Raw genomic sequence first — 55,857 nt, 5'->3', positions numbered from 1 at the left:
CGGTGACCGACCCGGGTGCCGGCGGCGACCTCGAGTCGGTGTCCGGCGTGCGGGAAGACGCGGGTGACGTCGCCCTCGACGGGCATCCGATCCGGACCCGGGACAGGGCTTCGGTGCATGGCCGGGAGGTTAGCAAAGTTCGTCGACGGCCTGAGTGGTATGGCCGAAATGTCCGTTAGCCCAACGTGGCCCAGCACGGGGGACCGGGCTGCGAGGATGGGGCGGTGAACCTGCCCGAGGCGCTGCGACAGCACCGTCTGTTGGCGGTCGTCCGGGCCGACGACCCGGACGCGGCGCTGGAGTGCGTCCTGGTCCTCGCCGAGGCCGGAATCCGCCTGGTCGAGGTCTCGATGACCTCGAAGGACGCCGCCGGAGTACTGGTCAGAGCCCGGGCGGCGCTCGGTCCGGACGCCCCGCTCGGTGCCGGCACGGTGCTCACCGAGGCCGACGTGGTGCAGGCGGAGCAGGCCGGCGCGTCGTTCGTGGTCACCCCGGGGGTCGTGCCGGCGGTCGCCGAGTGTGTCCGGCTCGGGCTTCCCGCCCTGGTCGGCGCGCTGACCCCGACCGAGGTGGTCGCGGCCAGCCTGGCCGGGGCGACCGCGGTGAAACTCTTCCCGGCCTCGCTGGGCGGTCCGGCGTACCTGTCGGCGCTGCGGGAGCCCTTCCCGGAGGTGCCGTTCGTACCGTTCGGCGGGGTCGACACCGGCTCCGCACCCGGCTACCTGGCCGCCGGCGCGCTCGCCGTGGGGGTCGGCACCCCGCTGCTCGGCGACGCGCCGCGCGGCGGTGACCTGGCCGGCCTGCGGCTGCGCGCGACCGCCTTCCTGGCCGCGGTCGCCTGACCTCCCGGTCTGCCCCTGCCGACCCCGGGCCGGGCGCGCGACCGGCTCCGGCCGAGGGCTCAGCCGGTCGCGGTACGGCCCGGGGCGGCGCGGACGCCCCGGGGCGGACCGCCCACCATCCGCAGCGCCCCCGTCACGATCCGGGACACCGTCAGTTTCGACCGGTACTGGGAACGGTTCGGCGCGCGGCCGACCTGTGGACGCCGACGGCTCGGGTCCGGCGGTCACGGCGATGCTCGACCAGCTCGCCTGGTGGGGCGGCGTACTGGCCGAGGCGCGACAGCGCAGCCCGTACCAGGACGCCGGCTGAGCGCCGGTCGTCACCTGAGCCGTCTGGCCCGCGACTCCAGGTAGCGCTGCTCGGCGAGGCTGGCGGTGGCCTTCGCGGCGCGCCGGTAGTCCTGGTGGGCCCCGACCGTGTCGCCGATCTTCTCCCGCAGATGCGCCCGCACGGAGAGCAGCCGGTGGAACCCGGCCATCCGCTCGTCGGCGTCCAGCGTGGAGAGCAGGGCCAGCCCGGCCGTCGGACCATCGGTCTCGGCGAGGGCGATCGCCCGGTTCAGGGTGACCACCGGGTTGGGCGCGATCCGTTCCAGGATCAGATAGAGGGCGTGTATCTGCGGCCAGTTGGTCTGCTCGGCCGTGGCCGCGTCGGCGTGCGTGGCGGCGATGGCGGCCTGCAACTGGTACGGCCCCAGCGCCGGGCCGGCCAGCGACGCCTTGACCAGCTCGGTGCCCTCGTCGATCATCTCCCGGTCCCAGGTCGTGCGGTCCTGCTCGTCCAGCGGCACCAGGTCGCCGGCCAACGTCGTCCGTGCCCTCCGGCGGGCGTGGGTGAGCAGCATCAGCGCGAGCAGCCCGGTCACCTCGCCGTCCTCGGGCAGCTGTGAGTGCACCATCCTGGTCAACCGGATGGCCTCCCGGGCCAGGTCGGGACGGTGCAACCGGCCGCCCGAGGACGCGGTGTAGCCCTCGTTGAAGATCAGGTAGAGCACCTGCAGGACTACCCGTAGCCGCTCCTCGCGTTCGGCGCCCTCCGGCAGGCGGAAGGAACTGCCGGCGGACCTGATCCGCTGTTTGGCCCGGCTGATCCGGGCCGCCATGGTCGCCTCCGGCACCAGGAACGCGCGGGCGATCTCGGCGGTGGTCAGACCGCCGACCGCGCGCAGCGTCAGCGCGGTCTGGGAGGCGGCGGTCAGCGTCGGATGACAACAGAGGAAGAGCAGGACAAGCGAGTCGTCGGTATCCGGTACGTCCTCGGGCGTCACCTCGTGGGCCGTTGCCGCCTCCCGTTCCCGGCGTGCGTGGTCACTGCGCATCTCGTCGATGAGCCGCCGGGACGCCACGGTCACCAGCCAGCCGCGCGGGTTGTCCGGCACGCCCTCGGCCGGCCACCGCACCGTGGCGGCGAGGACAGCCTCCTGCACGGCGTCCTCACACCCCTCGAACTGACCGTACCGCCGGACCAGTACGCCGAGGACCTGCGGCGTGAGCTCGCGTAACAGGTCCTCGACCCCTGGTGCCGTCATGCCTCCAACTGTCCGTCGGCGAACATCACCTGCCGCACCTCGACCCCCAGACCCTCGATCGTGGTGTCCGGAATCTGCGCCGCCAGCTCGATCGCCCGCTCCCGGCTCTCGCAGTCGACCAGGTAGAAACCGCCCAGGAACTCCTTGAACTCCAGGAACGGTCCGTCGGTCACCACCGGCTGGCCGTTGCGGACCGACACCACGGCGGCCTGCGACGGGTCGACCAGTGCCTGGGTGGTGATCAACTCGCCGGACGCCTTCAGTGCCTCGAGGAACCTGCCGTGGCCGGCGCCGATCGCCGCCTTCTCCTCTTCGGTCAGCGCGTCCAGCACCGCCGGGTTGATGTACATGCTGATCAGGAACTGCATCCTGGGCTCCTCGTCGTCAGCGGCCCCACCGGGCCGTTCCACCCGTTGGTCGGAGCCGCCGCCGCAGTCTTGACATCCCGTCCTCGACATCTTCCGTCCGAACTCTGGCACAGGTTCCGGCTGCTTTTCTCCGTACCGGTGTCAAGAAGCTCTCGACCGCTCCGACCAGCAACGGAACCTCGAGAGAACAGGAATTTGGGATATGCGGGTCAACCGGGCATGGCTGGGACTGGTCGTCCTCCTGATGCCGACACTGCTCGTCGCGATGGACATGACAGCGCTGCTCCTCGCGCTCCCACAGCTGAGCGCCGACCTCGGTGCCAGCAGCGTCCAGCAGCTGTGGATCAGTGACGGTTACGGATTCATGGTGGCCGGGCTGGTCATCACCATGGGTACGCTCGGTGACCGGATCGGTCGCCGACGGCTACTGATGATCGGCGGAGCGGCGTTCCTCGTCCTGTCGGTCGCCGCCGCCTTCGCGGTCAGCCCGCTGATGCTGATCATCACGCGGTTGCTGTTGGGGGTCGCCGGTGCCACCCTGGCGCCGTCCACGCTCGCCCTGATCACCAACATGTTTCCGGACGGACGGCAGCGCGGGCGGGCTGTCGCGATCTGGGCGACCTGCCAGTTCACCGGCGGTGCGCTCGGACCCGTTTTCTCCGGGCTGCTGCTCGCGCACTTCTGGTGGGGGTCGGTGTTCCTGGTGGCCGTACCGGCGATGGCGCTGCTGCTACTCGCCGGACCGGTCCTGCTACCCGAATTCCGCAGCGACCGGGCCGGTCGACTGGACCTGGCCAGCGTCGGGCTGTCCCTCGTGGCGGTGCTTCTGATCGTCTACGGCATCAAGCAGCTGGTGGTCGAGAAGGCGTCGACCGGCCCGGCCGTGGCCCTGGTCGTCGGCGCGGTCGTCGGGCTGCTGTTCGTACGTCGGCAGTTGCGGCTGACGACACCGCTGCTGGACCTGCGGCTGCTCCGCAACCGCCCGTTCGCCGCGGTCCTCGTCGCGTTGCTCCTCGCCGGCATCGCGATGGCGGGCACCGGTCTGATCGTGACCCAGTATCTGCAGGGCGTACTCGGCTTCTCGCCGTTCGCGGCCGCGGTGCTGTTCGCGCCGATGGGCCTGGCATCGGCGGCCGGTACCCTGGCCGCGCCGGTGCTGACCAGGTGGACGAGTCAGCCGGCCGCGATCGCCGGTGGCCTGACCGGATCGGCCTTGGGCGGTCTGCTGCTGGTCGGGGTCGACGGTGCGGGAGCTCTGCCGATGGTGATGATCGGCATCACAGTCCTGGCGCTGGGCACCGGCCCGCTGTTCGCGCTCGGCACCGGACTGGTCGTCGGATCCGTACCGCCGGAGCGGGCCGGCTCGGCGGCCTCGATGTCGGAGACCGGCAACTACCTCGGTGGCTCGCTCGGCTTCGCGTTGATCGGTGTGCTGGCCGCGGCCGTCTACCGGAGCCGGATGGGTGGCGCGTCCGGGTCACTCGCCGACGCGGTCGAGGTGGGTCGGCAGCTTCCCGCCGGCCAGGGCGCGGCGCTGCTGCACGGCGCGCGGGAGGCGTTCACCACCAGCCTGCACGTCACCGGCGTTGTCGTCGCGGTCGTCTTCGCCGGGGCGGCCGTCCTGATCCTGGCCATGCGCCCGCCGACCCGCACCACCCCGGCCGCACGCCATCCCGGGCCCAGGGCGGCCGACCGACAGACGGCGCGGTGAGCGGGCACCGGGCACCCTGTGCGCGCCGAGGACGACCGTGGGCGGTCGACGGACGCGTCCGGTCGGCTTCCCGCCGGTCGGCTCCTCGTCGGTGGCGGATGCCGATCCCCAGGTGGCCCCGGTGGGCCGAGGGAACTCATCTCGCGGTGTGACTCCGCTTGACCTTGACACGGTGGCAAGGTTTTCACTGCATCAAGGAGGTGATCCCGATGATCATGTCGAAAGACCAGGTGGACGCGAGGCGGGCTCTCCAGGGCCTGGAGGCGGGCAACCCGTCGGTACGGCTGCGAGCCGCACTGGCGCTCGGCACGACCCCCGCCCCGGAGTTCGTCGACACGCTCGTCGAACGATGCGCGGTCGAACCCGAGTTCCACGTACGCGAAATCCTCACCTGGGCGCTCACCCGCCACCCGGCCGCACTGACGGTCCCGAAGCTCGTCGGGGAGCTCCGCTCCGGGAGTGCGCTGGCACGGAGCCAGGCGTTGCACACACTGTCCAAGATCGGAGATCGGCAGGCCTGGCCGGCGATCACCCGGGAGTTGCTGACCGATCCCGACGACGAGGTGGCGCGCAGCGCCTGGCGCGCCGCGGTGGTACTCGTGCCCGAAGCGGAGAAACCCGACCTGGTCGGGGTGTTGGTGACACAGCTCGGGCGCGGCGAGCGTGAGACGCGGTTGAGCCTCAGCCGGGCGCTGATCGCGCTCGGTGAAGTGATCATGCCGGCCCTGACCACCGCGACGACAGACCCCGACCCTCGGGTCCGGGAGCATGCGATCGTCACGGACCGGCTGTGGCACGACCCGGAGGCCGGATTCGAGTTCGCGGTCGAGGAGGCGAAACGCGTCGTGGCCCTCGGCCCGGCCAACCGGGAGGTGGGATGAGCGGTGTTGATCGGTGACGTGGCCCGGCGGTCCGGAGTCAGCGCCCGCATGCTCAGGCACTACGAGTCGCTCGGCCTGCTGCGGCCGACGGGCCGTACCGGCACCGGCTATCGGGAGTACTCCAGCGAGGACGTCCGGCGGATCTTCCATATCGAGAGCCTCCGGTCGTTGGGGCTCTCGCTGCGTGACGTCGGACGCGCGCTCGACGATCCCGGCTTCACCCCCGCCGGACTCGTCGACGACCTCATCCGGCGGACCCGGGAACGCATCGCGAAGGAGACGGAGTTGCTCACCCGACTCCGCCGGATCGGCGCCGCGGAACCCGCCGACTGGGAGGACGTCCTCCACGTCGTCGCCCTCCTCCAGGCACTGGGGTCGGAGAGCGCCGGGAAACGCCAGCGTGCGGCCCTGTCCTCGACCGAAGAGGTGCCGGTGCCGGTGGAGGCACTGGTCGAGGCGGTGCTGAGCGAGACGGATCCGAACGTCGCCGGAGCCCTTCGGTGGGCGTTGACGCGCTCGGGCGACGCCGGACTGGCGCCGCTGGCGGAGGGCCTCGGCTCGTCGGTGCCCGAGGTGCGGCAACGGGCCGTCCAGGCGATCGCCGAGATGCCGGGTGCGGCCGCGACCGCACTGCTGCAGGACGCCCTCGCGAACTCCGACACCGTGGTCCGCCGGCACGCGGCGCTGGCGCTCGGGGCACGAGGCGGAGCCGACGCGGTTCCGACGCTCGTCGACATGATCGTCGAGGAGGTGAACGACGTCGACGCGGCCGACACGCTGGGCGCGTTGGCGAGTGATCCGGAGTTGGCGGAGCAGATCGCGGCGAGGATCGTCGAGTGCCTCGCCGACGACGGCGCCGGTCAGGCGTCCGCACGCCGACGGCGGCTCACCCAGGCGCTCGCGGAGATCCCGGGAGACATGGCCGCCCGTGCCCTCGTGGCGCTGTCGCTGGACCGGGACCGCGGCGTCGCGCTCACCGCGACGTACATTCTCCAGCTACGCGACGCACGGTAACGGTCACCGCCGGGCGGTGAGCGACTGTTGCCGTGGCCTCGGCGGCACCCCTACCTGCCCGCCGCGAACGGCGCCGGCCTGTATCGATCCGCGCGGTCCAACCCGCGGCCGAGGACGTGACGGCGGTCAACGGGCCGCACGGGCTTGAGCGCTGTGGGTGCTCCGCGAAGGTGATCCGGGGCCGCGCCCACCTCGGCGGTGCCCCGGACCGACGGCGGTGTCACGGGTGAGCACGCCACGTGCAGGTACGCGTCCCCGCCTTCGGGTAGAGACCGGCGAGAAAGACCGCGTGGAAGTCGACGGGTTGGCCTCGGCACAGGTATCCCCGGTCGAGGGCCCGCCCCTCCTCCAACTCGGCGATCGCGGCGTCCAGCTCGCCCTGGCGTACCCGAAGCCGGGCCCGGCCCTGGAAGTACGCGGCGACCGCGAGGGAGTCGAAGCCGGCCCGCTCCGCGTCGACGCGCATCCGCTCCAGCAGTTCGTCGTGCTCCGTGACTCGGCGGGTGGTATCCCTCGGCCAAAACGCCGCCTCGCGACGGTGCCCCGGTCGCGGCCGCTCAGTCGACGCAGAACTCGTTGCCCTCGACGTCCTGCATCACCAGGCACGACTCGTTGTACTCGTCGGCGCGCAGCAGGTACAGGCGTGTCGCGCCGAGCGCGACCAGTCGGGCGCATTCGGCCTCGAGCGCGGCGACGCGCTCCTCACCCACGAGCCCGGTGCCGACCCGCACGTCGAGGTGCACCCGGTTCTTGGCGACCTTGCCTTCGGGTACGCGCTGGAAGTACAGCCGCGGGCCGGCACCCGTGGGATCCATGCAGGCGAACCCTGCACCCTGCCGCTCGGGCGGCAGCGTGCGCTCGTAATCGTCCCAGGCGGCGAATCCCTCCGGTGGCGACGGTACGACGTACCCCAACACCTCGCACCAGAAGCGCGCGACGCGCTCGGGTTCCGCGCAGTCGAAGGTGACCTGGACCTGCCTGACCGATGCCATCGGCCGATCATAGAGGCAAGATCTTCGTCGTTGCCATGAGCTGCAAGGGGTTGTTGCCACCGTACCGGATAGGGCGAAAGCGGTGCGGCTGTGGGTTCTCGGCAAAGGTGATCCGGGGCGGCCAACCGACCGGCAGCGGATCAGATCCGGTGAGAAGCCCCAGGCCGTCGTCTTCCCACCTATGAGGTCGTTCTGACCCTTCGGCCGCGGATTGCTTCTCGTGAACTTACCCCTGCGGCTCCGGCAGTTGCGGGTGATAGGGCGCGGCTATGTGTGGGGCGGGGTGGCTGTGTTCTCGGCGGGTGCCTGGTCGAACTCGTCGCGGTTGCGGAGGATGTCGCTCTGGTGACTACGGACCCAGTACACGAGTCCGTCCACGGCATCGCTCAGTGAGCGGCCGAGCGGCGTCAGGGCATATTCAACCCTCGGGGGTACTTCCGGGTATGCGGTCCTGGTTACCAGCCCGTCCCGGGTGAGGGCGCGCAACGTCTGGCTGAGCATCCGCTGGGAGATGCCGGCGACCTGCTCGTGCAGCGCGGTAAAGCGCAGCGGGCCGGACGCCAGGACCGTGATGGTCAGCAGCGTCCACTTGTCGCCCACCCGCGCCAGCACGTCGCGGACGAGCTCGATCGTCTGGACGCAGTCCGGCGCGACCCCGCGCTGCGCGAGTTCGGTGCCACGGAAGCTTGTCACGGCTCTCTGTTCCTCATGCGTCAGTAGCTGACTTCAAAGTGCGTATGGGAGAGCCGGACTAAAACCGGCGGGCGCACGTTTCTTACTGATCGTAACTGACGTGCGGCCACCCCTTCGTGGCCGTGACAGCGGGAGGACGGCATGGTCCGGCACGACACCTTCACGATCTCGCGGCACCTCGACGTGCCGCCCGGCGAGGTCTTCACCGCGTTCGCCGACACCGCGATCAGGCGGCGGTGGTTCCGGCTTCCCGGCAGCGAAGCTTCCTACGCGCACGACTTCCGGGTGAGCGGAGGCGAGACGGCGCGCAGCACCTACACCGGGCTGGACACCGCGCCCGAACGGCTGGAGTACCGGTCGCGGTACATCGACATCACGGGCACCCGCCGGATCGTCTACGGCTACGAGGCCGTCGTCGACGGCGAACTGCGATGGACCTCGCTGGTCACCGTTCGGCTCGACGCCGAAACGGACGGAACCCGCCTGGAATGGACCGAACAGGTGACGTTTCTCCGGTACGAGGGCGACGGCAGTGTGGACCTGGCGCACCTGCGCGGCGCAAGCGTGCTGCGGCTGAACGGCCTCGACGCGGCGCTGCAATCCGGACGTCGGCGTCTGCAACGGCAGTGAAAGTCGTGTCGGATGGAGCCGATTAATTTGCGCAGCAGGACGTTTCCGACCATCAGTAACCATCGGATCAGCAGGAACGGACCAGGCATGACGAACATCGGGATCATCCTCGGCAGTACCCGCCCCGGCCGGGTCGGTCACCAGGTGGCCGAGTGGGTAGCCGAGCAGGGCGGCCAGCACGACGGCATCGACGTCGAGGTGGTGGACATCGAGGACTACGGTCTGCCGGTCTTCGACGAACCACAGTCACCGCTACTCGGCTCCTACGCCCACGCCCACACAAGGAAGTGGAGCAACAAGATCGCCGAGTTCGACGGATACGTCTTCGTCACCCCGGAGTACAACCGATCGATCCCTGCGGCGTTGAAGAACGCCATCGACTACCTCTACGGCGAGTGGAACAACAAGGCGGCGGCCTTCGTCTCCTACGGCAGCAACGTCGGCGGCGCCCGCGCGGTGGAACACCTGCGCCTCATCACGGCAGGTCTCCAGCTAGCCGGCGTACGCACTCAGGTCAGCCTGTCACTCGCCACCGACTTCGCGGCGTTCACCACGTTCACCCCCGGCGACCGCCACAACACCATGCTCCGCCAACTCTTCGCCGAGGTGACCGCCTGGGCCGAGGCGCTCGCACCACTGCGCCGACCCTGACCACACTCAGACCGCTCGCGATGACAGTCAGGCCACCGCCCAGGCGATGGCCTGACCCGTCGCGACGGCGTCCGCAAACGGATCCAGATGCTTGATAGGCCGAGAGAATCACGACGCCCTGATCTGCCGCGGTGAGCGCGCACCCAGCCTGCGTGGCCTTCATTACTCAGTGTTACGTCCGTGGTGGCTCAACCCGGGCCTGACCTACCCATCAGTTCTGGAGATGGCGTACCGATCTCGGGACTTCAGCCTGTACCCCGACAAGCGACGACCCGGACGGCGGCACGCAGCCGGGTTCGGATCAAGTTCCGTGAGAACGGATCAGGTAGGGATCAGATCCAGTGAGAATGGATCACCCTCGGTGAGAACCCACAGCGGCTGTGGGTTCTCACCGAGGGTGATCCGGGGTGGCCAGCCGACCAGCAGCGGATCAACTTCGGTGAGAAGCACCAGAGTGTCTTCTTCTCACCGAACCTGAACTCTTGTTGCCGGAGGAGACCAAGCCGGCCCACCAGGACGCCGCGACGCGCCCGACCGGGCACGCAGCATCAGCCCGGATCGGTCCTCAGTCCGCCGTGGCGAGCGAGGGTTCGGAGAGCGCTCGTTTCAGGAGCACATCAACTGGGCGGCGGCGGTGACGCTCGGCGGACGTGGCCGCACCCAACTTGTGGCGACCGCGTCCCGGACCGGCCGGGTCACGCTGTGGCGGTCTGGAACAGTGCAACTGTCGACCTGAGGTGGGCAGCCAGCTCCGCCGGGCCGTTGACCTCGAACGGCAGCCCGATCGATGCCAGCCGGAGCGCATGCCATTCGCCGGTGTCCGGCGGCGCGAGCCACCGGCAGGTACCGTCCGGCTGGTCGGTCAGGGTACCGGGTGGCGGCCCGCCGAGGCGGTCCACCACGTGGGCAGCGGGTGCGTGGATCACCACGTCGGCCGGGTAGGTCGGGGCCATCTGCATTGCCCGGCTGGCGACGAAGGCGGCGACGTCCCCGCCGGGTACCTCCCTCGAAACCGCCCGAGCACCGGTCGCGGCGACCTGCGTAACCCGGTCCAGCCGAAAGGTCCGCCAATCGGCGCGATCGAGGTCAAAAGCGAGCAGGTACCAGCGTCTCCCGGCCGCCACCAGGGCGCGCGGCTCGACGTGCCGGCCCTCGTCGCGGTAACGGAACCGCAGCCTCTCGTGGTTGGCGATCGCCGCGGCGGTGACGATCAGCGCGTCGGGGTTCACCGGATCCGTGGCCAGGGAGAACGGGTGGGTCACGGTGGAGGAGGTCAGTGTGTCGACTCGGTGGCGCAGCCGGGCCGGCAGAACCTGGAGCAGCTTGCCCAGCGCCCGTACCGCCGCTTCGTCTGCCCCGGCCACCGCCTGCGTCGCCGCCGTGCGCAGCCCGATGGCCACGGCGACCGCCTCGTCGTCTTCCAGTAGCAGCGGCGGCATCGCCGCGCCGGCTGTCAGCCGGTACCCGCCCAGCCCGCCCTGCTCGGCGTGCACCGGGTAGCCCAGCTCACGCAGCCGGTCGATGTCGCGCCGCACGGTCCGGCCGGAGACCCCGAGCCGCTGCGCCAGCTCGCTTCCCGGCCACAGCCGAGGGGTCTGCAACAGCGACAGCAGGGACAGCAATCGGGCGCGCGCGTCGGGCATGCTGCCATTGTGCCGCGCAACTAGGACCGGAACTGACCTATATGAGACCTACCGTGAGGGGCGCAAGTCCGCTACGACACGAGGGAGATCTCATGAGCAGCACCCCACCCGCCGGGTACACGACCGTCGCGCCGTGGATCGTCACGCCGGACACCGGGCAGTTACTGGACTTCATCACCGCCGTGTTCGACGGGGTCGAGATGGGGCGCGTACCGCTGGAGGACGGGACGATCGGCCACGCCGAGATCCGCGTCGGCGACACCGTACTGCTCGCTTTCGACCGGCTAGCGGACTGGCCGGCCATGCCGTCGCTACTGCGGGTCTTCGTCGCCGATGCCGACAAAACGATCGAACGCGCGGCCGCCGCCGGAGCCCGAGTGGTCACCAAACCGGCCACCCAGGCCTTCGGGCAGCGGGGCGGTCGGGTACGTGACCCGTTCGGCAACATCTGGTGGATCAGCGCGATGGTCGAGGACGTCGCACCCGAGGAAGGAATGCGACGGCTCGCCGAACCGCAGTACGCCGAAGCGATGCGCGACGCCCAGGAGACCCTGGACCTGGAACTGAGCGGGCGTACCGACAGCATCGTCAGCCGCCTGCCGGTCGACTGAGCCCGGTGATGGTCCAAAACGCCGTATCGCAGAAGCTTTCGGTGCCCAATCCTTCCGGCGGCCCGCGACCGGCAGATCAAGTTCCGTGAGAACCGATCAGGTACGGATCAACTTCCTTGAGAAGCGATCAGCTTCCCTGAGAACCCACAGCGGCCGAAAGTCCGGAGCCGTGGCCGGTGTCAACCGGGGTTGACAACGCCCATGCTGTCAACCATAGTTGACAGCATGAGTCAGGCAACGGATCTGGCGGCGGCGGCCGGCAGCACCGACCCTCGGGTCGGGCTGCGAGCCGTGGTGGCCCTGCGCCGGCTGTTGGAACGACTGGAGGTCATCCAGGTCGACAACGCCCGGCGGCAGGGCTGGTCCTGGCAGGAGATCGCCGACGCGCTGGAAGTCAGCAGGCAGGGAGTCCACAAGAAGCACGCCGGTCGATCGGCGACGCGCAGCCTGGGAGGATCATGATGTTCGAGCGGTTCACGACGTCGGCCCGCGAGGTGGTCCGGAGTGCCGTGACCGAGCGTGACCGGCTGGGGCACCGACTCGTCGGCACCGAGCACCTGCTGCTCGCCCTCCTTGACGAGGAGATCAGTTCGGTGGCTCCGGTGCTGCGGCAGGCCGGCCTCGACGCGGACCGGGTCCGCGCCGATCTCGAGCGGCGGGCCTACGGGATGGCCGACCTCGACGAGCGGGACGCCGAGGCGCTGCGGGCGATCGGGATCGACCTGGACGCGGTCCGATCCAAGATCGAGGAGTCGTTCGGCCTGGGGGCGCTCGAACCGCCCCCGTCGAAGCGACGACGTTGGCCGTTCGGCGGCGTCGAGCTTTCCAGCCCCTTCTCCGCCCGGGCGAAGAAGACCCTCGAACTGGCCCTCCGGGAGGCGATCCACCTGCGGCACCGGTGGATCGGTGCCGAACACGTCCTGCTCGGAGTGCTGCGGGAGGGCAACGGCCTCGGAGCGCTCATCCTCACCGAGGCCGGCCTCGACCTCGATGAGCTGCGCCGACGTACCCTCAACAGCCTCAGTCAGGCGGCCTGAGGCGTACCGCCGGGTCCGGGGCGCGTGGCGGTGCCCCGGACCGCAGCGGCGTCCCGGCCACCCCGCCAGCGCTGCGACACGCCGGGCGCCACACCGAGGGCGGGGAGCGAAACACGTCACGTCCGCCCGGGTCGCTCCGGATGGCCGGCTGCTGCACACTGGCGGCCGTGAAGGGACGAGGCACACGCGCACGTGGTACGACCGGGCCGAGGTCGGCCGTGGTGGTGAACCCGGTGAAACAGGCCGACCTCGACGGGCTGCGCCGGACCGTCACCGAGACGTTGACCGCGGCCGGCTGGCCGGAGCCGGCCTGGTTCACCACCACCGTCGAGGACCCCGGCCGGGGACAGACCCGACAGGCCATCGAGGACGGCGCCGAGGTGGTGTTCGTCTGCGGCGGTGACGGCACCGTCATGTCCTGCGTCGGTGCCCTGGTCGACACCGACGTGACGCTGGCCATCCTGCCGTCCGGGACCGGCAACCTGCTCGCCGCCAACCTCGGGCTCTCCAACGACCTCGCGGCCGGCCTCGAGGTGGCGATCGAACAGGGGCGCCGCCGGATCGACGTCGGCGAGTGCGAGGACGGCTTCTTCACGGTGATGGCCGGAATGGGATTCGACGCGCAGATGCTCGCGGCCACCTCCGAGACGACAAAGGCGCGGGTCGGTTGGCCCGCGTACGTTGTCGGCGGCCTCCGCCACCTGCGGGACCGGCCGATGCGGGTCTCGATCCGGATCGACGACGGGCCGCCGCTGCGGCGCCGGGCCCGTACCGTCCTGGTGGCCAACGTCGGGCGACTGCAGGGTGGCGTACGACTCTTCGCCGACGCCGAACCGGACGACGGTCATCTCGACATCGCGGTGCTCACTCCTCGGACGGTCCAGCACTGGTTGTCGCTCGGCTGGGCCGTGCTGCGCCGCCGCGACCGGGTACCCCGAATGGAGGTGCTGCGCGGTCGGCGGGTCACCATCACCAGCAACCGTGCCCAGCCCCGCGAGTTGGACGGTGACCTCATCTCCCCGGGGCGGTCGTTGAGCGCCGTCGTCCGCCCGGGCGCGCTCTGGCTCTGTGTGCCGCAGCCGGCGACGGCGCCGGACCTGTCCGAGGACGCCGACGCGGCGGCGGAACGCGGCGAGCGCCGCGTCGAACGGTCGGCAGGGTGAGGGGCGAGGAGTGAGCGGGTTGTGCGAGCCCCGCAGCCCGCACGGACGGTGGGCAGGGTGAGGGGCGAGGAGTGAGCGGGTTGTGCGAGCCCCGCAGCCCGTACGGACGGTCGGCAGGGTGAAGGTGAGGTCGTGAGCAGCACCAGGATGGTTCCGGAGACCCGGGTCATGGCGGACGACGAACTCTCCGCCGACGACGCCTGGCACACCCTGCGCCGGTACGGCGGCTGGCACCTGCTGCGGGACGCGTTCATCCGGTTCCGGTACGGCGACGCGTTCAGCCACTCCCGGGCCCTCGCGCTCCAGCTCTGCCTGGCGGTGGTGCCGTTCCTGATCGCGATGGCCGGTCTGATCAGCGACCTCGGCGTACAGGAGGGTGGTCTGGTGGTCGCCGACACGGTCGTCGCGCTGACCCCGGGGGCGAGTGACGAGGTGGTCAAGGAGCTTCTCGTCGACTCGGACCGGACCGAGGACGCGGGCGAACTGGCGCTGGTCCTGGGTCTGCTCACCGGCATGGTCGCGTTGACCACCACGATGGCGCAGGTGGAGCGGGGCGCCAACCGGATCTACGGGGTGGAGCGGGACCGGCCGGCGCTGTGGAAGTACGTCCGAGCCGCGATCCTGGCGATCTGTGCCGGGGCGCCGGCGCTGCTCGGCTTTTTCATCCTGGTCGCCGGGGGCGCACTCGCCGACTCCGTCCGCCGGCACTACGGCTGGTGGGGGTCGGGCTTCGACCTGGCCTGGGACATCGTACGTTGGCCGTTGAGCCTCGGACTGACCGTGATCGCGGTCGCCGTCCTGTTCCGCCACGCTCCTCGGCGTCGTCAACCGGGGCTGTCGTGGCTGCTCTTCGGCGCCGGCCTCAGTACGGCACTGTGGTGGCTGGCCAGTCTGCTGTTGGCCGGGTACGTCAGCTACAGCGACGCGTTCGGCGCCACCTACGGCGCGTTGGCTGGCATGATGGCGCTGCTGCTCTGGGCGAACCTGACCGGCATCGCGCTCTTCGGTGGTCTCGCCTTCGCCGCCCAGTTGGAGGCGTTGCGGCTCGGCGACCACGAGCCGGCCGAGCCGGACCGCTGGAAGCCGCCGCCACACCCGGATTCCGATCCGGACGTGGTGGGCGGGGCCGGCGCCAGCGTACCGACGCCGCGACGCGGCACGGCCGACGCCGCGTAGCTCCCCGGCCCGCGTCCCTTCCGGTCGGCCGTTCCCGGTTGGCCGTCCCCGACCCGCCGTCCCCGGCCGTGGTCCGGCCGGCCGGACCACGGGGGTGTACCCGGGCAGCCGCGCGGGTACCGGGCAGGCCAGGCGCGGGAAGGGAGCGGGTGTGGCCACGGTCGGCGAGGTGCTACGACGTCCGTTCGGACATTTCGCGGAGCGGAGCCTGGCCGGCTTCGCGTTGGTGGTCGGCGCCGGTACGGGCTTCGGCATTCTTCTGCTGCTGGTCCGATTCCACTGGGATCCACTGCAGCAGGCCGACCACCAGAGCGCGGACTGGTTCAACCAACTGGTCTCCCGGCACGACGGACTGGTCACCGTGATCAGCGCGGTCAGCGCGCTCGGCGGCCGGCCGATCATGCTCTGGCTGGTCACCATCGCCGTGGTCGGCCTGCTCATCCGCCGGCAGGGACGGCTCGCCTGCTACCTGATCGTGACCGGGGTCGGGGCACTGCTGCTCGACCCGTCGGTCAAGGAGCTCGTCGGCCGGCTACGACCGGTGGTGGACGTACCGGTCGCCTCGGCGCCGGGTAACAGTTTCCCGAGCGGTCACGCACTCGGTTCGATGGTCGCCTACGGGGCGCTGTTGCTGGTTTTCCTGCCGGCGATGGCGCCGCGCTGGCGTCGGGCGGCGACCGGCCTGGTCGCCGCCGTGGTGGTGCTGGTCGGGGTGACCCGGGTCGCGCTCGGGGTGCACTACGTCTCCGACGTCCTGGCCGGTTGGCTACTCGGTCTGGCCTGGCTCGGCGTCACCGCGTACGCCTTCCGACTGTGGCGCCGCGAGCGGGGTCGTCCGGTACGGCCGCTGGAGGAGGGGTTGGAGCCGGAGGCCGGCCGCGAGGTCGCGCCACCGGCGGAGGAGCGGGTACTGCCGCATCCGCGGGCCGCCGTCGCCGAGTTGATCACCGGCTGGGTGCTGGTCTTCGGCGCCCTGTACGCCTTCGGCGTCCTGGTCAGCTACCACCTCGACGGCACCTTCGTCGACACCCTGGACCGGGCAGTGCCGGAGTGGTTCGCCGCACACCGCACCGAGCGACTCGACGACGTCAGCCACTGGTGGAGCAAGGCCGGCGACACCCACGCGATCCTGCTCGTCTCACTGGTCTTCTGCCCGCTCGCCCTGGCCTTCTGGCGGCGGTGGCGACCGGTGCTGTTCCTCGCGCTCACCATGTTCGGTGAACTGGGCCTGTTCCTCGCCACCGCCCGGGCGGTCGACCGGCCCCGTCCCGAGGTGCCGCACCTGGACGGTCCGCTGCCGACCGCTGCCTTCCCGTCGGGGCACATCGCGGCCACCATGTGCCTCTGGGTGGCGATCGCGGTACTGGTCATGCCGCGTACCGACCGGTGGTGGCGGTGGCTGACCGTGCTCGCCGCCGTGGTCATGCCGCTCGGCGTGGCCACCTCCCGGATGTACCGGGGCATGCACCATCCGAGTGACTTCGCCGGTGCACTGCTGCTCACCGCGCTCTGGATCGGCGTGCTCTGGTTTGTGCTCCGGCCGAACGAGGAACTTCGCACCGGGGCACCCGACGGTGCCGGGACGGCCGACGACCGAGCGGAAGCGGTGACGCCCGAGGCGGAGCGGGCGGCGTCCGGGCCGGGGTCGACGGCACCGACGGGTCCGGTGTCGGTGCCGTCCGGGTCCAGCCCGGCCGGGCCGGACAAGTTCGACGACGAACTGGCCAAGGCGTCGCGCCCCGGCTGAGGGCGCCCCGCCCCGCCCCGGCCGGGGCGCGGCAACGGCGGCTGAGACACGGTGCGCCGCGCCGGATGCGCAGGCAGGGGACGGAGGGCGGCCGGGATGCGGGTCATGACGTACAACATCAGGAACGGCGGCCGGGACGGCGCCGAACCGGGCCGGCTCGACCGGGTGCTCCAGGTGATCGGGGAGCAGCGGCCGGACGTACTCGCCCTGCAGGAACTCGGCGAGCGGCGGGGCGGCCGCCGCCGGTTCGCCGCTGTCGCGGACCGGCTGGCAATGCGGCCCTACCTCGCTCGGGCGTGGTTCGGGCAACCGGTCGCGGTACTGGTCCGGCCGCCGGGGGAGGCCGTCTCGGTGGCACCGGTCCGTCGGCCCTTCCACCACGCGGTCCAGCGGGTGGTGCTCCGGACCGACCGTGGCCCGCTCACCGTGGTCAGTGCGCACCTGCAGCCGTACACCGGGCGGCGCCGGCTGCGCGAGGCGGGCTGGCTGATCGGGGCGACCCGCCGGGGTGGGCCGGACCGGATGATCCTGCTGATGGGCGACCTCAACTCACTCGACCCGTGGACCGGGCACACCGAGCGGCTGGCCCGCCTGGCGCCCCGATACCGGGCCCGGCACCTCATGCCGGACGGCGCGACCGTGGACACCCGGGCCGTGGCTGCCCTGGACCGGGCCGGTTTTGTCGACCTGGCCCGGCGGTCCGGCCAGGCGCCGGGGGAGACCGTGCCGACCAGTGGGTGCGGCGGCGCCGAGTTCTCCGGCATGCGGCTGGACTACCTGCTGGCGACGCCGGCACTCGCCCGGCTGGCCGGCCCGGTCCGGGTGGTTACCGGCGGCGCGGCGGAGTCCGCCTCGGACCATTATCCGCTGGTCGCCGACCTGGACCTGCGACTGTGCTGAACGAACGCGACCGGTCGGTCCGTACCGCTCAACCCCCCAGGCCGATGTCCCGGGCCAGCAGCGCGGCCTGCACGCGGTCCGCGACCCCGAGCTTCGCGAAGATGCCGGAGAGCTGGTTACGGATTGTCTTCTCGCTCAGGCCGAAGTGCCGGGCGATCCGGGCGTTGGTGTCACCGAGTGCGAGACGCCCGAGGATGTCCCGTTCCCGGGCGGTGAGCTGGTTGAACGGGGCCGGCAGCTCGGCCGGGGCGCGATTGAGCGAGGCGAGCACCGATGGCCCGATCCCCGGTCCCAGTACGACGCCACCCTGCGCCACCGTGCGGAGCGCGTCGATGACCGCGTCCGGGTCGGTGTCCTTGAGCAGATATCCGCGCGCACCCGCGCGCAGCGCCCGGACCACGATCTCCTCGTCGTTGGCCATGGTCAGCATCAGCACCTTGGCCTCCGGACAGGAGAGCAGGATCCGGCCGGTCGCGTCCACCCCGTCCCCGTCCGGCAACGTGACGTCCATCGCGATCACCTCGACCCGCTCGCTGACCGCGAGAGCGACAGCCTCGGCGACGGTCGCCGCCTCGAAGACCTCGCCCACCCACGACTCGCCCTCGAGCATGGTTCGCAGGCCGCGACGTACCACCGGGTGGTCGTCGACGATGAGGATCCGTCCACCGTGCACCATGCCTGTCGCCCGCCTCCGCACACCGCAGTGTCGTGGGGCGATGTCGCCGACCGGCATGCCGAGCCCGCGACGCCGGCCTCGGCCATCGCGGGTTCAGCGTAGCGGTCTACCGGATGCGGTCACCCCCACCATCCGGTGTCGGGATGCCGGCGCCGTCCAACCGTCCCCCGGGCCCGGTGTCCACCTCCCCCGTCCGGGGGCTGGGCAGGCCGGACTCCGGGTCGGTAGGCGGCGACGACTGCCCACTCCGGTGTACCGCGCCGGCCTGGTGACCGTCCGCAACGGACGGCTGACCAGCGTCCACCGGGTCAGACCCGACGCGACGTTCGCCGGGTGGGCGGACGGTCGTCGGATCCGTCCCGGGGGGCCACTCGGCCGTCGGGTGCTCCTCCGGACGCCGTCCCTCGACGTGCCCGCCGGGCCAGGATTCGTCTTTTGATCGGCTGCTTTCCGCGGCCCGGCTCGGTCCGGTCGCCGGGCCGTGGCGGGTTGCCGGCCTGGTTTCCGATGCCAGGCTGTTCTCCGCCGGCTGGAACGGCAGCCGTACCCGGATCGAGGTGCCGTGCGGCGCGGCGTCAGTGATCTCGAATTCGCCACCGAGTTCGGTCGCCCGTTCCCGCATCGAGTCCAGACCCACCCCGCCGGGCCGGCGCGGTCCCAGCCCGACCCCGTCGTCCACGATTTCCAGGCCGAGCCCCCGGTCCAGACGTACGGTGACCCGACAGGTGCTGGCCTGGGAGTGGCGGGTGACGTTGGTGAGCGCCTCCGCCACGATCCGGTACGCCGCCACCTCGATCGCCGCCGGTAGCCCCTGGAGGTCGTCGTCGACCTGCAACCGCACCGACAACGTGCCGCTGTCGAACCGGGCGCACTCGTTGCGCAGCGCCGCCGCGAGACCACGGTCCAACGCCGGTGGTCGTAGCTGGTTGACCAACTGCCGCACCTCACCGGTGCAGGTCTGCAGGTCCGCCGCGAGCGCGTCGAGGATCCTGGCCGTCCGGGGCTGGTCGGCGACGAGCTTCTGCGCGGCGCGTACCTGCATCGCCATCCCCGCCAGTGTCGGCCCCAGTCCGTCGTGCAGGTCGCGGCGCAGCCGACGTCGTTCCTCCTCACGGGCGGTGATCAGCCGTTCCCGGGAGTCCTGTAGGTCGTGCACGAGCCGGACGGCGTCGGCCGCCACCGCGGCGTGCAGTGCCAGATCGTTCAGGAGTCGGCGCTCGACCGCCGTGAACCGGCTGGTGGCACTCCGGTTCGCGACCAGCAGCCGGCCCACCCGTTCCCCTCGGGTGACCATGTCGAACGATTCGACCGGGGTGTTCGACGTCCCGTGCGCGGCGATGATCCGGGGCCCCTCCCGCCCCTCCACCTCGACGGCGACGTGCGGTACCCGCAGTGAGCCGGCGATGGTCCCGGTCAGCAGCGGAAGTACCGCGTTCGGCTCCACGGTACGACCGAGCAGGTCTCCCAGTCGGGTGATCACCTGGTACGGGTCATCCCGGTCGCCGTAGAGCAGCCGGTTGACTCCGCGCTGAACCCGCCCGCGTACCGGCTCGAAGGCGACCGCGACCAGGCCGGTCGCGACCAGTGAGGCGTTCGAGGTGTTGCCCGACATGAGCAGGTCACGGAGCAGGGCGACCAGTCCGACGAACCCGGCGATCACCAGCAGGCTCATCACCAGCCAGACGATGGTCCGGTTGATGACCTGGTCCAGCCCGTACAACCGGTAGCGGAGGATCGCGATGGCCATCCCGGCCGGCAGCGCCACCACCATGATGGCCCAGGCGCCGGTCAGACCCAGCACGTGCAGCACCAGGCCGATGACCAGCAGGATACCGGCGGCGACCAGACATGCGAGTTGCGCTCTCGTCTCGCCGCCGGCCCGCCGCCAGCGCAGCAGCAGCGAGACCAGGACCGCGACCAGCGCGCCCATGACCGCCGCGATGGTGAGCAGCCCGATCTGGACCAGCAGCTGAGCCCGACCGGTCGCGGCGACACCCGCGTCGTCGGTGTTCATCAGGTTTCGCGGATCGTCCAGTGCGGCGACCGCGAAGGCCACCGACGCGACCACGGTACCGGCGATCACGAGCCAGGCGACCGGACGCCACCACGGCGACGGTAGCCGCCCGTCCGGAAACACCAGGAGGGCGAGGACGATGAGCCCGTACGCCGGCCACCAGGACCACTGACTCAGCCAGTCGAGGAACAACAGGTTGGTCCAGCTCGCCGAGAGCACGCTCATGCTCGCCGCCCCCCCGGCGGCGAGCATGAGCCGACCCACAAGGTGACCAGGCATGCTGACCAGCACCATCGCGCCCATCGTGGTGAAGGCGACGGCCACCACGCTGCTCTGGCTGGTCAGTACCCCCGTCGTCTTGTCAGCGTTGAACAGTTGCCCGATGATCACCAGCGTGATGACCGCCGACGCCCCCGCCAGCAGGCTGATTCGACGTGCCGACCAACGGCTGGCATTCTCCGTGGACCTCACCCCAGCGACCCCTGACCGCTCCGAATCTCAGTGTGCCCAGCCGGCGGCGTGCATCGCGTTGTGGAACCAACCGTCCGAGTGCATCAACCTGATGGCCCCGTCCGATGCCGGCGCCGTGGGTCCGGGGAACTGCGCCGCGTCATCACGCAGCGTCCCTTCGCCGATCTTCGGCAGTGCCGCGATCGCCGCCTCCAGGGAGAGCCCCGAGCCGTTCACCAGCTCCGGGTGCCGGCGGAGGTAGTCCCGGACGTGCTGGACCACGGCCTGCAGCCGGGCCTGGACCAGATCGGGTTCGGCGTCGTCCAGGGTCGGGACCAGACTCTCCAGCTCCCAGGCGTCGTTGAACACCGGCGTGAGCCGGTGCCCTGCCCGGTCGAAGAACTCCAGTCCGCCCTTTCCGCCGAGATCCTTTTCGCCCAGCAGGTCCGCCACGCTGTCGTAGGCGTGCGCGAAGCTGTTGTCGCTGGCGATGACGATCGGCTGGACGTCCGCGGGCGAGGCCGGGCCGCTCGGCAGTCTGGTCATGACACTCCTCTCGGGATCCATCTGCGACAGTGATCGGCGCTGGTCGGCGACGGGCTGTCCAACCGCAGCCTAGGCCCGGATTTCAAGGTGACGCGGAACCAGCCGTCGGCTAGGAATCATGTCTGTCCCGACGTCCCGGTGACCCGGGACCACCGTCCCGGCACGGTCGGGAGAAACTGGCGACCCCACCGCGCCCGTGCGGCGCCGAACGGCGCCGGACCGGGCGGCTCGACGTTGATACCAGGTCGATGGCGGTGTGATGCCGGTCGTCGGCAGTCTCGACGGTGCCACCGGTCGCCACTCACCACGACCGGTGTGTTGTCCACCGGCAGGCGGGGAGACCGATGACGGCCAGGCTGTCCCGAAGCATCCTGCACCGGGGTTCCGGCGAGGTTCCGCCGGCCCGGGCCGACGAACGCGGCGCCGGAACGGCGGCGTACCCGCCCGGCCGCCGACCGGCTGTGCCCGACCTGGTCGGAACCGCTTCCGGCGAGGTCGACCCGGTCGTCCACTTCGGCGCCGCCACCGTACGGCCCGATCGCCCGGAGACAGCCACCGATCCGGCCGAGGCCGTCGCCGGCCTGCTGGCCCGGATCCGGCTGACCGGCTGGACGGTGTACGAGGAATCCGGCCGTACGGTGGTGACCCCGGCGCGGCCGGCGTCCCGGCTGCAGGGCTGGCACCTGCAGGTGTCGGCGACCGTGCTCTCCGCCCCGCGGGTGCTGGCCGCCTGCGTGCCGGTGCTGATCGAGACCGGTACGCCGTTCACGTTCGTCAGCACCGTGGCGGGAGTCGCCGAGCGCAACGCCGCCCGGGCGCCCAGGGCCTCCGCCGGCCGGTTCCTCATCGGATATCCCGCCACCGACGACATCTTCCGGGATCTGGCCCGGCGGCTCGACGAGGCGACGGTCGGATTGCCAGGTCCGACCATCCTGTCCGCGCGGCCGCTCCGGGCCGGCGGTCCGGTGCACTACCGGTACGGCCTGTTCCGTGCCGGCGTGGCGGTGCGCGACCTGGACGGGGTGCGTCGGTGGTGTCTCGTCGCGCCGGACGGTCACCTCGTCGAGGACACGCTCGAGGTGGATTTCCGCCCGCCGGCCTGGGCCGGTTCACCGTTTGATCCGCCGCCGGAGCACCTGGTGCCGGCGGTGGCCACGACGTCCCCCGCCACGGCGGCGACCACGTCGGCCGGATCGATGTGGTCGGTCACCGCGATGCGGTTGATGGGGCCAACGGGGGCGGCCGGGCCGGTGGGTTTCCTGCCCACCGGTCCGGCCGAGCCGACCGGGGTACTGGTCGGCGGCCGGTACGGCGTCACCCGGGCTCTGCGACAAACCAACCAGGGCGGGGTCTACCAGGCGCGTGACCTGCGTACCGGTGCGGACGTGCTGATCAAGGAGGCACGCCCGTACGTCGCCACGGACCTGCTCGGTCGGGACGTCCGTGACCTGCGGGCCCACGAGGCGCGGGTGCTCCGGCATCTGGCACCGCTCGGTGTGACGCCCCGCCCGCTGCGCGAGTTCGTCCAGGGGGACCATCGGTTCCTGGTCGAGGAGTTGCTACCGGGGCGTTCCCTGGCACAGCCGCTCGTCTCGGGTCAACCGCTCGACACGCCGGCGGTGCTCGAGACGCTGGGCCGGCTGGCGCACCTGCTCCGCACCGTGCACGACGCGGGCGTGGTGGTCCGGGACCTGAACCCGGACAACGTCATGGTGCTGCCCGACGGGACGCTCCGACTGGTCGACCTGGAGTTGGCGGCCCTGCGTACCGGCCCGGCCGGCTGGGCATGGTTCGACGGCGAGAGCGCCGATCCGACGTACCACGCGCCGGAACAGGTGCGCGGCGGCCCGCCGGACCCCTCGGCGGACCTGTTCAGCCTGGGGATGACCGCGTTGCGGCTGGTCGGCCGGGCGGCACCGGCGCAGCACGCCGCCGACCTGCCGCCCCGTCGGTCGGTGGAGGAACGGGTCGTGGCCCTGCTGGACCCGTCAGTCGGTGGACGGCCGCTGCCCGACCCGGTGCGCCGGATCATCACCGGCCTGCTGCGGACCGAACCGGCCGAGCGGATCGGGCTGGACGAGGTGATCTCCCTCTGTGCCCCGGCACCCGACCCGCCGGCCCCGACCGCCGCGTCCACCGGTGCCGGGGCCGCCGACGACCTGCCGGACGAGGACTGGACGGAACTCGTCGACGGCATCGTCGGCCAGTTGGCGCACGATTTCCACCGTGGCCGGTGGAGGGCGGGCACCGACGCCGCACCGTACGTCGGTGGGCGTGCCGAGCCGTGCACGGTGCAGGACGGCCTCGCCGGGCCGGTCGCCGTACTGGCCCGGCTGGTCGCCGAACGTCCGCCGCACACCGGCTCCGCCGACCCCGGGCCGCTCGGGCCGGACACGTTACGACGGGCCGGCCGGCTGCTCGACGACCTGTTGGACCGGATACTCCGGCACCTGGAGCAGGAGCCGCACACCCTGCCCGGGCTGTACGCCGGTTCCGCCGGGACAGCCTGGGCGCTCTGCGACGCCGGTCGGCTGCTCGGCCGGCCGGAGCTGGTCGACCGGGCCGTGGAGTTGGCGCTGCGACTGCCGGTGGACTGGCCCGATCCGGGACTCGCACACGGGGTGGCCGGGCTCGGCGCCGGACTGTTGCAGGTGTGGGGGCACACCTATCTGCCGGCGCTGCGGGAGCGGATCACCACTGCCGCCGCCCGACTGCTCGACACCGTGGACGCCGGGCCGGCGATGCTCTGGACCGTCGACCCGTCCTGCGGTTCCGTGTTCGCCGGGCAGCACTCCTACGGTGCACCGCACGGTACGGCGGGTATCGGTGCGTTCCTGCTCGCCGCGGGTCACCGGCTGGGCCGGCGGGACCTCGTCGCCGCCGCCGTACGCTGCGCCGACACCCTTCTCGACAGTGCCGCGTACGACGGCACCGGGGCTGCCCGCTGGCCGGCCGAGCCCGCCCTGTCCCACGACGGCGGCGCCGACCCCGTCACCGGCCCGCACCGGTGTGCCGGGCCGGCCGGGATCGGCGGTTTCCTCTGCCGCCTGTATCTCCGGACGGGGGAGCGTCGACACCTCGACGGGGCGGTGGCCGCGGCCCGGACGGTGTTCCGGGACCGTTGGTGGTCGAGCACCGGCTACTGCCACGGGCTGGCCGGGGATGCCGACTTCCTGCTCGACCTCGCCCAGGTCACCGCCGACGACCGGTACGCCCGACGGGCGGCGGCGCTCGGCCGGCGCCTGTGGGCGATGCGGTTCTACCGGGACGGTCGGGCGGTCCTGCCGGACGGGTCGGACCAGGGCGTCAGCCCGGGTTTCGGCACCGGGCTGAGTGGACAGCTGGCGTTCCTGCTCCGGCTGCGGTACGGCGGCCCACGGTTGTTCCAGCCCGATCCCGACCCGGTCGGGTCGGCCGGGCTCGGGGACGTCACCGGTGCCCGGCTGGCGGGCACGCCGGTCGGTGCGGACCGGGCGTTGTGCGCCGGTGGACGGGCCTGCCGGTGTTGACGATGCCGAACGCCGAGCTCAGGTGAGCGCCGCGCACCGGCCCGGCCGCGGGTCGGCCCGGCACCGGCCACCGACCCGGATCCGTCCACCCCGGCGGTCCGTGGGTTCGGCGGGCCCAGGACGGGGACCGGTCGGGCCGGGCACTCCACCGTACGGGAATCCACCGCCGGAGACCCCGGTGGACCATCCTGTTCCTCGGCCGCGCCGACCGTTTCCCCGGCCACGCGCACCGCGACGGCCGCCGGCGGCTCCGGGACCATCCGGGCCCGCCCCGGCGCGGCCGGGGGCACCGGCACCCGGTCAGCGTCGTCCGGGGGAGTGGCGGCCCGGTTGTCCTCCCCGCGGTCGGACGTCAACCCGGCCGGGCTCCGGCGACCGGACCTCACGGCGGTCGGGGTCGCGGGGTCGGATCTCAGGGCGGTCGGGGTCGCGGGGTCGGATCTCACGGCGGCCGGGGTCGCGGGGTCGGATCTCAGGGCGGCCGGGGTCGCGGGGTCGGATCTCACGGCGGCCGGGGTCGCGGGGTAGGGCGACGGGTGGGTCCGGTCCGGTGGATCGAGCGTCGGATCCCGGTTGAGGATCCGGCGGTGCAACACGCTCAGTTCGGCACCCGGCTCGATGCCGACCTCCTCGCTGAGCCGGTGCCGGAACTCCTGGTAGGCGCGGAGCGCCTCGGTGACCCGGCCGGAGCGGTAGAGCGCGATGATCAGGTACTGCCGGAGCCGCTCGTTGAACGGGTCCACGTCGACCATGTCGAGCAGTTCGGCGACCAGCCGGTGATGCCGTCCGAGGGCCAGTTCCAGTTCCACACACCGGGCCCGCGCCCCGGCCCGTGCCTCCGCGAGCAGTGCCGTCGCGGTCCGGACCAGCCGGCTGGGCAGGCCGTGCAGGGCCGGACCACGCCAGAGGTCGAGTGCGGTCCGGAGCAGCGGGACGGCCGACGTGGGCCGTCCGGCGTCGGCCGCCCGGTCGGCCTCCGTGACCAGATGCCGGAACAGCAGTACGTCGACGTCCGCCGCCGGTACGCAGATCCGGTAACCGGTCGGCTCGGTGCGGACCACCGCCGGCGGTATGCCGGCCTGACCGAGCAGCCGACGCAACTGGGACACCACGATGGTCAGCTGGCTGCGGGCGGTCGCTGGCGGATGCCAGTCCCACACCGCCTCGACCAGCCGTTCCGTCGGCACCGTCCGGTTCGCCTCGAGCAGGAGGGTGGCGAGCACGGTCGCCACCCGGGCGCTGCGGATCCGTACCGGGACGCCGGCGACCTCGACCGCGAGGGGACCCAGGATTCTGAACCGCATACGCGTCTCCGCCGTCGTGCCCGCGACAGCCGTACGACTGCCCGTCGCTGAGCCTGCGGCAACCGGCGGGGGAGGGCCAGGGACAGCCGACCCGGCCGGTGGGGAGGATCGCCCGACCGCCGGAGCCGTCGGGGGGCAGTTGCTTCAGAAAAGCAGGTTGACCAGCACGGTGAGCACGATCGAACCGACCACCGAGATCAGGATCATGAGCAGGCAACCCGGCCCGCCGCCGAGCGGACGAACCTCGACGTTGCCGATCCGCACCCCGCTCAGAGCTCCCGTAGCCGGGGCAGCAACTCGTCCCGGGCCCAGTCCAGGAACATCGGCTGGCTCTCCACACCCACCTGGACCAGGGCCACGTCGGTGAATCCCGCGTCGACGTACTTCTGGAAGGCCGCGACGTGGGCGTCCAGGTCCGGCCCGCAGGGCACGGTCCGGGCGATGTCCTCGGGACGGATCGTCCCGCTGGCGCCGACGAACGACTCCGGACCGGGCAGCTCGGCCTTGACCGTCCAGTTCAGCGCGGCCCAGCGCCACTGCTCGTGCACGGTCTCGCGGCAGTCGTCGGCGTCCGGGCCGTAGCAGACCGCGACCTGGCCGTACCGGGGCCTGCCGGTGCCGCCGGCCTCGTCGTACAGCTGGATCACCCCGGCGTCGGGGTTGTCGCAGACCACCGCGTCGGCGTACTCGGCGGCGAGCTGGACGGAGTGCGGCCCGGAGGCCGCGACGGCGATCGGCACCGGCGTCTCCGGCCGGTCCCAGAGGTACGCCTCCGGCACCTCGAAGTGGTTGCCGGAGTAGGAGAGGTTGTCCCCGTCGAGCAGCGGTCGGATGATCTGCAACGCCTCCTCGAACATCTCGTGCCGCTGGTGTACGTGCGGCCAGGCGCCGACGACGTGTTCGTTCAGGTTCTCCCCGGCGCCGAGGGAGAGGGTGAACCTGCCGTCCGACATGACGCCGATCGTCGCGGCCTTCTGGGCGACGACGGCCGGGTGGTACCGCCGGATCGGACAGGTCACGAAGCTCATCAGCCTGATCCGGGAGGTGGCGTGGGCGACCGCGCCGAGCACCGACCAGGCGTACGGCGAGTGGCCCTGTGACGCCAGCCAGGGGTAGTAGTGGTCCGAGATCACCAGATGGTCGAAGCCGGCTTCCTCGGCCCGGATCGCCTGCTGGACGAGTTCCTTGGGTCCGGTCTGTTCACACATCAGGGTGTAGCCCACCGAGACCATGCCCGCCTCCTCTGCCGTCCCGATCCCCGATGACTACCCCGGATGTCCGGGCTGAATCCGGATGGTCGTACGGAACCGGGGCTGTCGGTCGGTCGCCTGTCCAACGAACGTCGGGCTTGTCGGACGTGTCGGGGTCCCGTCCGGCCCGGCGGTCGGGGAGCGGGCAGCGGACAGTGACGGGCTTGACTGTCTATGGCCGTTCGGGTAGCGTCCTCTTAACCGGTTAAGGTTGCCGGTGCATCATCCTTGTGGTGGGGATGACGACACCCGTGGCGGTCGGTCCCTCCGGCCGCCCGGGCGCCCCCCGGTCGCGCTGCCTTCCCTGTGCTCACCGGCGGTACTACCGTGTCGAGCCATGGTGATCTTTCGACGGTTGGGTGCCGTCCTGACGGCGGCGACGGTGGCGGTCTCGTTCGGTGCCGCCCCGGCGGCGGGCACCGGACGCGGGCACGGGTCCGGTGCCGGCCACGAGCCCGGTAACACCAGCGGCCACGGCTCGGGGTCCGGCCACGGGCACGGGCCCGGCGGGAGTGGCGGCCCCGGCGCGCCGGGCGTCGGTGACGACTACTTCCCGGTCGCCGGCAACGGCGGGTACGACGTGCTCCACTACGGACTCGACATCCGGTACGACCCGGCCAGCCGGGCCTTCGCCGGGGTGGCGACGCTCGACGTCCGGGCCACCGACCGACTCTCCCGGTTCAACCTCGACCTGCGCGGCTTCGAGGTCCGGTCGGTGACCGTCGACGGGCGGCCGGCCCGCTTCGACCGGGACGGCCAGGAGCTGCGGATCTCACCGAAGCGCGGCCTCGCCCGGGGCGAGCGGTTCACCGTCGTGGTCCGCTACGACGGCACCACCGGCCGCCCGACCGACATCGAGGGAGCCCTCTACGGCTGGGTCTCCACCCCCGACGGTGCGTTCGTGGCCAACGAGCCCGACGGGGCCTCGACCTGGTACCCGGTCAACGACCACCCGACCGACAAGGCCAGCTACGACTTCCGGATCACGGTGCCGGCCGGCAGGACGGCGGTCGCCAACGGCGAACTCGTCGACCGGCGGACCCGCGAGGGCTGGACGACGTACGTCTGGCGGGCCCGCGACCCGATGGCCAGCTACCTGAGCACCGCCTCGGTCGGCGACTACGACCTGCGCTACTCCCGGGGGCCCGGGGGACTGCCGATCATCGACGCCGTCGACCGGGACCTGGGGCCGGAGGCCGCCGCCGGACTGGCCCGGACGAAGGAGATGATCGCGTACTTCAGCGGGCTGTTCGGGCGTTACCCGTTCAGCTCGTACGGCGCGATCGTCGACGACGACTCCGACGCCGGGTACGCCCTGGAGACCCAGACCCGGCCCATCTACTCCGGGCCGCCGTCCGAGTCGACGGTCGCGCACGAGCTGGCCCACCAGTGGTACGGCAACAGCGTCAGCCCGGCCAGCTGGCGGGAGATCTGGCTCAACGAGGGGTTCGCCAGCTACGCGGAGTGGCTCTGGGAGGAGCACGCCGGGGGACGTACCGCGCAGGCGAGGTTCGACACCACCTATGCCCGACCGGCGACGGCCGGCCTCTGGAACCCGCCGCCGGGTGACCCGGGCGCGAGCAACCTCTTCGCCGGCTCGGTCTACACCAGGGGTGCGATGACGCTGCACGCGCTGCGGACGAAGATCGGCGACCGCGCCTTCTTCAACCTGCTCCGGACCTGGTACTCCGCCAACCGCGACAGCACGGCGAGCACCGCCGACTTCGTCCGGCTCGCCGAGAGGACGTCCCGGCGGCAGCTGGACGACTTCTTCCAGGTCTGGCTCTACACCCCGGGCAAGCCGATCTCCTGGTGACGGGGAACGGCGGCGCCGGGCGGATCCAGAGTGGATTTCGTCGGCGCCGCCGGCCCACGCCGCCCGGCGTCGTCCCGCGCTGACCACCGCCGCCCGGCGTCGTCCCGCGCTGACCACCGCCGCCCGGCGTCGTCCCGGGCCTCCGTCGGGCCTCGCCCAGGGCTTTCGTGGACAACACCCTCCGGCGTTACTTAACCGGTTGCGTCAATTGACCGATCGGCCTACCCTGATCCGTGCCGCCACAGGGAGTCGGCCGGTAACTGTCGGGCAACGGTTACCTGTCCCCGTACGTCCCGCCCCGTTTCCGGGGATCTCTCTGAGGTAGGCCATGAAAACAAGGATCTCTGCCCTTGCCGCGGGCCTGTTCGCACTCGTCGTCGCCGTGGTCGGCACCGTCGCCGTGGTCTCCGGACCGGCTCGCGCGGCGGCCGGTTTCACCATCGGCGGCAGTCGACTCCTGGACGCCAACGGCAACGAGTTCATCATGCGCGGGGTGAGTCACGCGCATACCTGGTACACCAGCCAAACCGGTTCATTCGCCAGTATCAAGTCGCTGGGTGCGAACACCGTACGGGTGGTGCTCAGCAGCGGCCACCGCTGGACCCAGAACAGCGCCAGCGACGTCGCCAACGTGATCAGCCTCTGCAAGCAGAACCGGCTGATCTGTGTCCTCGAGGTGCACGACACCACCGGGTACGGCGAGGAGGGCGCGGCGATCACCCTGGACCAGGCGGTGAGCTACTGGATCAGCATCCAGAGCGCCCTGGCCGGTCAGGAGAACTACGTCATCCTCAACATCGGCAACGAGCCGTTCGGCAACAACGAGAGCGTCAGCGCGAACTGGGCGACCCACACCCGCAGCGCCATCACCCGGCTGCGCAACGCCGGCTTCGACCACACCATCATGGTCGACGCGCCGATGTGGGGCCAGGACTGGCGCTTCATCATGCGGGACAACGCCCAGTCGGTGTTCACCAGCGACCCGGACCGCAACACCATCTTCTCGATCCACATGTACGGCGTCTTCGACACCGCCGCCGAGATCACCGACTACCTCGGCAGGTTCCGCAGTGCCAACCTGCCGATCGTGGTGGGGGAGTTCGGGCACGACCACTCGGACGGCAACCCGGACGAGGACACGATCATGTCGTACGCCCAGCAGAACGGGATCGGCTACATCGGCTGGTCGTGGAGTGGCAACGGGGGCGGGGTCGAGTACCTCGACATGGTGACGAACTTCAACCCGAGTCAGCTGACCTCCTGGGGTCAGCGGATCTTCAACGGGGCGAACGGGATCCGGCAGACCGCCCGGGAGGCGACGGTGTACGGCAGCGTTCCGCCCACCACCCGGCCCCCGACCACGCCGCCCACCACCCGACCGCCGACCAACCCTCCGACCACCCCGCCGACCACCGCCCCGGGCGGCACCCGTGGCTGCTCGGCCACGTACGCGGTCACAGGTCAGTGGCAGGGCGGTTTCCAGGCCGACGTCCGGGTGACCGCCGGCAGCGCCGCGATCAGCGGCTGGACCGTCAGCTGGACGTTCGCCAACGGACAGCGGGTCAACCAGTCGTGGAACGCGACCGTCACCAGCAGCGGTTCGAGCGTCAGCGCCCGCAACGTCTCGTACAACGGCAGTCTCGGCGCCGGGGCGAGCACCGCCTTCGGCTTCATCGGCTCCTGGACCGGTAGCAACAGCGCACCGACGGTGAGCTGTACGGCCAGCTGAGCCACGTACCCCGGTCGGCGGCAGATCCGACCGCGCGGACACCCCGGCCGGTCCCGACCTCCGGGCCCGGCCGGTTCGCGCCGTCGCCGCCCCTCAGCCGGCGTGACGCAGGCGCGGTAGGACCTCGGTGGCCACCTCTTCGAGCACCGCCTCGTCCCCGGCGTACCAACTCGACGACCGCGGCCAGTGGGTCACCACGTCGGTGAAGCCCAGTTCGGCGGCCCGACCGACGGCCTCGGCGAAGTAGTCGGCGCTGGAGAGGGAGAAGACCGGTGCCGAGTCGAGCGACAGATACCGGTCCAGGTTGGCCGGATCCCGGCCGACCGTGGCCAGGATGCCGTCGAGCCGGGCGGAGAGTTCGGCGACGGACCGCCACCAGGCATCGATGTCGTCGGAACCCTGTGCCCCGGTCGTCACCCAGCCCTGACCGTACCGGGCGGCCAGCCGCATCGAGCGCGGCCCGTTCGCGGCCACCACGAACGGCACCCGGGGCGACTGCACACAGCCGGGGTTGCTGCGCGCGTCCACCGCCGCGTAGTAGTCGCCCCGCCAGCTGACCCGGTCGGTACGCAGGAGGAGGTCGAGCAGTTCGGCGAACTCCCCGAACCGGTCGACCCGTTGTCGTGGTGGCAGCGTGTCACCGCCGAGTACCGCGGCGTCGAAGCCGATCCCGCCCGCGCCCAGCCCGAGCAGGGTCCGGCCACCGGAGATGTCGTCCAACGCGGTGACCTCCCGGGCGAAGTGCACCGGATGCCGGAAGTTGGGGGAGGCGACCAGCGTGCCGAGCCGGATCCGCTCGGTCACGGAGGCCGCTGCGGTCAGCGTGCTGACCGCGTCGAACCACGGCCCGTCGACCAGGTCTCGCCAGCCCAGGTGGTCGTAGGTCCAGGCATGGTCGAAGCCCCACTGCTCGGCTCGACGCCACCGGTCCGCCGCCACCGACCAGCGCTGATCGGGAAGGATCACGATGCCGACACGCATGGCCGGAGTCTACGGCCGGGTCGGTGGCCGCCCCGGGCCACGGGTGCCGACCGGGTCCCACCAGCCCGCCCGCCAGGCCCGTCACGGCCCCGGAACCGGGATCGACGGCGCGGTCACTCTAACGAGTGACCGTACGAGCGCTTCCAGCAACCTCACAGCTACGGTGAATAGGGTCACCCCATGGTGTGATGATCCACCGTGGAGGACCGTGCCCGAGATCCGCGGCCATCCGCCGTCACGAGGAGTAACCCTCCGTTTACAGGAGCAACCCTATGGTCTTCAAGAAGATGTTGAGCGCGCTCGGCGTCGGTGGCCCGAGTGTGGACACCGTGCTGACCAACCCGAACACCCGGCCTGGCCTGGTGCTCGACGGGCAGGTGAACCTGCGCGGCGGTGAGACCGCGGCCGACATCGAGCAGATCACTCTCGCCCTGGTCACCCGGGTCGAGATGGAGGCCGGCGACAACGAGTACGCCGGCACCATGGAGTTCTACCGGCTCCCGGTGAGCGGAGCGATGCGGCTGGACGCCAAGCAGGAACTGTCCATCCCGTTCCAGCTCCCGATGCCGTGGGAGACCCCGATCACCGACGTCTACGGCCAGCGGCTGCGGGGCATGACGATGGGGCTGCGTACCGAGCTGGCGATCGCCCGGGCGGTCGACAAGGGCGACCTCGACCCGGTGGCCGTACATCCGCTGCCGGTGCACGAGAAGATCCTCGAGGCGTTCGCCCAGCTCGGCTTCCAGTTCAAGAGCGCCGACCTGGAGCGGGGCCACATCTACGGCGTGCAGCAGACGCTGCCGTTCTACCAGGAGATCGAGTTCTACGCCGCACCCCAGTACGCGCACGCCGTCCGGGAGGTCGAACTGACCTTCGTGACCAGCCAGCAGGGCGTGGACGTCATCATCGAGTGCGACAAGCGGGGCGGGCTGTTCACCTCCGGCCACGACACCGTCGGCCGGTACAGCGTCTCGCACGCCGGCGTCGACCAGGTCGACTGGCGGCAGCAGGTGGAGGCGTGGCTCGGGCAGACCGTCTCCAGCTACACCAGCCACCCCGGTTTCGGCCACGGAGGACTGCCGGGCAAGCAGGGACACCACGGCCACCACGGCGGTGTCGGCGGGGTGGTCGCCGGCGCCGCGCTCGGTGTGGCAGGCGGCATGATCGCCGGGGAACTGCTGGAGGACGCCTTCGAGGGCGACTTCGGCGACTTCGGCGAGTAGCCGACACCCGCGATCGGAACGCGTACGGTAGCGGCCCCCGCCATGGTCGGCGGGGGCCGCTACCGTCAGCTTTCGCTACCGTCGGTCACTCTCCGGCGGCCCGATGCCTCGCACCGGGTGTGCTTCGGGGAGCGGTTACTTGCCGGAACGTCGCCAGGCGTTACCCAGCTTCGACAGACCACGGCTACCGAGGTAGGCGATGGTCAGCAGGGTGATGAAGAACCAGGCCTGGTTCACCGGGAACGGGTCGACCCCGGCGGCGTTCACGCCGGTCCAGGCCGACACGCCCAGCACACCACCGACCGCCAGCAGGTAGACGTACAGTTCGGTACTCAGGAAAGCCGGTTTCGTCTCGTTGCCGCGGCGTCCACCACGGTCGTCGTCCGCCATCCGCCGCTGCATCTCCGACAGAGTGTCCTGTATCTGCCGGTTGGAGATAGCCTGACTCGACATCTCCCGGGTCGGCGCCGACTGGATGTTCGACATCTGCTGCTGGTCCATCGACTGCCTGGACGGGGTCTGCGTACTCATCTTTTCCTCCTCGGATTCGATGAGATCTCTGGCAATTGCCCTCGTCGGAGCGGTCACGCACCGCCCACTGCGGGGCCACCGGTTGGCTACCCGACCGGGTTGACCACAAACTGTGGTCGCCGGCCGCGATCCCGGCCGCGGCGCCACCTCCGGTCGGCCCGGGCCGGTCCCGCGTTTGTCGACCCGGGCACCGGGGACACGGCACGCAACACACAACGGCGGTGAGGTGGTGGACGTGCGCGACGAGGAGAAGCGGCAACGGTCGGTCAGCCGCGCCGAGCAGCGGATCGGGCACGACGCGTACGGCCCGGGCGCGGTGGACGAGGTCACGCTCCCGGTCGACGAGGGCCGGGCGGCCCACGAACTCGACATCGAGGACCCCGCGGACCGGCCGCCCGACCCGGACGTGCTGCGCGACGGCGGACCGACCCGTAACCGGGGTGTCGTCACCACCACCGGCGGCAGGGCCGGACCGGCGAGCGCCGGTCGGCGCCCCCGGCGACCGGGTGGGAAGGTGGCCCCGACCACCACCGGGGACGCCACGACCGGCGGCACCAACACCCCGGCGAGCGGTACGACCAGCGACGGATCCGGTCAGGCGACGCAGATCGGCAACTTCACCGACAAGTGACCGACAGGTGTGGGAAGGGCCCTCAACCGCGGAGAACGGCTGACAAGGGCCCTTCCTCACGCCGCAGTGCGCAGGATGCCCAGCCGCTGGGTGGCGCGGGTCAGCGCCACGTACAGGTCGTTGCGACCCCGGGACGACTCCGCCACGATCAGGTCGGGGTCGACGACCAGGACCGAGTCGAACTCCAGTCCCTTGGCCTGGGCGACGGTCAGCATCACCACCCGGCTGCGCAGTTCCGGGTCGTCGCCGAGGGCGACCTCCGGCTCGGCCGCCCGGACCACCGGGGTCAGTTCGTCGACCAGGCCGGCCGGCACGATCACCCCGAGCCGTCCGTCGCCGACCTGCGCGACCTCGGCCCGGACCGCCGCGTCGAGCCGGTCCGCCAGTGTGGCCCGGGACACCCGGTCGTCCCACGGCCGTTCACCGGTGCCGCGTACGGCGCGGGGCGGGGTCAGGGTGGGATCGATCTCGGCCAGCACCGTGGCCGCGACCGCCATGATCTCGGCCGGGGTGCGGTAGCTCACGGTGAGCTCCTCCAGGCGCCACCGGTCCCCGACGTACGGCTCCAGCACCCGGTCCCAGGACGAGGCGCCGGCCAGCGCCCCGGTCTGGGCCACGTCGCCGACCAGGGTCATCGACCGGCTCGGGCAGCGGCGCATCAGCACCCGCCAGGCCATCGGGGAGAGCTCCTGCGCCTCGTCGACGATGACGTGGCCGAATGTCCAACCCCGATCGGCCGCCGCCCGTTCGGCGGTGGTCAGCTGCTCACCGTCGACCTGTCGCTCGGCGAGCCGGTCGGCGACGAGTAGGTCGGTGACCTCCAGCACCTCGTCCTCGGCGGCGTCCTCGAACTCGAACGACTTGGATCCGGCGGCGATCTCGAGGACGCCCTCGGCGTACTCGATCTCGGCCTGGCGCTGGCGTTCGGCCCGTTCCCGGGCGGCGCGGTCGTCCTCGCCGAGCAGTTCGGCCGCCTCGTCGAGCAGCGGTACGTCGGCCGGGCTCCAGCCTCCCCGGGGCTCGCGGCGCAGGAGTGCCCGTTCGGCGTCGGTGAGGTGCGGGGTAGCCGCCGCGAGCCGCGCGTCGGAGGCGAAGAGGCCGGCGACCACCTGTTGCGGGGTGAGCACCGGCCAGAGCCAGTCGAGCACCGCCTGCACCTCGGGCTCGGTCCGCAGCTCGCGGCGGAACTCGGCGAGATCCGCCTCGTCGAGCAGGTTTTCCCCACCCAGCGGGTCGGCGCCGATCCGCTGGGCGAGCTGGTCGGCGAGGGCGTGGATGATCTCGATTTCGAAGAGCGGCCGGGCCAGGTTGTGCGGGCGGTCCATCCGGCGTACCCGGTCCCGGGCGGCGGCGATCGTGGCCGGTTCCAGCAGCAGGGTGTCCCGCTCGATGTTGATCTCCACGGGCTCGTCCGGCACCCGTTCCCGGTCCCGGATCGCGGCGGTCAGCACCTCCACCATGTCGAGCCGGCCCTTGAGTTCGGCGACCTCGGCCGGCTCCGGCCGGGTGGCGGTGATCCCGGGGAAGAGCTCGCCGACCGTGCGGAGCAGCACCCCGGTCTCGGCGAGCGTCGGCAGCACCTGGGAGATGTACCGCAGGAACGTGGCGTTCGGGCCGACCAGCAGCACGCCCCGGGTGGAGAGGATCTGCCGGTGGGTGTAGAGCAGGTACGCGGCCCGGTGCAACGCGACCGCGGTCTTGCCGGTACCCGGCCCGCCCTGGACCACCAGCACCCCGTCCAGGTCCGCCCGGATCACCTGGTCCTGTTCGGCCTGGATGGTCCGGACGATGTCGGTCATCCGCCCGGTACGGCTCGCGTTCACCGCCGCCAGCAGGGCGGCCTCGCCGGTCAGGCCACCGGTGTTCCGGCTGCCGACCAGGGTCGCGTCGGCCAGGTCGAGCACCTCGTCGTCCAGCCCGACCACCTCGCGGAACCGGGTCCGGATGTGCCGGCGTCGACGTACCCCGTCCGGGGCGGCGGCGGTGGCGAGATAGAACGGCCGGGCCGCCGGGGCGCGCCAGTCCAGCAGCAGGGCCTCGCGCTCGCCACTGCTGTCGAAGATCCCGATTCGACCGACGTAGCGGCGGGTGCCGTCGTCGAGGTCGAGACGGCCGAAGCAGAGGCCGTGCTCGACCGCGCCGAGACGGTCGACGTGGTCGGTGTACATCCGTACCGTGCCGTCGCGCTGCGAGCGCTCCTGCTGGGTGCCGCCGGAGTTGCGCAGCGTGGTGGCGAGTCGCTGGGCGGCCTGGGCCCGCAGCCCGTCGAGTCGCTGGTAGAGCATGGAGACGTACTGCTGCTCGCCGGCGATCTCGGCACCGGAGGTGTCGTCCGGGGAGGTGCCGGTCCCGGCGGCGGTCGTCGGGCCCGGTCCGGGCCCGGTGTCGGCACCGGTCGGGTCACCGACCGCCTCCGTCGTGGTACGTCGGACGGTTTTGTCGTGGCGTCGTTCGTCGTGCGAAACGCCGGAGTGCTTTGACAAACTGTCGCTCCATCGTTTAAGCTGTTCCCGAACGGCATTTGTTGCCGTTCTTTTTTTGTGCCGAACTGATAAAAGATAGCGCGTCCGGATTGCCGCGGCCAGATTGCCGCGGGTCTGTCACTCCGGCGAAATCGTTCGGCTCTCCGGGGCGGGTGCCACGTCCCGTGCGGGCGCCGCTGCGGTCGGGGAAAGCCGACCGGGCACGGCCCGCCGTCGCCCCCGCCGGATCTGCTCGGCGGTGCGGACGGAGGCCGTGCCCGGGTGAACCGTGGGGCGTGGCTCAGCAGGAGCCGGTGCCGTCGTACGAGCCGAGGTTGATGCCCCAGGACTCGGACTCCCAGCGGATGTACGTCGCGTACCCGCGCGCGGGGGGCGGTCTTGCACACGTCCGGACCGCCACCAATGATGATCTTGCGCTTGGCGGACGCGCTGCCGCAGTTGTAGAAGGTCCAGTACCACTTGCGCTGCCGGGTCACGCTGTCGACCCGCTGCCAGCCGTCGTAATCGACGGTGACACCGCACGGGTCGGGGCCGGCGACGGCCGGGGTCGGCACCGACAGGGTCGCCGCGATCGCGGCCGTACTCAGGGCAAATGCCAGTGCCTTACGACTGAGGGCGGGCATGGGGACTCCTCGGGGGTGAGCGGGGGATCGGCGGATCTCTCTGATCGCCGGCTGAATACTGCCTACAGTCGTCAGCCGGATCAACGTCCAGACATCGATCATGAGCGAATCTTGAGCTTGGCGGGGACGCGACCGTCCCGGACCTGTCACCGGCCGGCCCGGGACGGCACCGACGTCAGCTGGTGACGTCGCGTCCGCCGAACCGGGCCCAGGCCGCGGAGAGGAAGACCGCGATGTACCCCGCCGCCGAGAGCAGCCCTGGTCGGAGCGCGTCGAACGACACCGGATCGCGGAGCAGTTCGGCGAAGTCCTGCCAGTGGTGCGTCAACAGGTACGGGTGCAGCCAGTCGAGCTGCGGGATCGCGTCGAGGACCTGGCTGGCCACCGCCAGCATGGTGATCGCGATGGTGGCACCCATCGGCTGCTCGGTCAGGGTCGAGACGAAGAGCCCGAGCGCGCCGAGCGCGCACAGCCCGACCGCGAGATAACCACAGACGCCGAGCAGCCTCAGCAACCCCTCGCCGAAGCCGACCTGGGTGCCGGAGAGCAGGGTGACCGGCCCGCCACCGAAGAGCGCCAGCCCGGCCAGCAGACCGACGACCGCGACCAGCAGCGTGACGACAACCGCGAACACCACGATGCCGGTGTACTTGACGGCCAGCAGCCGGTTGCGGCCGACCGGGACGGTCAGCAGGTAGCGCAGGGTGCCGAGGTTGGCCTCGCCGGCCACGCTGTCCCCGGCGATCGCCGCCACCGCGACCGGCAGGAACAACCCGATCTGTACGCCGAGCGCGGCCAACGCGACAAAAAAGCCGTTGCCGGTGATCGCGGAGAAGAAACCGGGGTCGTGGGCACCGGCCGTCGGCGGACCGGTGACGCGCATCGCGATGGCGATGATCACCGGGATCGCGGCGAGTGCCGCCATCCCGGCCTGGTTGCGGCGCCGCCCGAAGATCAGGCGAAGTTCGGAATGGAGGAACCGGGCGGTGTGGGACCGAGGTCGGCCGACCGACGCCGTCCCGGAGGCCGCGTCCGGCGCGTCCCCGGACCCGGAAAACCCGTTCCGGGGCGTCTCGCCGGACCCGGGAACCCCACCCCGGGGACCGTCGCCGGCAGCCGGCGTCGTGTCAACCGCTGACATGAAAACCCTCCCCGGTGAGGGATACGAAGAGTTCCTCCAGGTCCGGCGCGGTGACCGCGAATCCGCGTACCGGGATGGCGGCGTGCACCAGTGCGGCGACGACCTTCTCCGGTGGCACCGCGCCGAGCACCCCGGTCGCCTCCCGGGCGGACGTGCCGACCTCGACCAGACCGAGTTCCCGCAGCACCAGGGCCGCCTCGGCGGGCCGGTCGGTCTCCACCCGGGCCCGGGGCGCCGCCGACGCGCGCAGGTCGGCCAACGGTGCCTGGGCGACCAGCCGGCCCCGGTGCATCACCCCCACGTCGGTGCAGACCTGCTCCACCTCGGAGAGCAGGTGGGTGGAGAGCAGCACGGTGGCGCCCTCGGCGGCGATCTCGGTGAGCAGGGCGCGTACCTCCCGGGTGCCCTGCGGGTCGAGCCCGTTGGTCGGCTCGTCGAGGATCAACAGATCCCGGGGCCGCAGGATCGTCGCGGCCAGGGCCAGCCGCTGCCGCATGCCCAGCGAGTACGCCCGGTACCGCTTGCCCGCCGCCGCACCCAACCCGACCCGGTCCAGCGCCGCGCCGATCCGCGCCGACGCCGTCCGGGGGTCGGCGGTACGGTCCGCCGCGTCGAACCGGCCAAGGTTCTCCAGCCCGGACAGGTACGGATGGAACGCCGGACCCTCGACCAGCGCGCCGATCCGGGGCAGCACCCGGGCCGCCCCGTCCGGCATCGGCTCGCCGAGCAGGCGGTGCCCGCCCGTGGTCGGCCGGACCAGACCGAGCAGCATCCGGATCGTGGTGGTCTTGCCGGAACCGTTCGGCCCGAGGAAGCCGTACACCGAGCCGCGCGGGACCGCCAGGTCGACGGCGTCCACCGCGACCTGGCGGCCGAACCGCTTGCCCAGCCCCTCGCTCTGCACCGCCAACCCGGCGGAACTCATCGGCCGTTCTGGGCGACGTCGTAGAGCCGTTCCGGGGTCACCGCGCCGGCCAATACCCGCCCGTCGTCGGTGAGCAGGACGGTGAAGAGCTTGCTCGTCAGCACCCGACCGCTGCCCCAGGCGCCGCTCACCTTCGGGAACGCCTCGAGGAGGCCGGTCAACCCGGCACCCTCGGCACCGCCGGGAGCGGACCGGGTGAGGTCGGCGGCGTCGGGCAGCCGGCCGACGAGGACCGTGGTCCACCCCGTACCGACGGCCTTCGGCCGCTCGGCGTGCTCCGGTACGTCCGGCTTCCGCGACGGGTCGACCTGCTCCTCGGTCACCGTGGTGCCGGGCGGCGGGTTGAAGGTGAACTGGGCCGGATCGGGACGGTCGAAGTCGACGTGGGTGAAGGCGACCTCGAACGCCGGCTGGCGGGTGCCCTGTGGCACCACCTGGAAGCGCAGCGGTACGTGTTCCGCGGCGTCGATCGCGATCTTGACCTGACCGACCAGCGAGGTCGCGTCCCGGGGAGTGAGCACCAGTTCGTAGGCGTCCCGCCCGGCGACCGAGGTCGACCGTCCGACACTGACCCGGGTGCTCGGGTCGATCGCGGCGAGCGCCTGCTCGGCCGCCTCCTGCGGGGTGGCCGGCAGGTGGGCGACGTCGGGCCGGTGGCGGTCCCCCGGGTCGGACAGGGTGCTGTGGGTCGCCTGGTTCTGCTGACTGTCCCAGACCCAGACGTCCTGGCCGTTGCGGATCACGTCGGTCTCGCCGAGCGTGCCGAGCAGGGCGACCCGGGTCTGGTCCGGACCGGCGTACCAGACCCGCAGCGTGTGCGTGCCGGAGACCAGCGAGGCCAGGTCGGCGTTGCCCCGTCCGCCGATTCCGGGCAGGCTGGGCAGGCCCAGGTCGGCGCGTTTGATCACGGTGCCGGAGAGCCCGTCCAGGCGGGCGGTCTGCAGGTCGACGAGAAGTTGGGCGGCGCTGCGTTCGGGCAGGCTCGGTTCGGCCGCCGAGGCGAACGTGCCGATCGCCGCACCGCCGGCGACGATCGCCACGGCGGTTCCGGTCGGCACCAGCCAGCGCAGCGCGGGCCGGGTGTTGAAGACGGACATGGGCGTACCTCCTGCTCCCATCCTGCGCCCCGGGCACTGTGAAACCGCTGAGAACCGCCGCTGGTCCCGGCCCGCCCGGGGATGGCACGCTTGGGCGGTGCGACTGCTGGTGGTGGAGGATGAGGCCCGGCTGGCCACGGCGCTGCAGCGTGGGCTGCAGGCCGAGGGGTTTGTCGTCGACGTGGCCACCACCGGGCCGGAGGGGCTCGACCTCGCCCGACACGGCGGCTACGACGCGATGATCCTGGACGTGATGCTGCCCGGGCTCTCCGGCTATCGGGTCGTCCGGCAACTGCGGGCGGAGCGGCACTGGCTGCCCGTCCTGATGCTCTCCGCCAAGGACGGCGAGTACGACCAGGCCGACGGGCTCGACTGCGGCGCCGACGACTACCTGACCAAACCCTTCTCGTACGTGGTCCTGCTCGCCCGGCTCCGCGCGCTACTACGCCGGGGGGCTCCGCGTCGCCCGGTGGTGCTGGTGGCCGGCGACCTGACCCTGGACCCGGCCCGCCGTCGGGTGACCCGGGCCGGCGTGGAGGTGGAGCTCACCGCCCGCGAGTACGCCCTGCTGGAGTACCTGCTGCGGCGGGCCGGCGAGGTGGTGTCCAAGACCGAACTGCTGGACCACGTCTGGGACGCGAGTCTGCGTACCGCGCCGAACGCCGTCGAGGTGTACGTCGGCTACCTGCGCCGCAAGCTCGGCCGGGACCGGCTGGAGACGGTCCGGGGCGCCGGCTACCGGCTGGTCACGTGAGTCGGGCGGACGCCGCACGGCGTCGGGGGTGGCGGCTCTGGCTGCGGCTGAGCCTGCGTGCCCGACTGATGATCATCGGGGTGGCCGGGCTCGCCGCCGGGCTCGCGGTCGGTGGTCTGGTGCTGCTCGGCGCCCTCGGCTACGCGCTGCAGCGCACGGTGGACACCGAGGCGCTCAAGACTGCGGAAGCGGTGGCCCGGCTGGCCGGTGAGAACGCCCTGCCCGACCCGTTGCCGGTGGCCGGCAACCAGGTCCGGGTGCAGGTGGTCGACGGGCAGGGCCGGATCCGGGCCGCGTCGATCGACGCCGACCGGCTGGTGCCGATGCTCTACCCGGACGAGCTGCGCAGCTTCCACGCCGGCGAACGGGACCGGTTCTACCTGCGGGGACAACGGCTCGGGTGGGACGGCCCGATCCGGGTCGTGGCGGTACCCGCCGGACCGGCCGCCGACCCGCAGACGGTGCTGGTGGCCAAGTCGACCGCGGACGTCCGGCACAGCGTGACCATGGTACGGACCATCCTGCTGATCAGTTTTCCGCTGCTGCTGCTCGGACTCGCCGCCGTGGCCTGGCGGGTGATCGGGGCGACCCTGCGGCCGGTGGAGGCGCTGCGGGCGGGCGCCGAGGAGATCACCGGTGGGGCCCGGCCGGGTCGGCTGCCGGTGCCCGCGTCCCGGGACGAGATCCACCGGTTGGCGGTGACCCTGAACGGGATGCTGGGCCGGCTGGAGTCGGCCCGGGCCCGCCAGCGGGCCTTCGTCGCCGACGCGGCGCACGAGCTGCGCAGCCCGTTGGCCAACCTGCGGACCCAGTTGGAGGTGGCGCAGCGGCTCGGTGCCACCACCGACTGGCCGGCCGTCGCCGAGGACCTGCTCGCCGACACCCAGCGGCTGAGCCGGCTGGTCGACGATTTGCTGCTGCTCGCCCGGTTCGACGACCCGGGCGGCGGCCGCCGCCGGTCGGCCACCCCGGTCGAACTCGGCGAGCTGCTGGCCGACGTCGCCGACCGGTACCCGTCGCCGCCGGTGCGGGTCCGACCACCAAGGTCGCCACTGTGGGTGCTGGGGGAGCCGGACGCCCTGACCCGGGTCCTGGCCAACCTGCTCGACAACGCGGTACGGCACACCGGCAGCGAGGTGGTGCTGGAGGCGGCGGCCGGCGGCTGGGACGGGCCGGCGTACCACCTGGTCGCGGTGACCGACGACGGGCCGGGCATCCCGGCCGAGGACCGGGACCGGGTCTTCGACCGGTTCACCCGACTCGACGACGCCCGGGCCCGGGACGCCGGTGGTGCCGGTCTGGGCCTGGCCATCGTCCGGGAACTGGTCCGCCGGCAGGGTGGCACGGTGACCCTCGGAGACGCGGAGCCCGGCCTACGGGTCGAGGTACGGCTGCCCGCCGCGGACCGTGCGGCGCGCGAGGTCGGTCCGGCGTCGGACCCCGGCGAAACCGACAGGATTCCCGCCCACCGGCCGGACGACGGGCCCGCCCACCGGCCGGACAGGACGCCGGGCGGGTCGGCCGACGCGGCGCCCGGTCAGCGGGCCGGTGCGGCCCCGGGACGGTCGGTGCAGACCGGGTCGGCGCGCCCCACCACGTCGGCCGAGTAGACCACCGCGACCGTGAAGCAGTAGTTGGTCCGGACGTCCAGGCTGTAGACGACGTAACCGGTGGAGCCGGCCGGCAACTCCTGGAAGGCTCTGGGTTCCTGTCCGGCGCGCCCGCCGGCGAGTACCACCGATCCCTCGGCGCCGGCCGGGTAGGTCCAGGTCAGCGTCACACTGGTGCGATCGTCCACCAGGGTCAGGTCACCCGGTGGGCTGCCGGGGGAGGCGGGCGGTGCCGACGCCGGGGTGGAGATGGCGGCGCCGGTCCCGGTGGATGGTGTGTCGGGCGGCGGGTCGCTCCCGCCGTCGGTCGACCCGAAACCGATCGCCACCGCCGTGGTGCCGGCCAGGACCAGCAGGACGAGGCCGCCGACGATGACCGGCGGCCGTCGCCAGACCGGGCGGGCCGGCCGGGGAATCCGGGCCGGGAGCCGGGCGGACCGCCGCTCGGGCAGGTGCCGGACCCGGCGTACGCCGTCCGCCTCGTCGGGATCGCCGGCAGGCAGCCGGGGCGGGCCGCCGTCGTGCCAGCGCTGCTCCGGGTATTCGTCTCCGGCGAACTCCGGTACCGCCGGCGGCAGCGGCGGCACCGGTCGGGGGCGCGGGACGGGGCCGATGACGTTGTCCGCCGGATCCGGCGTGACCGGCGTGACCTGCTCCGGCGGCCACCGGTCCGGCTCCGGGTCGAGGTCCGGGTCGTCGCCGTACCGACCGGCGGGGACGGTGCCGAACTCCGTCGGCCGCCAGTCGGGGGCGCTGCGGGGTGGCGGCACCCCGGGCCGGGGTTCCCGGTCGGCGTCGGGCGCGGCCGGTGCCGACCAGCGGGGTGGCGGGTCGACCGGCGGCGCGGGTGGGAGTCGGGGCGGCGGCACCGTCGGCGGGTACCCCGGTTCCGGGTACCTCGGCGCGGGATCGCCCCACTCGCCGGGGCGCCGGTCAGTGGAGGGCTCGACCCGGTGCGGCTCGGCGTACGCGGGTCTGGTCCGGGCGGGGTCGGCGGGCGGGGTGCCGGTGCGGGCCTGGGGGATCGGGGAGCCCGTCGCCGCCGCGGTCGCCGGGTCGGTGCAGGCGTGCCCCGGGTCGGCGCCGGCGGCGGCGAGCGCCCCGATCTGCGCGGCCAGTGGATGGTCGGCGGGCAGGTGCTGCCGGCACAGTTCCCGGGCGAGCGCCAGCCGTTCGTGCGCCGAGGTGTGGAGTCCACAGTCCCGTTCCATCGTGCCGAGCCGGGCGAGCATCCGGATGCCGGCCGGATGGCCGTCGCCGTACACCTCGCGGTGCAGTTCCCAGGCGTCCTGCAGGCGGCTGCGGGCGACGGCGCACTCGCCCTGGGCGTACTCGACGGTGGCCAGGTCGGCGTGCGCGGCGAGCACCCGCAGCGACTCGGGCCCGTCGGTGGCGGTCAGTTCGATGATGACGTCGCGGTACAGGTCGGCGGCGGGGGCGTGGCTGCCGACCCGGTGCAGGACGGCGGCCAGCGTCGCCGCCGTGGCGACGGTCCGCTGGTCGGTCGGTCCGTACCGTCGGGCGGCGGCGGAGTACGCGAACGTGGCCCAGGTCCGGGCGGCGGCCGCGTCGCCGAGGGTGACCAGTACCCGGGCCTGGAGTCCGGCCGCGTCCGCCACCTCCGGCGGTGCGTCGTCGGCACCCGGATCGACGTCGCGCAGTGCCGTGCCGAGCAGATCCCGGGCGCCGGTCAGGTCGCCCGCCGCGACGAGCGCGTGGGCCTGCTGGGTGAGTTCAGCGAAGCCGGAAGTCACGCCTCATCGTGCTTGGCCGGCGACGTTCAGTACAAGGGGGCGGGTGGGGGCAGTTCGGTCATGACGCGCGGCCGTCCGGGTCGAGATGGGCGACCAACGCCTCACTGATCCGCCGCAACTGGTCGACCTGCTCCCGGCTGAGTTGGTCGAACAGGTGCCGGCGTACGCCCTCGACGTGCCCAGGTGCGGCGGCGGCGAGGGCCTCGAAGCCCGGGTCGGTCAGTACGGCGACCTGGCCGCGTCGGTCGGTGGGGCAGTCCTGGCGGCGTACCCAGCCGGACTCCTCGAGGCGGGCCACCGCGTGGGAGAGCCGGCTGCGGGAGCCCCCGGTCGCCTCGGCCAGTTCGGACATCCGCAGTTGGCGGTCGGGCGCCTCGGAGAGTCGGACCAGGATCTCGTAGTAGGCGTGCGGCATGCCGGCGTCGTGCTGCAGTTCGCGGTCCAGGGTGGCCATCAGGGCCCGGGAGGCGCTCAGGAAGGCGCGCCAGGCGCGGTTCTCGTCGGGATCGAGCCAGCGGGTCATGACCACCATCATAGGCAAGTAGTTGAACGCTCAACCAAATTGGGCTACCGTGGGGACATGGGCATCCATCGACTCAACCACGCCGTACTCTTCGTCCGTGAGCTCGCCCGCAGCGCCGCCTTCTACCGCGACGTGCTGGGCTTCCGCCAGGTCGCGATGACCCCCGACGGATTCACCGGCGCCGCGTTCCTGCAGGCACCCGGCTCCACCAACGACCACGACCTCGGCCTGTTCGAGGTCGGCGCGGACGCCGGCCCGTCCGGCGCCGGCCGCACCACCGTCGGCCTCTACCACCTGGCCTGGGAGGTGGACACCCTCGACGAACTGGAGGCGACCGCCGCCCGGCTCGCCGAGGCCGGCGCGCTCACCGGCACGTCCGACCACGGCAGCACCAAGAGCCTCTACGCCCGGGACCCGGACGGACTCGAGTTCGAGGTGGTCTGGCTGGTACCGGCCGACCGGCTGGACGAGGCCGCCCTGGCGGCCCGCAAGCGGATCTCCCGCCTCGACCTGGCCCGGGAGAAGCAGCGGTACGGGGGACAGACCCGTGGCGGGGTGGGCATCTCCGTCCCGGTCTGAGGCGGGGGCGGTGTGCCCGGTGCGGGACGGGCACGGTACAACCGCAGCATGTCCGCTGACCCGATCGGCCCCGTCACCCGCCACCTGCTGGTCCGTCACCTCGCCTCCTGGGTGCCGGACGCGCTGCGCCGATCCCGGCGGGCGACCTTCGTCCAGGCGTACGCCGGTCCCGACGGCGACACGGCCGGGGCCGCCCTCCGGGCCCTCGGCCGGGCCGCCGGTGGGTCGCGGGGACGGCAGCTGACCGTACTGACCGTCGTCGGGCCGACCGACGACCTGCTCGCCCGGCACGCCGCGCTCGCGGCCGAACTGCCGGCGGAGGTGACCGCGCACCCGGTGGCCGGTGACCTCACCCGGCTGCCGGTGGTGCTGAAGGCGGCCGCCGCGGCCGCCGCCCCGCTCTTCGGCTACCTGGACGCGGTCGGCGGACCGCCGGTCGACGGCGACGTCCTCGCCGCGGTCGTCGCCGGTCGGCCGGCGGAGCTGCTGCTGGTACTCGACCCGGCCGCCCGGGCCGGGGGCGAGCTCCGGCAACGGCTGAACGACGCCGGGTTCCCGCTGGTGTCCGAGGTGGAGCTGGTCGTCGACCCGGCGCCCGGGCCGCCCGGCCGTGGCGGGCGCCTGCTCGTCTTCGCCACCGCCTACGGCAAGCGGCTGGAGGCGTTCAAGGATGCGCTCTGGACGGTGGACCGGGAAAGCGGCGTCCGGTTCCGCGACCCGCACGACCCCGAGGGGCGCCTGGTGGATCCCACGCCGGTTCCGGCTCCGGAGCCGCTACGTCACGAACTCCTCGACCGGCTGACCTCCACCGGCCCGGCGTCGGTGACGCAGTTGCGGCAGTTCACCGCCGAGCGGACCGTCTACCGCGCCGGAGACGCCAACCAGGTGCTGGAGCACCTGGTGGCCAGCGGCGAGGTCAACCGGGAACCCCTGGCCGGGCGGCTCTCCGGGGACACGATGATCACTGTCGGCGCACCGGCCGGATGACCGGGTCCGGGCCCGGACACGCCGCGGGGCGCCGACGAGTCGGCGCCCCGGCTTCCGGCGGTGACGGGTCACCGCCGGGACTTGTCCTGCTTCCAGGAGAGCGGTCCGGGCAGATCCACCCGGTGCGCCCGGGCTCGGGAGTTCCAGGACCAGCGACCGATCTTGATGCTCCACGAGGAGAAGCCGTTCTCGGTGAAGTTGAGGATCAGCGGACCGATCTTCTTGCGCTTACGGAACATCAGACCCACGGCCGTGCCCCCTTCGAGAATGTGTGTCAACCGGCGGTGACCACACAGTTCCCCGTACGTTTGTTCGTCAAACCGCTGACCCTCCGATGAGGACGGTCTCGGGCCGGGCCGGGCCCCGGTGACGGAGCCGGAAGGCACCCGGGCTCTGGCCCACCTCCCGCTGGAAGAACCGGCCGAAGTTCGTCGGCTCGGCGAAACCGAGCCGACGACCGACCCCGGCCACCGGCAGGTCGGTCGCCGCGAGCAGCCGCCTGGCCTCCAACGCGACCCGGTCGTCGACGATCTGCTTCGCGCTGCGCCCGGTGGCCGCCAGGCAGGCCCGGGTGAGGGTACGCACCGAACAGCCGAGCCGACCGGCGTAGTCCTCGACCCGCCGGGTCTGCCCGTACGACCGCTCGATCTCGTACCGCAGTCGCCGGTAGGTGCCCCCGCTCTCGTCCGTCGCCCCGTCCCGCCGGTCGTCCCGCTCCGGACCGCCCGGCAGCAGCGCCAGCCGCAGCAGCAGGACGGCGAGCTGGTGACGGAGCAGGTCGACCGCGACGTCCCCGATAGGGTGCCGCTGGCAGTCGACGACGAGTTGACTGACCTCGTTGATCACCGCGTCCTCGTCCTCGCCGGCCAGCTGCCAGTAGCCGGTCCCGCCCGGCGGGGCGGCGACGGGTGCCAGTCCCAGTTCGCGGATAGCCTCCGGAGCCCAGCTGACCAGGATGGCGTCGAGTCCGCCCGGTTCGCCGTGGTGGACGACCTGACCAGGCTGTGCCCAGATCAGCGAGCCGGGGCGACAGGGATAGCCGCGGAAGTCGACCTCCTGGGTGCCGTGTCCGACCGTGACCAGCAGGAGCAGGTGGCGGTCGAGCAGCCGGGGACGGCGGTGGACCGGATCCGACGAGAAGTCACGCAGGGTGAAAGTGTGGATGCCGGCGTGTCGCGGCCCGGGCGGCGAACCGTTCGACTCGTCGGAGCCATGACCGAATCGGAGCATCGCCTCGACGGTAGCCCGGAACGGGCGGCGGCGCAGCACCCCGCGCCGTGACCGGCCGTCGAACCTCCGGCATCCATCGACGTTCGACGTTGACCGCGGGGGTGGCCGGTGGATAACCTGAGCGCCGTCCGGGCCGACGAACGACGCGCGGGGCGACAGCGAGCCACGCCCGACCGTCATCCCACCGCGCCCACCCCGACCCCGGGTGGGCGGCAAGGAGCCCGGGAGATTCCATGCGTCGCAGCTTCACCCTGCTGGCCTCCGTCAGCGTCGTACTCGTCGCCACGGGTGGCGGGCTCGTCGTCACCGGCGGTCCGGCGTACGCCGAGCCGGGGCCGGCCCTCGAGGTCGACCTCCGGTTGGACCGCCATCCGATCAGCCCGCACATCTACGGCATGAACTTCGTCGACGAGGCCCTGGCCGCCGAACTGTCCCTGCCGGTACGGCGCTGGGGCGGCAACGCCACCACCCGCTACCACTACCGGTACGACACCACCAACCGCGCCTCGGACTGGTTCTTCGAGAACATCGCGGAGGCCAACGACAATCCCGAGGCGCTGCCGGACGGGTCCTCCACCGACCGTTTTGTCGAACAGGACCGGCGTACCGGGACGGACACGGTGCTCACCGTGCCGCTGATCGGCTGGGCGCCGAAGGCTCGTGACGGCTCCTGCGGCTTCTCCGTGACGAAGTACGGCCCGCAGCAGCGTACCGACGAGTGGCGCCCGGACTGCGGCGACGGCATCCGTCCGGACGGCACCCCGGTGACCGGCAACGACCCGCACGACACCAGCGTCGAGGTCGGACCGGAGTACGTCCGGGAGTGGCTGCGCCATCTGACCGGCAAGTACGGAACGGCAGCCGAGGGCGGGGTCCGGTTCTACAACCTGGACAACGAGCCGGACATCTGGCACCACACCCACCGGGACGTGCACCCGACCGGGGCGAGCTCGGCGGAGCTGCGCGACCAGGCGTACGCGATCGGGGCGGCGATCAAGGAGGTCGACCCGACGGCGGCCACCCTCGGCCCGGTCGGCTGGGGCTGGACCTCCTGGGACCACTCCGGACTCGACCAGGAGGTCTGCGGGCGTACCGGCTGTTGGGCGAACCCACCCGACCGGCCGAACCGGGACGGACTGCCGTTCAGCACCTGGTACCTGCAGCAGATGCGGGACTACGAGGAGGAACACGGGCAGCGGGTCCTCGACTACTTCGACATGCACTTCTATCCGCAGGCTGCCGGGGTGGCGTTCGGCAACGGCAACGACCCGGCGACCAACGCGCTGCGGCTGCGGTCCACCCGGGCACTGTGGGACCCGACGTACACCGACGAGAGCTGGATCAACACACAGGTCCGGCTGGTGCCCCGGATGAAGGAACTGGTGGCGGCGAACTACCCGGGTACGAGAACCGCCGTCACCGAGTACAACTGGGGTGCGTTGGACCACGTCAACGGCGCGTTGGCGCAGGCGGACGTACTCGGGATCTTCGGTCGGGAGGGGCTCGACCTGGCGACGCTCTGGGCACCGCCCGGTGCCGACCAGCCGGGCGCGTACGCCTTCCGGATGTACCGCAACTACGACGGGGCCGGCGGCCGGTTCGGCGACATCGGGGTCCGGGCGACCAGCGCGGACCAGGAGAAGCTCTCGGTCTACGCGGCACAGCGCGGCGACGACGGCGCACTGACCGTGATGGTGGTCAACAAGGCCGGGGTCGAGCAGACGAGTACTCTGACGCTGCGCGGGCCGATCGGGCTCGACGCCCGGGTCCACCGGTACGGCGCCGCCGACCCCACCTCGATCGTCCGCGCACCCGACCAGCGGATCCTGGTGCCGCCGCCGACCGCCGGCGCGGCGAACGGTCTGCTGACCCACACCTTCCCGGCGGACTCGGTGACCCTTTTCGAGATCGACGCGGCGGTTTCGGTGACTCCGCCCGAGCTGACCTACCGCAACCTGGACCGGTCGCCGACCGACCGGTGGATCAGGCCGGCGGTCCAGTTGCGCAACGCCGGCCCGGACCCGGTCGACCTCTCCCGGATCACCGTCCGGTACTGGTTCACCCGCGACTCGGGCCGGGCCCCGGTCCGGGCCGACTGTGACCGGGCCGGCCGGCTCGGCTGTGACCGGGTCACCCGGCGGGTGGTGACGCTGCCGGCCGCCCGGCCCGGCGCGGACGGCTATCTGGAGGTCGGGTTCACCCCAGCGGCCGGGGTCCTGGCGCCGGGCGCCAGGCTCGGTCCGGTCGAACTGCGGCTCTGGAAGACCGACCGGTCACGGTTCGTCGAGGCGGACGACCACAGCTGGCGGACGGGTCGGCCCGACTTCGCCGGTACGGACCGGATCACCGTCCATCTGGACGGGGTACGGATCGCCGGGGTCGAACCGTGACGCCGTACGGCCGTCCGGCTTGACCGGACGGGGTGGCAGAGGGTAGACCCGAACGACATTCGGATCGTGGGTCGTCGCGGCGGCGGGGCAGCCGTCGTCGCGACGACCGCGGTCGCTTCCGGAAGAGGTGTCGATGCCCGGACTGTTCGCGGTTGATGACAAGACGGTGCTGGTCACGGGCGGGACCCGGGGGATCGGGCTGATGATCGCCCAGGGATTTGTCGAGGCCGGCGCCCGGGTCATCGTCTCCTCCCGCAAGCCGGACGTCTGCCTGGCGGTCGCCGAGCGACTCTCCGGCTACGGCCGGTGCGAGGCGATCCCGGCGGACATCTCGACCGCGGCGGGGGCGACCCGGCTGGCCGAGGCGGTGCTCGCCCGGGTCCCGGCGTTGGACGTACTGGTCAACAATGCCGGCGCGACGTGGGGAGCGCCGCTGGAGGCGTATCCGGAGAGCGCGTTCGACAAGCTGTGGGCGGTCAACGTCAAGGCGGTCTTCCAGTTGACCACCGCCCTGCTGCCGGCGTTGCGTGCCTCGGCGACCGCCGACGACCCGGCCCGGGTGATCAACATTGGTTCGATCGACGGCATCCGGGTCCCCTGGATGGAGGTGTACGCCTACGCGGCGACCAAGGCGGCGGTGCACATGTTGACCCGCAGCCTCGCCCACCAGCTCGCCCCGGAGCACATCACCGTCAACGCGATCGCCCCGGGCCCGTTCGAGAGCAAGATGATGGCGTTCGCGCTCGACGACCCGGCGACCCGCGCCACGATCGAGCACCAGGTGCCGCTGGGTCGGATCGGACGCCCCGACGACATGGCCGGGGCGGCGATCTATCTGGCCTCGCGGGCCGGGGCGTACCTCACCGGCGCGGTCATTCCGGTCGACGGGGGCATCACCACGCACGGCTGAACAGCGGTGGCGCGGCGGGAACGATACTGATATCCGGCTCGGAACAGGGTCGGCGCGGAAAAGGCCGGCGATCGCCGCCAAAACCGGAATTGCCGGGCCGGGGCGGAATGAATCGGGCGAACAACCGCCGCGCGGACTCGGCAGGTCCGCGCGGCGTGGTGAAGGTTACTGACTGTGACTTTCCTGAACGGTTGTCACCGTCCGGCGAGCAGCCGGTTGACGGCGGTGTCGACGTCCAGGTGGTCGCCCTCCCGACCCCGGGGCACCACCACGTACGTCCGGCGTAGGAACCTGACCAGGACGCTGCGTGGCACCTCGAAGAGGGCGTTACCGTCGGGTGATGAGAGCGCGAGCGCGACGAAGTCGCCCCGGGGTGTGGCCCAGGGCCAGACCCGGACGTCGCCGATCCCGGCCGGCTCATCCAGCCCGGTGACGAGCAGTTCCCGCGCGAAGGACCAGCTCACCGCTTCGCCTCCGGCGGATTCCGCGTGGAACAGGACATGGACCGCATACGGGTCGGCTGGGTCGTAGCGCAGGCTGGCACGCACGGGCAGGGCCGTGGCGTCAGGTGCAACGAGCCTTAACGACGTCTCGACCTCGACCGTGGTTGGTCGGATGACACTCATGGACGTTCTCCCCCCGGCACCGCTGCGGGACGTACGTGTCCCGCCTTTCCCATCCTCAGGTGCTACTCATGGTTACGCTCCGCCATACGCTGATATCACCCAGTAGTGGTAAGGACCTGCCGAGTCGCGGATCGAAATCGAATCTTTATGTAGGATGTCCAGTTCCATCCCGGTTACTCGATCCCCACCCGACGACGCCAGGTGGTTCAGCCGTCGACTTACTCCGGTAACGTCCAGTCGTCCTGTTGGGTGACGGGCCGGGCCACACTGGGGGTTGAAATGCCGACCAATCCATCCTCAATGGAGAAAGTGCCTCCGACCGGGATGAGGGTGGCGACCGGCGACCGCGCCGGTGGTGGGGCGGTGGGAAATGGGCGGAGGTACGACGTGCCGGAGGATCAGTGCGTCCCACGGGGGGACCGGCCGACATCCCCGACGGGGGATCATCCATCAACGGTTGCCGCCGAGTCCGGGGCGGCGGGCGGCGTCCGCACCGAACCGGCGCCCCGGTGGCGGCGGATCCGGACCACCCTGGAGATCATCCGGGCGAACCCGACCGGGCGGATCACGCTGAAGGTGGCGGTGGCGGTCGCCGGCGCGATCGTCGTCCTGCTCGGCCTCGCGCTGATCCCGCTGCCCGGACCGGGCTGGTTGATCGTGATCGGTGGACTGGGCATCTGGGCGGTGGAGTTCCACTGGGCCAAACGGCTGCTGAATTTCACTCGTCGGCACGTCCAGTCCTGGGCACGTTGGGTACGTGAACAGTCGCTTCTGGTGAGGATGGTCCTCGGATCGGTCGGCCTCGTTTTTGTCGCCGTGGTGCTCTGGCTCTCCCTACGGGCCAGCCTGGGGATCGACGTCCTCGCCCGCTTCATGCACTACATCGCCACCCACTGACCCCGGAGATGCGCGCCGGGGACCCGATCAGGTACAGTTCACGGCGCTGAGGGCGATTAGCTCAGCGGGAGAGCGCTTCGTTCACACCGAAGAGGTCACTGGTTCGATCCCAGTATCGCCCACTGCCTATGCGGCCAGTTCACGCGGCTCGTTACCGAATCTTCGGTAACGAGCCGTTCTGGTTCTGCTCCTTACGGGCCATCATCCACCAGGCGACCGTGCGCTCGAAGATGCCCGTCGCTCACCGAGACCTGCATGCGACGAACAGACTTCGTACCGAGGGCACGTCCAACCTGGTAAGGCTGGCGGATCGCGTCGGTGTCGGGCGGTTCGTGACGCAGTCCTTTGTCTTCGGCTACGGGTATCACGACCATGGAACCACGCCGGTCACGGGGGACAAGCCCTTCGGCGGACCAGGACGCGGAGGATTCGATCGGCATCTGACCGCGATGCGGACGAACGAGGAGCTCGTGCTCGCAACGGCTTCGATCGAGGGGGTCTCCCTGCGATACGGGATGTTCTACGGGTTCGAGTCGAACACGCTCGGACTGCTCGACCAGGCGGAGCGTGAGAACCTGGTGGCTCCGCGACAGGGATCGACCGTGTCGATGGTTCACCTCGAGGAGTGGCTGCCGCGGCCGTGGCCGCATTGGCGAACGGGCGTGCCGGGAGCGCATACAACGTCGCCGACGACCAGCCGTGCACGTGGACCTCCTACCTGCAGGCGGTCTCCGCCGCGGTCGGCGGGCGACCGCCGCTGCTGTTGCCGAACGGGCTGCTGCGCGTCTCGCCCTACCTCGGAATGCTTGTGGTGCGCGCAGGCCTGAGCCTGGACAGCGGCAGGGCCAAACGGGAACTCGGCTGTAAGCCGCGTTCTCCCGCAGTCGACGACGGTCTACAGGACGTCGTGCGCGATCCGACCGCAGCTGACCGCCCCCGCGGGATCCCTCGTGCGCGGAAGTCGTCGGCTAGCGGCTCAGCTCCAGCGCTGGAGCTTGTCGGGGTTGAGGACCGCCCAGATATGCGTGATTCTGTTTTCGTCGATGTCGAACGCGAGGACCGTCACCGTGGCTCCGTCCTGCTGCACCGCGAGCCCAGGCTGACCGTTTACCACGCACTCGACCAGGGCCGCGCTGGCAGGCATTTGTTCAGCGATGGTGAGGTAGTGGCGGGCGACGTGCTCGGCGCCTTCGATCGGCCCGAGTGCCGCCTGCGCCAGTCCGTTGCTGTCGGCGATCGCTGTTACGTCGGGATCGAGGAGGCCGATCAGAGCTTCGATGTCCTGGGCCTCCCATGCCTTTTTGAACGCCCGAACCGCCTCGGCCTGCCGGTTCCTCGACATCTGGGTCACGTCGAACAAGCGGGCCCGGCGACGGGCTGACGAGGCGAGCTGGCGGCATGCCGCGGGCGTACGACCGACGATCTTTGCGACCTCGGGGAACGGGTACCCGAAGACATCGTGGAGGATCAGGGCGACACGCTCAGCCGGGGTCATGGCTTCGAGCGTGACGAGGAAGGCCATGGTGACCGACTCGTCGAGGGTGATCCGGTCTGCGGGGTCACCGGCACCGCCCCGCCCCTCGCTCGCGCTTGACCACGCTGCGGACTCGGGTAGCGGCTCGGGGATCCATTCTCCGACGTACCGTTCTCGACGTGCTCGCGCCGAGCCAAGTACGTCCAGGCAGATGCGGCCCGCGACCGTGGTCAGCCACCCGCCCGGGGACTGGGTGGCGTCTCGCTGCTCCGCAGACATGGCGTACCAGCGGGCGTAGGTCTCCTGGACGGCATCCTCCGCTTCGGCAAGAGAGCCCAAGAGCCGGTAGGCGAGGTTGATCAGGTGGCGCCGCTCGCTCATCACCGCGTTCAGCCCCGAGTCGTCCGGACTGTGGCGTGATCGGTCACTTGTGGCCATTGTGGGTGCACGCCTCCGTAAGTCTCGCCCCTGCCGTGTTCGACGAAACACGCCGGCTGTCTGTGAGGTCACGGGATCCGCTCACCCAGCTGCTGGCGCTGGGAGAAGATGTCGATGACCCCCCATACTTCGGCGATCCTGCCCTCGGAGAAGCGAAAGACGAAGATCTCGTTGTAGGTGATGGTTCTCCCAGTGGCCGCCAGGCCGCGGTACTCGCCCTGATGGGTTCCCCTCACGGTGGTCCGGAAGACGGTCTTGTCACCTTCTGTGATCATGTCCTCGACTGTGACCTGGATGTCGGGGAGCCCGCGAAGCAGCATCGTCCAGGCGCCCTTCACAGCCTCGGGCGCCGTGGTGCCCACCGGCCCCGGCACATGGAACACGGCATCGGGGTGGAACACCTCGTCGACGGTCCGCGAGATCAGCTCCAGATTGCGGCTGCTGATCGCGTCATGGAGCCGCTTGTAGACCGCCTTGTTGGTCTGTGGGGTAGTCATCGTGAAGCCTCTCCTTCGGTGTGTGAGGGTTGGATGCGATCAGAAGGCGAAGGGTCCGAAGCGCAGGACAGCCAGCGCTGCGGCAGGCACCAACAGCACGAGCGGAAACACGACGTTGGTGGTCTCACCGCGACGAAGGTGCACGATGACGGCGCCGGCCATCAAGACGGCCAGGCCCGCCCCCGCAATGGGACCCAGCAGGCTCAGGACACCGACAGCCGGGGGAACGATCAGTCCGACGGCACCGAGGACCTCCGCTGCCCCAATGAGTCTGATCTGACCCTGCGAATAGTCTTCGGCCCACGGGTAGGCCGCAACGACGTCGTCTCGGGACTTGACGACTTTCGTCACGCCGGAACCCAAGAACGCGAGGGCTAGCAGGGCGGCCGTGATCCAGAGGGCGATGTTCATCGTGAGTCTCTCTCTCGTCGTCATCCGAGAAGTCCAGGAACCTTGGTTCGCGCTCCCATCACTACGACGACGTAGCCGCGCAAGGTGTCAGATCGCCCTGAACCTCACAGGTCGGTGGCGTGATTCGTTGTAGCCCTGTCTGTCAGGGTGAGTTGAGGCCAGCGGCTCATAGCAAGTCCGTCGGACAGGGCGAGTTCAGGATCGAGAAGCGTTGAATACTGTTGTTGGCGTGGTGACGGCCCAGGATGGGGTCATGAGTC

Annotated in this window: 50 protein-coding genes, 1 tRNA gene and 1 pseudogene (1 of these 52 only partly in view); 26 read left to right on the top strand and 26 right to left on the bottom strand. The window is 71.5% G+C overall.

The window, feature by feature from the left end; all coding sequences use genetic code 11:
* A protein-coding gene (locus ABGB05_RS10950) for a protein phosphatase 2C domain-containing protein (RefSeq protein ID WP_347653127.1) crosses the window boundary here: on the bottom strand, positions 1-119 show its 5' end (the start). It extends 709 nt beyond the left edge of the window; the window shows 119 of its 828 coding nt (coding positions 1-119); it begins with the start codon at positions 117-119; its stop codon lies off the left edge, out of view.
* Positions 120-224: 105 nt separating this feature from the next.
* Between ABGB05_RS10950 and ABGB05_RS10945 the strand changes: the two genes are divergently transcribed.
* Positions 225-842 (top strand): bifunctional 4-hydroxy-2-oxoglutarate aldolase/2-dehydro-3-deoxy-phosphogluconate aldolase, encoded by a 618-nt coding sequence (locus ABGB05_RS10945; RefSeq protein WP_347653126.1) that lies wholly within the window; start codon positions 225-227, stop codon positions 840-842.
* A gap of 320 nt (positions 843-1,162) precedes the next feature.
* Here the strand turns inward: ABGB05_RS10945 and ABGB05_RS10940 are convergent, their stop codons facing one another.
* On the bottom strand, positions 1,163-2,371 hold the full coding sequence (locus ABGB05_RS10940; RefSeq protein WP_347653125.1) for a DUF6596 domain-containing protein: 1,209 nt from the start codon (positions 2,369-2,371) through the stop codon (positions 1,163-1,165).
* Positions 2,368-2,739 carry a YciI family protein gene (locus ABGB05_RS10935; protein ID WP_347653124.1) on the bottom strand — a complete coding sequence of 124 codons (372 nt, stop codon included), beginning with the start codon at positions 2,737-2,739 and terminating at the stop codon, positions 2,368-2,370. Before ABGB05_RS10935 ends, ABGB05_RS10940 begins: the two co-directional genes overlap by 4 nt.
* A 202-nt stretch (positions 2,740-2,941) precedes the next feature.
* On the opposite strand from ABGB05_RS10935, the gene ABGB05_RS10930 reads away from it, so the two are divergent.
* From ABGB05_RS10930 to ABGB05_RS10920, 3 genes are all read left to right on the top strand, one after another.
* Positions 2,942-4,450, top strand: a complete 1,509-nt coding sequence (locus ABGB05_RS10930) for an MFS transporter (RefSeq protein WP_347653123.1) — start codon at positions 2,942-2,944, stop codon at positions 4,448-4,450.
* A gap of 209 nt (positions 4,451-4,659) precedes the next feature.
* The gene (locus tag ABGB05_RS10925) at positions 4,660-5,331 is read left to right on the top strand and encodes a HEAT repeat domain-containing protein (protein ID WP_347653122.1); all 672 of its coding nucleotides are present in this window, start codon (positions 4,660-4,662) and stop codon (positions 5,329-5,331) included.
* A 3-nt stretch (positions 5,332-5,334) separates the two neighbouring features.
* A complete protein-coding gene (locus ABGB05_RS10920; RefSeq protein ID WP_347653121.1) occupies positions 5,335-6,345 on the top strand; it encodes a MerR family transcriptional regulator in 1,011 nt (336 codons plus the stop codon).
* Between the two features lie 220 nt (positions 6,346-6,565).
* Here ABGB05_RS10920 and ABGB05_RS10915 read toward each other — a convergent pair whose 3' ends face one another.
* The 3 genes from ABGB05_RS10915 to ABGB05_RS10905 form a co-directional block, all read right to left on the bottom strand.
* Positions 6,566-6,811, bottom strand: a complete 246-nt coding sequence (locus ABGB05_RS10915) for a hypothetical protein (protein ID WP_347653120.1) — start codon at positions 6,809-6,811, stop codon at positions 6,566-6,568.
* A 91-nt stretch (positions 6,812-6,902) separates the two neighbouring features.
* Entirely contained in the window at positions 6,903-7,337 is a 435-nt protein-coding gene (locus ABGB05_RS10910; protein WP_347653119.1) for a VOC family protein, read from the bottom strand.
* Between the two features lie 267 nt (positions 7,338-7,604).
* Positions 7,605-8,030: a helix-turn-helix domain-containing protein gene (locus ABGB05_RS10905; RefSeq protein ID WP_347653118.1), complete on the bottom strand. Its 426-nt coding sequence runs from the start codon at positions 8,028-8,030 to the stop codon at positions 7,605-7,607.
* 141 nt (positions 8,031-8,171) lie between these two features.
* On the opposite strand from ABGB05_RS10905, the gene ABGB05_RS10900 reads away from it, so the two are divergent.
* Positions 8,172-8,660, top strand: coding sequence for an SRPBCC domain-containing protein (locus ABGB05_RS10900; protein WP_347653117.1), 489 nt, complete (start codon positions 8,172-8,174; stop codon positions 8,658-8,660).
* Between the two features lie 87 nt (positions 8,661-8,747).
* The gene (locus ABGB05_RS10895) at positions 8,748-9,311 is read left to right on the top strand and encodes an NAD(P)H-dependent oxidoreductase (protein WP_347653116.1); all 564 of its coding nucleotides are present in this window, start codon (positions 8,748-8,750) and stop codon (positions 9,309-9,311) included.
* A 695-nt stretch (positions 9,312-10,006) separates the two neighbouring features.
* Here the strand turns inward: ABGB05_RS10895 and ABGB05_RS10890 are convergent.
* Positions 10,007-10,954, bottom strand: a complete 948-nt coding sequence (locus ABGB05_RS10890) for a YafY family protein (protein ID WP_347653115.1) — start codon at positions 10,952-10,954, stop codon at positions 10,007-10,009.
* A 92-nt stretch (positions 10,955-11,046) separates the two neighbouring features.
* Here ABGB05_RS10890 and ABGB05_RS10885 point away from each other — a divergent pair, with 92 nt between their 5' ends.
* From ABGB05_RS10885 to ABGB05_RS10855, 7 genes are all read left to right on the top strand, one after another.
* Complete coding sequence (locus tag ABGB05_RS10885; RefSeq protein WP_347653114.1) at positions 11,047-11,565, top strand: VOC family protein; 519 nt, start codon at positions 11,047-11,049, stop codon at positions 11,563-11,565.
* Between the two features lie 225 nt (positions 11,566-11,790).
* Entirely contained in the window at positions 11,791-12,027 is a 237-nt protein-coding gene (locus ABGB05_RS10880; RefSeq protein ID WP_347653113.1) for a helix-turn-helix domain-containing protein, read from the top strand.
* Complete coding sequence (locus ABGB05_RS10875; RefSeq protein ID WP_347653112.1) at positions 12,024-12,602, top strand: Clp protease N-terminal domain-containing protein; 579 nt, start codon at positions 12,024-12,026, stop codon at positions 12,600-12,602. Before ABGB05_RS10880 ends, ABGB05_RS10875 begins: the two co-directional genes overlap by 4 nt.
* 140 nt (positions 12,603-12,742) lie before the next feature.
* Positions 12,743-13,765 carry a diacylglycerol kinase family protein gene (locus ABGB05_RS10870; RefSeq protein WP_347653111.1) on the top strand — a complete coding sequence of 341 codons (1,023 nt, stop codon included), beginning with the start codon at positions 12,743-12,745 and terminating at the stop codon, positions 13,763-13,765.
* 132 nt (positions 13,766-13,897) lie between these two features.
* Positions 13,898-14,941, top strand: a complete 1,044-nt coding sequence (locus ABGB05_RS10865) for a YihY/virulence factor BrkB family protein (RefSeq protein ID WP_347653110.1) — start codon at positions 13,898-13,900, stop codon at positions 14,939-14,941.
* Between the two features lie 151 nt (positions 14,942-15,092).
* Positions 15,093-16,688: a phosphatase PAP2 family protein gene (locus tag ABGB05_RS10860; protein ID WP_347653108.1), complete on the top strand. Its 1,596-nt coding sequence runs from the start codon at positions 15,093-15,095 to the stop codon at positions 16,686-16,688.
* 105 nt (positions 16,689-16,793) lie between these two features.
* A complete protein-coding gene (locus tag ABGB05_RS10855; RefSeq protein WP_347653106.1) occupies positions 16,794-17,588 on the top strand; it encodes an endonuclease/exonuclease/phosphatase family protein in 795 nt (264 codons plus the stop codon).
* 28 nt (positions 17,589-17,616) lie between these two features.
* On the opposite strand, the gene ABGB05_RS10850 is transcribed toward ABGB05_RS10855, so the two are convergent.
* The 3 genes from ABGB05_RS10850 to ABGB05_RS10840 all read right to left on the bottom strand — a co-directional run bounded on the left by ABGB05_RS10850 (position 17,617) and on the right by ABGB05_RS10840 (position 21,274).
* Positions 17,617-18,264 (bottom strand): response regulator transcription factor, encoded by a 648-nt coding sequence (locus ABGB05_RS10850; protein ID WP_347653105.1) that lies wholly within the window; start codon positions 18,262-18,264, stop codon positions 17,617-17,619.
* A gap of 106 nt (positions 18,265-18,370) precedes the next feature.
* Positions 18,371-20,749, bottom strand: a complete 2,379-nt coding sequence (locus ABGB05_RS10845; protein WP_347653104.1) for a histidine kinase — start codon at positions 20,747-20,749, stop codon at positions 18,371-18,373.
* Positions 20,750-20,776: 27 nt separating this feature from the next.
* Positions 20,777-21,274, bottom strand: a complete 498-nt coding sequence (locus ABGB05_RS10840) for a hypothetical protein (protein ID WP_347653102.1) — start codon at positions 21,272-21,274, stop codon at positions 20,777-20,779.
* A gap of 344 nt (positions 21,275-21,618) precedes the next feature.
* Here ABGB05_RS10840 and lanL point away from each other — a divergent pair, with 344 nt between their 5' ends.
* Positions 21,619-24,783, top strand: coding sequence for a class IV lanthionine synthetase LanL (gene lanL / locus ABGB05_RS10835; protein WP_347653101.1), 3,165 nt, complete (start codon positions 21,619-21,621; stop codon positions 24,781-24,783).
* Between the two features lie 587 nt (positions 24,784-25,370).
* Here the strand turns inward: lanL and ABGB05_RS10830 are convergent.
* Together ABGB05_RS10830 and ABGB05_RS10825 are read right to left on the bottom strand one after the other, a co-directional pair.
* A pseudogene (locus tag ABGB05_RS10830) lies at positions 25,371-26,087 on the bottom strand (AfsR/SARP family transcriptional regulator); the annotation flags it as partial.
* Between the two features lie 269 nt (positions 26,088-26,356).
* Positions 26,357-27,319, bottom strand: coding sequence for a TIGR03557 family F420-dependent LLM class oxidoreductase (locus ABGB05_RS10825; RefSeq protein WP_347653100.1), 963 nt, complete (start codon positions 27,317-27,319; stop codon positions 26,357-26,359).
* A gap of 355 nt (positions 27,320-27,674) precedes the next feature.
* Between ABGB05_RS10825 and ABGB05_RS10820 the strand changes: the two genes are divergently transcribed.
* Both ABGB05_RS10820 and ABGB05_RS10815 read left to right on the top strand, forming a co-directional pair.
* Positions 27,675-29,153 carry a M1 family metallopeptidase gene (locus tag ABGB05_RS10820; protein ID WP_347653099.1) on the top strand — a complete coding sequence of 493 codons (1,479 nt, stop codon included), beginning with the start codon at positions 27,675-27,677 and terminating at the stop codon, positions 29,151-29,153.
* Between the two features lie 328 nt (positions 29,154-29,481).
* Positions 29,482-30,882 (top strand): cellulase family glycosylhydrolase, encoded by a 1,401-nt coding sequence (locus ABGB05_RS10815; protein WP_347653098.1) that lies wholly within the window; start codon positions 29,482-29,484, stop codon positions 30,880-30,882.
* 93 nt (positions 30,883-30,975) lie between these two features.
* Here ABGB05_RS10815 and ABGB05_RS10810 read toward each other — a convergent pair whose 3' ends face one another.
* Complete coding sequence (locus ABGB05_RS10810; protein ID WP_347653097.1) at positions 30,976-31,863, bottom strand: LLM class flavin-dependent oxidoreductase; 888 nt, start codon at positions 31,861-31,863, stop codon at positions 30,976-30,978.
* Between the two features lie 272 nt (positions 31,864-32,135).
* On the opposite strand from ABGB05_RS10810, the gene ABGB05_RS10805 reads away from it, so the two are divergent.
* On the top strand, positions 32,136-33,086 hold the full coding sequence (locus tag ABGB05_RS10805) for a sporulation protein (protein ID WP_347653096.1): 951 nt from the start codon (positions 32,136-32,138) through the stop codon (positions 33,084-33,086).
* Between the two features lie 135 nt (positions 33,087-33,221).
* Here the strand turns inward: ABGB05_RS10805 and ABGB05_RS10800 are convergent, their stop codons facing one another.
* Complete coding sequence (locus ABGB05_RS10800) at positions 33,222-33,617, bottom strand: hypothetical protein (protein ID WP_347653095.1); 396 nt, start codon at positions 33,615-33,617, stop codon at positions 33,222-33,224.
* A gap of 235 nt (positions 33,618-33,852) precedes the next feature.
* On the opposite strand from ABGB05_RS10800, the gene ABGB05_RS10795 reads away from it, so the two are divergent.
* The gene (locus tag ABGB05_RS10795; protein WP_347653094.1) at positions 33,853-34,248 is read left to right on the top strand and encodes a hypothetical protein; all 396 of its coding nucleotides are present in this window, start codon (positions 33,853-33,855) and stop codon (positions 34,246-34,248) included.
* A gap of 56 nt (positions 34,249-34,304) precedes the next feature.
* On the opposite strand, the gene ABGB05_RS10790 is transcribed toward ABGB05_RS10795, so the two are convergent.
* The 4 genes from ABGB05_RS10790 to ABGB05_RS10775 all read right to left on the bottom strand — a co-directional run bounded on the left by ABGB05_RS10790 (position 34,305) and on the right by ABGB05_RS10775 (position 40,517).
* The gene (locus ABGB05_RS10790) at positions 34,305-36,533 is read right to left on the bottom strand and encodes an ATP-binding domain-containing protein (protein ID WP_347653243.1); all 2,229 of its coding nucleotides are present in this window, start codon (positions 36,531-36,533) and stop codon (positions 34,305-34,307) included.
* 996 nt (positions 36,534-37,529) lie between these two features.
* Positions 37,530-38,495, bottom strand: a complete 966-nt coding sequence (locus tag ABGB05_RS10785; RefSeq protein ID WP_347653093.1) for an ABC transporter permease — start codon at positions 38,493-38,495, stop codon at positions 37,530-37,532.
* The gene (locus ABGB05_RS10780; RefSeq protein ID WP_347653092.1) at positions 38,482-39,420 is read right to left on the bottom strand and encodes an ABC transporter ATP-binding protein; all 939 of its coding nucleotides are present in this window, start codon (positions 39,418-39,420) and stop codon (positions 38,482-38,484) included. The genes ABGB05_RS10785 and ABGB05_RS10780 overlap by 14 nt, the downstream gene beginning before the upstream one ends.
* A complete protein-coding gene (locus ABGB05_RS10775; RefSeq protein WP_347653091.1) occupies positions 39,417-40,517 on the bottom strand; it encodes a sigma-E factor regulatory protein RseB domain-containing protein in 1,101 nt (366 codons plus the stop codon). Before ABGB05_RS10775 ends, ABGB05_RS10780 begins: the two co-directional genes overlap by 4 nt.
* 97 nt (positions 40,518-40,614) lie before the next feature.
* On the opposite strand from ABGB05_RS10775, the gene ABGB05_RS10770 reads away from it, so the two are divergent.
* Complete coding sequence (locus tag ABGB05_RS10770) at positions 40,615-41,271, top strand: response regulator transcription factor (RefSeq protein WP_347653090.1); 657 nt, start codon at positions 40,615-40,617, stop codon at positions 41,269-41,271.
* 68 nt (positions 41,272-41,339) lie between these two features.
* Positions 41,340-42,881: a HAMP domain-containing sensor histidine kinase gene (locus ABGB05_RS10765; RefSeq protein ID WP_347653242.1), complete on the top strand. Its 1,542-nt coding sequence runs from the start codon at positions 41,340-41,342 to the stop codon at positions 42,879-42,881.
* On the opposite strand, the gene ABGB05_RS10760 is transcribed toward ABGB05_RS10765, so the two are convergent.
* Together ABGB05_RS10760 and ABGB05_RS10755 are read right to left on the bottom strand one after the other, a co-directional pair.
* Complete coding sequence (locus ABGB05_RS10760) at positions 42,809-44,635, bottom strand: tetratricopeptide repeat protein (protein WP_347653089.1); 1,827 nt, start codon at positions 44,633-44,635, stop codon at positions 42,809-42,811. The genes ABGB05_RS10765 and ABGB05_RS10760 overlap by 73 nt on opposite strands.
* A 58-nt stretch (positions 44,636-44,693) precedes the next feature.
* Positions 44,694-45,167 (bottom strand): MarR family transcriptional regulator, encoded by a 474-nt coding sequence (locus tag ABGB05_RS10755; RefSeq protein WP_347653241.1) that lies wholly within the window; start codon positions 45,165-45,167, stop codon positions 44,694-44,696.
* A gap of 48 nt (positions 45,168-45,215) precedes the next feature.
* Between ABGB05_RS10755 and ABGB05_RS10750 the strand changes: the two genes are divergently transcribed.
* Positions 45,216-45,737 (top strand): VOC family protein, encoded by a 522-nt coding sequence (locus tag ABGB05_RS10750; RefSeq protein WP_347653087.1) that lies wholly within the window; start codon positions 45,216-45,218, stop codon positions 45,735-45,737.
* Between the two features lie 48 nt (positions 45,738-45,785).
* Positions 45,786-46,724, top strand: a complete 939-nt coding sequence (locus tag ABGB05_RS10745) for a hypothetical protein (protein WP_347653086.1) — start codon at positions 45,786-45,788, stop codon at positions 46,722-46,724.
* A gap of 68 nt (positions 46,725-46,792) precedes the next feature.
* Here the strand turns inward: ABGB05_RS10745 and ABGB05_RS10740 are convergent, their stop codons facing one another.
* Positions 46,793-46,972 (bottom strand): DUF4236 domain-containing protein, encoded by a 180-nt coding sequence (locus ABGB05_RS10740; protein WP_347653084.1) that lies wholly within the window; start codon positions 46,970-46,972, stop codon positions 46,793-46,795.
* 67 nt (positions 46,973-47,039) lie between these two features.
* Entirely contained in the window at positions 47,040-47,954 is a 915-nt protein-coding gene (locus tag ABGB05_RS10735) for an AraC family transcriptional regulator (RefSeq protein WP_347653083.1), read from the bottom strand.
* A 233-nt stretch (positions 47,955-48,187) separates the two neighbouring features.
* Between ABGB05_RS10735 and ABGB05_RS10730 the strand changes: the two genes are divergently transcribed.
* Positions 48,188-50,344: a glycoside hydrolase family 44 protein gene (locus ABGB05_RS10730; RefSeq protein ID WP_347653082.1), complete on the top strand. Its 2,157-nt coding sequence runs from the start codon at positions 48,188-48,190 to the stop codon at positions 50,342-50,344.
* Between the two features lie 133 nt (positions 50,345-50,477).
* The gene (locus ABGB05_RS10725) at positions 50,478-51,254 is read left to right on the top strand and encodes an SDR family oxidoreductase (RefSeq protein ID WP_347653081.1); all 777 of its coding nucleotides are present in this window, start codon (positions 50,478-50,480) and stop codon (positions 51,252-51,254) included.
* Between the two features lie 194 nt (positions 51,255-51,448).
* On the opposite strand, the gene ABGB05_RS10720 is transcribed toward ABGB05_RS10725, so the two are convergent.
* The gene (locus tag ABGB05_RS10720; protein ID WP_101365276.1) at positions 51,449-51,880 is read right to left on the bottom strand and encodes an SsgA family sporulation/cell division regulator; all 432 of its coding nucleotides are present in this window, start codon (positions 51,878-51,880) and stop codon (positions 51,449-51,451) included.
* Between the two features lie 387 nt (positions 51,881-52,267).
* On the opposite strand from ABGB05_RS10720, the gene ABGB05_RS10715 reads away from it, so the two are divergent.
* Positions 52,268-52,777: a TIGR02611 family protein gene (locus ABGB05_RS10715; RefSeq protein WP_347653080.1), complete on the top strand. Its 510-nt coding sequence runs from the start codon at positions 52,268-52,270 to the stop codon at positions 52,775-52,777.
* Positions 52,778-52,827: 50 nt separating this feature from the next.
* Positions 52,828-52,899 (top strand) — tRNA-Val (locus tag ABGB05_RS10710).
* Between the two features lie 854 nt (positions 52,900-53,753).
* On the opposite strand, the gene sigJ is transcribed toward ABGB05_RS10710, so the two are convergent.
* From sigJ to ABGB05_RS10695, 3 genes are all read right to left on the bottom strand, one after another.
* Complete coding sequence (gene sigJ, locus ABGB05_RS10705) at positions 53,754-54,632, bottom strand: RNA polymerase sigma factor SigJ (RefSeq protein WP_347653240.1); 879 nt, start codon at positions 54,630-54,632, stop codon at positions 53,754-53,756.
* A 125-nt stretch (positions 54,633-54,757) separates the two neighbouring features.
* Positions 54,758-55,186, bottom strand: coding sequence for an ester cyclase (locus tag ABGB05_RS10700; protein WP_347653079.1), 429 nt, complete (start codon positions 55,184-55,186; stop codon positions 54,758-54,760).
* 39 nt (positions 55,187-55,225) lie between these two features.
* Entirely contained in the window at positions 55,226-55,597 is a 372-nt protein-coding gene (locus ABGB05_RS10695; RefSeq protein ID WP_347653078.1) for a DoxX family protein, read from the bottom strand.
* Positions 55,598-55,857: the final 260 nt, after the last annotated feature.

The organism is Plantactinospora sp. B5E13 (genome assembly GCF_039871775.1).
Classification (GTDB): Bacteria; Actinomycetota; Actinomycetes; order Mycobacteriales; family Micromonosporaceae; genus Plantactinospora.
Note: the sequence above shows the minus strand (reverse complement) of the source record. Positions and strands in the feature narration are given on the sequence as shown.

What these genes read in the sequence shown, in the direction of transcription:
- ABGB05_RS10820 (WP_347653099.1), top strand. Translation starts at nt 27,675, where the DNA reads ATGGTGATCTTTCGACGGTTGGGTGCCGTCCTGACGGCGGCGACGGTG.
- ABGB05_RS10750 (WP_347653087.1), top strand. Translation starts at nt 45,216, where the DNA reads ATGGGCATCCATCGACTCAACCACGCCGTACTCTTCGTCCGTGAGCTC.
- ABGB05_RS10810 (WP_347653097.1), bottom strand. Translation starts at nt 31,863, where the DNA reads ATGCGTGTCGGCATCGTGATCCTTCCCGATCAGCGCTGGTCGGTGGCG.
- ABGB05_RS10910 (WP_347653119.1), bottom strand. Translation starts at nt 7,337, where the DNA reads ATGGCATCGGTCAGGCAGGTCCAGGTCACCTTCGACTGCGCGGAACCC.
- ABGB05_RS10765 (WP_347653242.1), top strand. Translation starts at nt 41,340, where the DNA reads ATGATCATCGGGGTGGCCGGGCTCGCCGCCGGGCTCGCGGTCGGTGGT.
- ABGB05_RS10735 (WP_347653083.1), bottom strand. Translation starts at nt 47,954, where the DNA reads ATGCTCCGATTCGGTCATGGCTCCGACGAGTCGAACGGTTCGCCGCCC.
- sigJ (WP_347653240.1), bottom strand. Translation starts at nt 54,632, where the DNA reads ATGAGCGAGCGGCGCCACCTGATCAACCTCGCCTACCGGCTCTTGGGC.
- ABGB05_RS10890 (WP_347653115.1), bottom strand. Translation starts at nt 10,954, where the DNA reads ATGCCCGACGCGCGCGCCCGATTGCTGTCCCTGCTGTCGCTGTTGCAG.
- ABGB05_RS10815 (WP_347653098.1), top strand. Translation starts at nt 29,482, where the DNA reads ATGAAAACAAGGATCTCTGCCCTTGCCGCGGGCCTGTTCGCACTCGTC.
- lanL (WP_347653101.1), top strand. Translation starts at nt 21,619, where the DNA reads ATGACGGCCAGGCTGTCCCGAAGCATCCTGCACCGGGGTTCCGGCGAG.
- ABGB05_RS10875 (WP_347653112.1), top strand. Translation starts at nt 12,024, where the DNA reads ATGATGTTCGAGCGGTTCACGACGTCGGCCCGCGAGGTGGTCCGGAGT.
- ABGB05_RS10745 (WP_347653086.1), top strand. Translation starts at nt 45,786, where the DNA reads ATGTCCGCTGACCCGATCGGCCCCGTCACCCGCCACCTGCTGGTCCGT.
- ABGB05_RS10805 (WP_347653096.1), top strand. Translation starts at nt 32,136, where the DNA reads ATGGTCTTCAAGAAGATGTTGAGCGCGCTCGGCGTCGGTGGCCCGAGT.
- ABGB05_RS10915 (WP_347653120.1), bottom strand. Translation starts at nt 6,811, where the DNA reads ATGCGCGTCGACGCGGAGCGGGCCGGCTTCGACTCCCTCGCGGTCGCC.
- ABGB05_RS10930 (WP_347653123.1), top strand. Translation starts at nt 2,942, where the DNA reads ATGCGGGTCAACCGGGCATGGCTGGGACTGGTCGTCCTCCTGATGCCG.
- ABGB05_RS10790 (WP_347653243.1), bottom strand. Translation starts at nt 36,533, where the DNA reads ATGCTCTACCAGCGACTCGACGGGCTGCGGGCCCAGGCCGCCCAGCGA.
- ABGB05_RS10800 (WP_347653095.1), bottom strand. Translation starts at nt 33,617, where the DNA reads ATGAGTACGCAGACCCCGTCCAGGCAGTCGATGGACCAGCAGCAGATG.
- ABGB05_RS10880 (WP_347653113.1), top strand. Translation starts at nt 11,791, where the DNA reads ATGAGTCAGGCAACGGATCTGGCGGCGGCGGCCGGCAGCACCGACCCT.
- ABGB05_RS10775 (WP_347653091.1), bottom strand. Translation starts at nt 40,517, where the DNA reads ATGTCCGTCTTCAACACCCGGCCCGCGCTGCGCTGGCTGGTGCCGACC.
- ABGB05_RS10940 (WP_347653125.1), bottom strand. Translation starts at nt 2,371, where the DNA reads ATGACGGCACCAGGGGTCGAGGACCTGTTACGCGAGCTCACGCCGCAG.
- ABGB05_RS10825 (WP_347653100.1), bottom strand. Translation starts at nt 27,319, where the DNA reads ATGGTCTCGGTGGGCTACACCCTGATGTGTGAACAGACCGGACCCAAG.
- ABGB05_RS10700 (WP_347653079.1), bottom strand. Translation starts at nt 55,186, where the DNA reads ATGACTACCCCACAGACCAACAAGGCGGTCTACAAGCGGCTCCATGAC.
- ABGB05_RS10720 (WP_101365276.1), bottom strand. Translation starts at nt 51,880, where the DNA reads ATGAGTGTCATCCGACCAACCACGGTCGAGGTCGAGACGTCGTTAAGG.
- ABGB05_RS10840 (WP_347653102.1), bottom strand. Translation starts at nt 21,274, where the DNA reads ATGACCAGACTGCCGAGCGGCCCGGCCTCGCCCGCGGACGTCCAGCCG.
- ABGB05_RS10935 (WP_347653124.1), bottom strand. Translation starts at nt 2,739, where the DNA reads ATGCAGTTCCTGATCAGCATGTACATCAACCCGGCGGTGCTGGACGCG.
- ABGB05_RS10780 (WP_347653092.1), bottom strand. Translation starts at nt 39,420, where the DNA reads ATGAGTTCCGCCGGGTTGGCGGTGCAGAGCGAGGGGCTGGGCAAGCGG.
- ABGB05_RS10870 (WP_347653111.1), top strand. Translation starts at nt 12,743, where the DNA reads ATGGCCGGCTGCTGCACACTGGCGGCCGTGAAGGGACGAGGCACACGC.
- ABGB05_RS10785 (WP_347653093.1), bottom strand. Translation starts at nt 38,495, where the DNA reads ATGTCAGCGGTTGACACGACGCCGGCTGCCGGCGACGGTCCCCGGGGT.
- ABGB05_RS10755 (WP_347653241.1), bottom strand. Translation starts at nt 45,167, where the DNA reads ATGGTGGTCATGACCCGCTGGCTCGATCCCGACGAGAACCGCGCCTGG.
- ABGB05_RS10895 (WP_347653116.1), top strand. Translation starts at nt 8,748, where the DNA reads ATGACGAACATCGGGATCATCCTCGGCAGTACCCGCCCCGGCCGGGTC.
- ABGB05_RS10730 (WP_347653082.1), top strand. Translation starts at nt 48,188, where the DNA reads ATGCGTCGCAGCTTCACCCTGCTGGCCTCCGTCAGCGTCGTACTCGTC.
- ABGB05_RS10885 (WP_347653114.1), top strand. Translation starts at nt 11,047, where the DNA reads ATGAGCAGCACCCCACCCGCCGGGTACACGACCGTCGCGCCGTGGATC.
- ABGB05_RS10900 (WP_347653117.1), top strand. Translation starts at nt 8,172, where the DNA reads ATGGTCCGGCACGACACCTTCACGATCTCGCGGCACCTCGACGTGCCG.
- ABGB05_RS10695 (WP_347653078.1), bottom strand. Translation starts at nt 55,597, where the DNA reads ATGAACATCGCCCTCTGGATCACGGCCGCCCTGCTAGCCCTCGCGTTC.
- ABGB05_RS10725 (WP_347653081.1), top strand. Translation starts at nt 50,478, where the DNA reads ATGCCCGGACTGTTCGCGGTTGATGACAAGACGGTGCTGGTCACGGGC.
- ABGB05_RS10850 (WP_347653105.1), bottom strand. Translation starts at nt 18,264, where the DNA reads ATGGTGCACGGTGGACGGATCCTCATCGTCGACGACCACCCGGTGGTA.
- ABGB05_RS10925 (WP_347653122.1), top strand. Translation starts at nt 4,660, where the DNA reads ATGATCATGTCGAAAGACCAGGTGGACGCGAGGCGGGCTCTCCAGGGC.
- ABGB05_RS10855 (WP_347653106.1), top strand. Translation starts at nt 16,794, where the DNA reads ATGACGTACAACATCAGGAACGGCGGCCGGGACGGCGCCGAACCGGGC.